A 52,419-nucleotide genomic window follows, 5' to 3' on the forward strand; every position below is an offset into this window, starting at 1 on the left:
TATTTTCGCGATATTCTTGGTTTAAGGCTTTCTCTAGGGTTATGGCACTTATAGGCGTTGTTTGGCTTTTGCTTTGAATAATTCCTTGATAAAACTCAGGATAAAAAGCAAAAGCAGGGTGCTCCTTTAACAATAAAAATGCCATTAACCCAACTAAATAGTCATCACCGGATGGTGTTAACCCGATACCTAAGCCAACAAATTGGCGAATGATATGGGGTAATTTTTGTTGGTCTTTATTAATCAATAAATCAATCAGTTTTAACCGTAACTGAGCCAGTTGTTTAGCTATTGATAGATAAAAGACGTTATCTCCCTGATAATTAAATAGGGAATCCACATTATGATTTAAAATTATGTCCAAACTTTTTATTTGGTTTGCTATATATAATAAATAATCTGGGTTAGTTAATTTTTTATAATCAAAAATAATAATGGGTAATTGCCATTTTTTACATAACGAAAATGAAATTAAATAATTTTCACCAATAACCATTTCATTATCTGAAAAATAAATTGGGTCTCCTACTTTTAAGGTTAAAAGAGAAAAGTCTTTATTTATTAATCGGCAACTATTTGGTGCATTGTCTAACTGAGAGCTTAATAAAGTATAAAGAATATTGCCTATTGAGATATTTATCGCTTTATTGAAAACCTGCTCTACTTTTCCTGTAAGCTGCGGCTGATGTAAAACCTGAAGAAAATGTGTATCAGCCGTAAGCCCGTATAACCTTTGCCGATGAGATATGGATGCGTTCACATGCCTCCTGATCGGGACGGTTCGATTATGCCCCCGCGGCAATCAATAATTCAGCTATTTCGTTATAGCCTTTTTCACGAGCCAACTCTAACGGCTTTTTACCATATTTATCGGTCATATGCGGGTTTGCGCCGTGGTCTAATAGTAATTTGACAATTTGTTGTTGCTTTTCGCCACCATCATTTAAAACGATTGCTTCAAGTAATGGTGTCCAACCGACGAAGTTGGTATGGTTTACATTGATATCAGTTTTTTCGAGTAACTCACGAACAATATCTACATGCCCTTTTTCGCTTGCTGGGGTAATTCCAACGCCACCAAAGCGGGTCAATAAATCTAAATTTGGTTTTGCAGGTAATACAAGGCGCAATAATGTTAAATCATCATTTAAACAGCTTAATAAAAAAGGGTTAAAACAAGTTTGGTCCTGTTTATTAATGTCAGCACCTGCACTAATCAGAAAAGAAACACATTCATAATGTTTATTCAGGCTAGCATTGACGATAGCAGTGCGGCCTTGACGGTTGGTGGTGTTAATATCCACACCTTTTTCAAGGCAATTTTTTAATAATTCTAATTGTCCTTGTTCAGCTGCAGTTAAAAATTCGTGAGCGAGAGTATTGGAGGTCATCATTTTCCCCTTAGGTTGGTTTATTGTTATCACCAACATAGATAAAGACAATTTAAAGATTATTTATGATGTCCAAAGCATAGCAATTGTCATTAATAAAAAGAATCCGTTTAAATTTAATTCATCAATTAAGCACTCGATTATTGAATTCAATTCAACAATAAGCCTTTTTTGTGCGTGTAAGCATTATTTTTCATCGTTTTTTGATGTGTTTTGGGTGTTTTATAGCCAAAATAGTGTGATTTTTTTTGTTAATTAAACAGGCTAATAATGATTTGATCAGTTCTGTGATGGACATCAACTTGAAAGTATTAAATTTGTTAAGATTGTGAATTGTTTGATCATTTTAACATTGAATGTTAATACTTGGTTTGAGTATTTAATTCAATAATATTAAGTATTTTGAATATTAATAGCCACATTTAAAAATGTGTTTTTGTATTTAAAAAAGCTAAATAGAATTAAACCTCTTCTCGTTATGAATAATTCTGTTAAGCTATAAATATATGGTCGAAAAATAGTCTATTATTCAGCCTGTTGAATTTTATTCACAGATAGTCGTCATATTTTGAGTGCTAAGAGTTAAAAAAAAACAGTTTGGTTTATTTTTGTTCAATTTGGGAATACAACGATGAACTCAATTTTCACTGAAGAAAATTTACTGACTTACACGACAGCAGCAAAATTTGCCAGTTTTAGTAAGGCGGCAGAGGAGTTAGGGGTGACAACCTCTGCGGTGAGTTACACGATTAAACGTATTGAAACCTATTTGGATGTCGCGTTATTTATTCGTAATACGCGGAATATTGAACTGACAGAAGCTGGCTATTACTTTTATCGTAAAGCAACTGACCTACTGAATAACTTTCATTTAATTCAAAAAAGTATTTATTCCATTGAGCAGGGGATTGAAGCGCGAGTTCGTATTTGTATTAACCAGTTATTATATACGCCTTACCATACCGCTAAGTTACTGCAAATATTAAAAAAACAGTTTGCTACTTGCCATATTACGGTGACAACCGAAGTGTATAATGGTGTGTGGGATGCGATTATTAATAACCATGCCGATATTGCGATTGGGGCTCCGGGAACACTGATGGATGGCGGGGGGATTGATTACACTGAAATTGGCGCCATCCATTGGCAATTCGCTATCGCTGCCACGCACCCTTTGGCATTAATGCCTGAACCGATTGCTGAAAGCCAGTTGCGTTTGTATCCCAATATTATGGTCGAAGACACCGCGCATACCATTAATAAACGTGTAGGGTGGCTGCTTCATGGGCAAGAAGCCATACAAGTTCCTGATTTCAATACTAAATGCCAATGTCAGATATTAGGGGAAGGGATTGGCTTTTTGCCTGATTATATGGTGAAAGAACATGTAAAGACTGGCCGGTTAGTCACTAAAAACATACAAAACCCGCGGCAGGATTCACATATGTTATTAGCGACACAGCACTCAGCGACTGGGCTTGTGACTCAATGGATCCGTAAGGAATTCGCAGAAAAAGGGGTTTTAACAGAATTATACAGTGACTTACTAAAACCCATTAATTAACGGCTATTGGCTAGCAACTTCGAGTGCTTTATCAATAGCATCGGGGATCACCGAACCGTGGGTTTTTCCATCAAATAAGGTAAATTCACAGGTTCTTTGCTGGTTTTGTATTTCCTCACACACTTGGCGAGCGTTGATCCAGCTTTTACGTTCTTGATAATTCTGTATTTGCTCTTGACTGAGCTTAGATAAATCAGGGTTTTCTTCCAATCCTCCTAATGTGACGAAAAGCGGCGCAGCGGCTTGTGGGTGCGTCAGTTTTGCTAAATCGACCATTTCCCCTTTGCCCCACCAAAGAGACGGGCTAGCCGTGATGTAGAATTGAAAATCATTGGGCTGCTGCTGATAAGCCATTAAGGTAAATAACCCACCAAATGAATGGCCAAATAGGGTTTGCTTGTTTTTATCAATAGGAAACTGTTGCTCAACCCATGGACGGATTGTGTGAGTTAAAAATTGGTATAGCACAGGGGAACCGCCACCTTGTTTAAAATCGTCACCTGAAACGGGTGGGGTGTAGTCGAGAGTTCGCCACGCTTTGGGAAATGCTTCGTCGACAGGGTAGCCAAGGCCTATAATAATCGGTAGTTTATCCGCTGGCAGCTTTTCAACTGCGCGATTAACCGCTTTGGGGTATAGGCCATTGCCATCAAGCATGTACAGTACAGGGCGCTTGACCGTGGAGTGATAAGGTACAGCGCTATAGATACGTAATGCGCGGTCACCATATGCCATATCCGTTTGTTGAATATCGTAAAACTGGCTGACTCGCTCATCCATACTAGGGATAGTTTGGCTAGGGCGTGCTAATGCGGAACTTGTCATACACAGTAGTAAGCTGGAAATTAACAGTTTATTCATGGTTTTTTAAGCTAAAGAGGCTACCTCAATTAAGGTAGCCGTCAAAAATTAACAAGATAAGCGCTTAGAAACTGACGTTGACGTTTGCCCAATAACGGCGTCCGTCTTCGACGTCCCAGTTGCCATAATTTTTATCAATCGCAGGGCCTTTTTCATTACCAATATTTAACACAGCAAAATTAAGCTTAGTATTTTTAAACAATTGGTAAGTTGCACCGACATCCATAGTGGTGTAACCGCTACGATAACGCGGGTACTTAGAACCATTACGTTGTGCTGCCCATATTTGTTTGCCTTCATAGCGTGCACGGGTATATAGGCTTAAATCTTCGCTGTACTGCCAGTCCAATTTTGCGTTAGCCATATGTTTTGGCGTTTTATCCAATGCATAGCCCTTGAGTGAAATACCGTTACCTAATTTTTCATCATCACTTTTACGTTCTGAATCCGTATAGGTGTAGTTTAAGCTCAATTTCCAATCTTGGGCAATTGGAATACCTGTTGCAACTTCAACCCCTTTGGTATTGGCTTTACCGACGTTATCGTAAGTGTATAACGTAAGTTTAGGGTGTGCAGGATCAGGTTTGTTCAATGAATAGCTAGTGAGTTTATTTTTAAAATCAGTATTAAACAGCGTTAAGCTGGCATTAAAACCAGATTCATGATCATAAGCAATACTGATTTCTTCGCTGATACTTTTTTCAGGCTTTAGGTCTGGGTTACCGTAGATAATGCCGTTACCACCTTGGGTTGAGGTACCATAGCCTTTGCTGATTTCACGTAACGTTGGGGCGCGAAATGCAGATGAAACACCACCTTTGATGGTAATTTCATCCGTTAAATAGTAAACGGCATAACCCCGAGGGTTCCAGTGGTTACCATAAGTTTCATGGTGATCCAAACGCAGCCCTCCGGTGAGGATCAGATCGTCAGTTGCGGTGAATTCATTTTCAACAAACAGAGCCGACTGATCGACCGACATACTGGTTTTTTCCATAATGCCTTTTCCGACTAAAGAACTGTCCTTTAGCTTGGAATATTGATACTGTCCACCGACAGTAAGAATGTTATCTGGCAAGAAAGCGACCACTTTTCCATCAACGACCGTATTAGTAATTTCAGGCACACGAGCTTCATAGCCACCTTCCCAGTAGCCTGTTGTTTTATTGCGATCTTGAGACTTGATTTTACGTTTGGTTTGTTCTTGGTAAACACTCAATTCGGTATGGAAAGTATCCCATTCGCCTTTATAAGTAAGGGCGGCATGGTTGCGATCATTATGCCATTCGTCTTTTGAGTTATATTGTTTATCACCACCACGAATTTCATACTCACCAACTGATTTACCTGGTGTAGAGGTTTTTTCTTGGGTGCTGCGACCTGCTTCAAGTAAGAAGGTTTGGTTTTCTTGTGGAGTGAAGGTTAATTTTGCGGTTAAGCTACGGTTATCGCGCTGATGATGGCCTTCTAAAATTTTATCTTCTTGGCGATAATTACCACCACCATATAACTGCAAGCCTAATTTATCTTGAATTAATGGCCCCGATAGGTAGAAGTTACCGTCAGTCGAATTACCACTATCACTATTTTCTTGGATAATGGTACCTGCGGTGACGCTACCGCGCCACTCATTGGTCACTTTTTTGGTGATGATATTAATCACACCACCCATTGCATCGGAGCCATACAGAGAGGACATTGGTCCGCGGATGACTTCGATACGCTCAATCGCTTCCACTGGTGGCATAAAGCCAGCTTCAAAACCACCGCTACCATTTGGACGCGATTCACGGCTATTTTGGCGACGACCATCCACAAGGATCAACGTATACTCGCCGGGTAAGCCTCGAATATTAATATCTTGTTTATTAGCGGCACCAACTACACTGACACCTTCAACATCTTTTACGGCGTCAGCTAAATCACGTACCGGTTTATTTTGCAATTGTTTTGCGCTGATTACGGTCACACTGGCAGGGGCATCACGTAATTGTTGTGAGTAGCCTGAAGCACTGACGACCATGGTATCTGAATTGTTATCTGCTGCTGTAGCATTAAACGTGGCTAATGCCGCACAAACCCCTGCGGCAATAAAAGAGTAGTGATAGTTCGAAGTCATGATTATCCCTGTAAATATAAATGAGAATGATAATTATATTGTTTGCGAATACTATCACTAAAACATATCAAAAATAAATAATTGCCTAGCTAATTTATAGTCAATATTTGATCTCGAATAAGGTTTTTTACTTACTCTTAACTTGTACAGCTCATTGATGTTTCAGTCTTAACATAAAATTAATATTTAACATTGGGTTAGGAAAATTTGTGATAAGTAAATGTACAGTAGACGGAGTGTTTGTGACGAAAAAAGAGAACAATGATTTCACGAGTACCGCAGCAAAGGGTGAGCGCTTTATGGTTCTTGACGGAAGGGAAAAACAGAATATACGAATCTGTAAGGGCAAGAGGATATTACAGAGGCTAAGTCGTGATTAAACGATTATTATTCAATGTAACCACAATATATTTTTACTATTGAGTATTTATCTAATCTAAAAAAGAAGATTAATTATAGGTTAAGTTATTTTATTTGTCGGTGTAATTAACTTTATTTTTATATAAAATAGTTAGTGCAGGTATGTTTATAAAATTAATCAATCTAATTAAGATTAGTTTAATTAGATTGATTTATAGTTTTTAATTAATCTCATATACTATGGGGTTGTGTTTTTTATGTTTAAATATCATTATGTTAACTTTTATTTTGGAATGGTTTTAATTTTAATGCACGTGTTGTCTATTGCTTTATTATATATACTCCGTAAATATAGAGTAAAACATAATATTGAATTTGGAATTTGAGACTTATTATGAGCCAATCGCCACAGACAGAAATAAATAATCAAAAAACGACAAATGAAAAGCGCAGAAAAATATGGATGGTTATTGCTACAATTATTATCATTCTATTATTTGTTGCTTATGGTATTTATTGGTTTCTCATTTTACGTTTTCAAGAATATACCGATGATGCTTATGTTTCAGGCCTACAAATCCCCATTGTTGCGCAAACAACAGGGAATGTTACCCAAGTTAATTTCGAAAATACCGACTTAGTTAAAGCTGGGGATGTATTGGTGGTGTTAGACAAAACCAATGCACAACTATCCTACGAACAAGCGAAACATGACCTTGCCACTACTGTGCGCAAAACCAAAGAGTTATATATCAATGGCGATGAATATCAGGCACAAATCCAAAAAAATCGGGTGACACTTGCGCAAGCCCAACAAGACTATCAGCGCAGAGCAGCGTTAGGGCGTAGTGGGACGATCTCAAAAGAAGATTTACAACACTCCCAAGAAGCCGTACAGCTTGCGCAAGCCGCGCTCGATATTTCCATTCAACAATATAATGCAAATCGCGCTTTGTTACGCAACACCGAGTTGAAAAAGCAACCTGCAATTTTACAAGCGGCTGATAGCGTGCGCAGTGCATGGATTAATTTGCAGCGGACAGAAATTAAAAGCCCAATGACAGGGTACGTTTCGCGGCGTAATGTCCAAGTGGGTTCCCAAGTTAGCCCACAAAGCTCATTAATGGCAATTGTCCCTGTTCAGCCAGTGTGGGTAGATGCCAACTTTAAAGAAACCCAGTTAGAGAAAGTGCGTATTGGTCAATCTGCGACTATTAATAGTGACTTTTATGGCGAAGATATTGTGTACAGTGGCACCGTTGTGGGGCTAGACATGGGGACAGGGAGTGCATTTTCTTTATTACCTGCACAAAATGCGACGGGTAACTGGATCAAAGTTGTTCAACGTTTGCCCGTACGTATCGAATTAGACCCTGAACAAGTAGCAAAATACCCACTTCGTATTGGCTTATCAATGAATGTAACTATTGATATTAAAGACCAAAGTGGCCCAGTTTTAGCGGAAGTTCAGCGCACAACACCTGCATTTGAAAGTGATGCGCTGGTCTTAAAACTTAATGATGTTGACCAGATAATCGACACCATTATTACGAATAACGCAGATTAGCCTGAAAGGAGCTATTGTGGCAGATATTCAACCGCTGAAGGGGGCGAAGCTGGTATGGGCAACCATTGCGTTATCCCTTGCGACTTTTATGCAGGTTCTCGACTCAACAATTGCTAACGTCGCTATCCCAACGATTGCCGGTAATCTTGGTGTTTCCGTGTCTCAAGGGACATGGGTCATCACTTCTTTTGGGGTATCGAATGCAATCTCTATCGCTATTTCCGGTTACCTTGCCAAGCGTTTTGGAGAAATACGGGTTTTCTTATGGGCAACCGCACTTTTTACTTTATTTTCATTGCTTTGTGGTTTCTCTGATAGTTTAGGAATGCTGATTCTGTATCGTGTTTTACAAGGTGCGGTTGCTGGGCCGGTTATCCCACTGTCACAAAGCCTGATCATGCGTTGTTATCCACCTAAAATGCAAAATATGGCATTGGCATTTTGGTCAATGACGATTATTTTAGCGCCGGTATTCGGCCCTATTTTTGGTGGCTATATCAGTGATAATTTCCACTGGAGTTGGATCTTTTTCATGAATATACCACTCGGTATTTTTGTGATTATTGTCGGTTCTATCATCTTAAGAGGAATGGAATCAACCATAGTGAAAGTGCCGTTTAATGTGATTGGCTTAGCATTGTTATCGGTAGGTGTAGGCTGTTTACAGGTGTTGTTAGATAAAGGCAAGGAGCTAGGTTGGTTAGCTTCAAATGAAATTGTCATATTAGGCGTGATTTCAGCCATTGCACTGGTGTTCTTAGTGATTTGGGAGCTAACAGATAAAAACCCAATTGTTGAACTATCTCTCTTTAAGTCGCGTAATTTTACGATAGGGACGGTGTCAGTTAGCTTAGCCTATATGGCATATTTTGGGGCGATTGTATTGTTGCCGCAACTTTTACAGGAAGTTTATGGTTATACCGCCACATGGGCTGGGCTTGCTTTAGCACCGATAGGCTTGCTTCCTGTACTTTTTTCGGCACCAGTCGCAAAACTCTCCGATTTCCTCGATATTCGCTGGATAGTCACCTTTAGTTTTGTGTTTTATGCGATTTGCTTTTTTTGGCGGGCGTATACTTTTGAACCGAGCATGGGGTTTTCTGCGGTAGTATGGCCGCAGTTAGTGCAAGGCATGGCCGTAGCTTGTTTCTTTATGCCGTTGACGACATTGACGTTATCAGGGTTACCTCCGGAAAAACTTGCCTCTGCCTCTAGTTTAGCCAACTTTTTCCGTACCTTAGCAGGGTCGATTGGGACTTCAATTACTACGACTATGTGGAGCGATAGAGAAGCCCTTCATCATAGTCAACTGACAGAGCATATTACGGATTACAACCCTGAATCTTTAGATATGTACCAAGGTATGGCCGCTCATGGGCTCAGTACAGAACAAACATCTGGTTTTATTGCGAAGGAAATTACCAACCAAGGGCTGATTATCGCGGCTAATGAAATTTTCTGGTTATGTGGCTGGGTATTTATCGCATTGATTATTACAGTGTGGTTCGCTAAACCCCCATTTGGTAATAAAGCGAAGTGATGTTATCTGGTTTTGGCCCAAAAGAGGGAGCAAATAGGTTTGCTCCTTTTTCATTCTATAGCTGAGATTTGGGAATGATGTTCTCAAAGCTAAGTTTAGGACGGTTGGTTTCAACTTCCTGTAAAGGGGCAACTTCTTTAAAGGTACTTAGGCAGCGGATCACTAAATTTTGGTAATCTTTTGTCCCACTGCTTTTCCAAGCAATTTCTTTGTCTGATAACGCACGTAACACTTTGGCAGGCGTTCCAACAATCAAGCTATTTTCTGGAAATATGGCCTCAGCTTTTACAAAGGCACAGGCGCCCACAATTGAGTTTTCACCAATTACTGCTCCATCCATAATCACGCTATTCATACCGATTAAAGCGTTACGTTTGATATGGCAACCATGCAAAACCGCACCATGACCGATGTGCCCTTCTTCTTCGACGATGGTTTCGTACTGTGGAAACCCATGCATGATGCAATTATCTTGAATATTGGCACCATCTTTAATGATCAAGCGGCCAAAATCACCTCGTAAGCTGGCATTGGGGCCGATATAGACATTTTTGCCAATGATTACGTCACCAATGACAACCGCGGTAGGGTGAACAAAGCTTTCAGTGCTGACGACAGGTGTAATACCATCAATTTGATAAAAAGGCATATAGGCTCCTTTAATGTAAGTTTAGGCGGCGATATCTCTTAAAACTCCGCCAAAACGCCGATAGTAGGCGCTCGAAGGTTGAGGAAGTTCCCCTACCGTGGTTTCACATCGTTCTGAAACATATTGTGTTGCGGCTTGGTCAATTCGTTGGTAAATATTGGTACAAAGGTGGCGAGCAATATGGCCCTCCCATTGTGCTGGAAGCAGTTCATCAGGCAACAAAGGGTCTTTTAGTGTGACTCGGCGATAGAAGTGAATTAACAACAAACGTAATTGGAAGCAATGTTCTGGGGATATTTGTGGCTCAGTATTCTCTTTAAGGAGTAGTGCCAAGGGCCTAAATAATGAAATAAATTGGTGGTAATGCTCTGATATTTCTTGCAAAGACCAAGCTTGTGATACTAACTCTTTCAAGTTTTTTTCTGAACGGCTATAAGGGTAATCTGCATGAAAATAGATGGCGTGCTCAGTGGCATTGAGCTCATTTAATAGAGAAGGAACATCAGCTTGTGCGCAGCTCGGTGCTGCCATGAGAGAGGTATTAAATTGGCCAAACCCTAGCCAGCTAAGTTCTTTTTTTAGCCTGGTTTTTTCATCTTTATCAGCCGCTTCCAATAATAGTAGTTCCCATTTCCCATCCCAATCAGGCTGTTCAGCAAGGTAGATTTTACTTTCTGCTCGGCGGAATCGGCTTTGCCCGCGTTCAGAAATGCGGTAGTAGCTACGGCGACCAATTTTCTCAACATCTAGCCAGCCTTCTTTTTGTAAACGAAACACAGAAGTGCGAACAAAGCGATCGCTAAACCCCATCGGCTCTAATAGTTTGGTTAAACTGCCTAACCACACCTCGCCTCCGCGGTGATGTAAAGCATCACCGTAGAGTGAGCTAATCAGAGAGGTCCCGCTAATGGGCTGGCTTTCTATGGCATGTTGTATAAATTGGCTGAGTTTATTATCCATTTATATTTCATCTATAAAATTTATGTATCAGAAGGCTTACTGAATAGTAGACATAAATTTAAAAGTTGTCTTCCATTACCTTTAATTAGTGCTATTTTTTGGCATTAAGGCATACCAAATAAGCTAACTTCAATATGCCTTAATGAGTTGAATTAAATCGCAATTCGAGTATCAATAACACGCTCCGCTTTACCTTGGGAGCGGGGGATATCACCGCAATTGACAATACTGATCCGGGTGCTAATCCCTACCATCGATTTGATACGATGTTTTAAATGATGGCAAATATTGCAGCGCTCATCATAGGTAAGTTGCTCAGGGTGCTTAAGCTCCACGCGGACTGACAAATTATCCATATTACCTTGGCGACCAATTTCTAATTGGTAATGTGGAGATAGCTCTTTGAATTGCATAATTTGTTCTTCAATTTGGGAGGGGAAGACATTTACGCCACGTATAATCATCATATCGTCAGAGCGACCAGTGATTTTACCAATACGGCGCATATTACGATTTACCCCGCTCATTAAGTGAGTCAGGTCACGAGTCCTATAGCGAATAACAGGCATAGCCTCTTTTGTCAGGGTAGTAAACACTAACTCACCATGTTCACCATCCCCCAGTGTTTTAAGTGTATCAGGGGAAATGATTTCTGGGTAAAAATGGTCTTCCCAGATGGTTGGGCCGCTAGCGCCTGCGTCAGCACACTCCATAGCTACGCCTGGCCCCATGACCTCTGATAAACCATAAATATCTAATGCTTTGATCCCAAGGCGAGTTTCAATTTCTGAGCGTAGTGATTCAGTCCAAGGTTCCGCACCAAATACACCTAATCTAAGTGAGCACTTACTAGCATCTCCACCCATGATTTTTTCAAGCTCATCGATGATACTTAAGCAATACGATGGGGTTACCATAATGACATCAGGCTTAAAATCGGCGATTAGTTGCGCTTGCTTTTCTGTTTGGCCACCAGACATTGGGATCACCGCAGCACCAAGGCGCTCTGCACCATAGTGAGCACCTAGACCACCGGTAAATAAACCATAACCATAGGCGACATGAACTTTATCACCGCGAACAGTCCCCGCTGAGCGTAGGCTACGGGCAATTAAATCAGCCCAATTATCGATATCCCGTTGGGTATAGCCAACAACTGTCGGGCGGCCTGTCGTGCCAGAGGATGCATGAATACGAATAATTTGGTCCATTGGCACTGCGAAAGTACTAAATGGGTAGTTTTCACGTAAATCTTGCTTTGTTGTATAAGGGAATTTTTCGATATCACTAAGTTGTTTAAAGTCGTCAGGATGTACCCCTGCATCGTCGAATTTCTTACGGTACATAGGCACATTTTCATATGCGTGAGTGAGTGTCCACTTCATCCGAGAATACTGTAATGACTCGATTTCATCGCGTGAGGCAAATTCGATTGGGTCGATGTTGTCTTGTATCATGCTCATAATTGCCAGTCCTCATAATTATTATATTTACCAGTTCACATTGATGTTGTTTCTGGTTTTAGCCTGAGCAGGTGTAGGGTTCAGGCTGTTTTTATTGGTATTAAGACGTTGTTTAGACTCGTTCAATAACCATAGCTATCCCTTGACCAACACCAATGCACATGGTGCACAACCCGTAGCGACCTTGTTTGCGATGGAGTTCGTTGACAGCGGCAATGGCCAGCCTTGCACCACTCATACCTAATGGGTGACCCAAGGATATTGCCCCACCGTTGGGGTTAACATGTGGGGCATCGTCAGGTAAACCTAACCCCCTTAAGACAGCCAGTGCTTGTGCTGCAAAGGCTTCGTTTAATTCAATAACATCCATTTGCTCTATACTTAGACCGGCAACCTCTAGGGCTTTTAATGCAGCAGGAAGTGGGCCAATTCCCATCAACCTTGGTTCAACACCACAAGTCGCTGTCGCGATAACGCGTGCTCGTGGGGTAAGCCCTTGCTGCTTAGCAATGCTTTCGGATGCAATGATTAATGCAGCAGCACCATCATTGACCCCTGAAGCATTACCCGCGGTGACCGTTCCGTTTTCACGAAAAGGGGTTTTTAGTTTTTGTAATTGTTCAAAGGTTGTTTCCGCACGAGGGTGCTCGTCTTCAGTGACAAGTAACTCATTTTTGCGTTGTTTAACGGTGACAGGGGTTATTTCTTGCGCAAAAAACCCTTTGATTCTTGCGGCTTCAGTACGTTGTTGGCTGCGCAGGGCGAAAGCATCTTGGTCCTCACGGCTGATCTGATATGTTTCAGCAACGTTTTCAGCTGTTTCTGGCATAGAGTCAGTTGAAAACTGTTGTTCCATTAACGGGTTAATAAACCGCCAGCCAATTGTCGTATCAAAGACTTGAGCTTGTCGTGAGAAAGCCGATTCGTGTTTTCCCATTACGAAAGGGGCGCGGCTCATTGACTCTACGCCACCTGCAATCATCAAACCAGACTCTCCCGCTTTGATACTTCTTGCCGCAAACGCAATAGCATCAAGGCCTGAACCACATAATCGGTTAATGGTGGTACCGGAAACAGAAACTGGTAAGCCCGACAGTAAACTGGCCATACGCGCGACATTGCGGTTATCTTCCCCTGCTTGGTTTGCGCAACCTAAAATAATGTCATCGACTAGTGACCAATCTAGCTGTGGGTGCCGCGCCATTAATGCTTTGAGAGGCACAGTGGCGAGGTCATCGGGGCGTAATGATGCAAGCGCACCACCATAGCGGCCAATAGGTGTGCGAACACCGTCGCAAATATAGGCGTCAATCATGATGGTTCTCCTACTAGACGGTGCCCCAGCCGATGTGAACGACCATGAAATAAGGCTAATGTTTTGCCGTCTTGGTTGACTATTTCAACTTCATATAGGCCATTTTGTTTACCTTGATGTTTCATTTGCGCTATTGCAGTGAGTAAATCACCTTCAAAACCGGGGCGAATGAAATCGATAGAGCACATAGAGGCAACAGCAGCGTGCCCTTGGCTGTTGCAGGCATAGGCGAAGGCGGTATCTGCAAGGCTAAAGAGTTGCCCCCCGTGACAGGTTTTATGGCCATTTAGCATTTGTGCTGTAATCGGCATTTTTAGTTGCGCAAAACCTTCCTCTACTTTTTCAATAGACATGCCCATAGCTTTTGCGCATGCGTCATCTTTGTACATCATGTGGGCTGATTGTTGAGCAAGGGTAACATTTGGTACGGAAATCATAGCAACTCCTTGAAAGATAAAGATTGATGGCCTACAGCTAACTGCCTTAATAATGGGTTGGGCCGATAGCGGCTATCCCCATAAAACTGTGTTAAGTGCTCAAGTACTGTTAATACTCGTTGCCAGCCAAGTTGCGCTCCCCAAGCTAAAGGGCCTTTGGGGTAATTCACACCAAAACGCATGGCGTTATCCGTATCCAGTGTGGTTGCTATCCCTTTATTGACGACATCCAGCGCTTCATTACATAACATCGCAACAGTTCTCATTGCTAAGAGTGCAGGGTAGTCAGGTAGTACAATCACGTTTTTCCCAAGCGATTGAAAAAATGCAATTGCTTGCTGGTTTTGTTGCACGTTATTTTGTGCAGCACAGCTGAGAGTGACTGCCGTTGCGGCAAGGTAATTAGCAGATAAATCAAATTGCACGACAGCTTGCCCCAACTTTTGCGCATGAGATGATGTTGATTCACCATTTGTTAACATAATAATAACGTCATTAACAATGAGTGTTGGGGATTGTTCTTGCTGTTGTGTTGATCCTTCGAGTGAGATCCCACTTTCAGATAAAAGCTGCACAAATTCAGGAAATATTTGCCAATTCCCACATACTTTGACCTGTTGTGGTTGGTCAAGAAGGGCTTTTGCTGCAAATAATGGCTTAGGTTGCGGTTTGTTATCATCGTAATGATAGAAACCTTGTTTTGATTTACGACCGAAATGCCCTGCCTGAACTAATTCTAACTGCATTAATGAGGTTTGAAATCGTGGGTCATAGCCGAAGGCTTTAAACACCGATTCAGTCACCGCATAGTTGATGTCATGGCCAATTAAGTCAGTAAGTTGTAATGGCCCCATGGCAAATCCACCTGCATCGCGTATTGCGCAATCTAACGTTGCGGGGCTGCCAATTTGCTCTTCAAGGGCTCGTAATGTTTCTGCGTAAAATGGTCTTGCCACTCGGTTAACAATAAAACCAGGGGTAGAACGGCAAATAACAGGGACTTTACCGAATGACTGGGTCAATATTTTTAATTGTGAAATAACGTGGTCTGATGTTTCTAACCCACGAACTACTTCGACTAACTTCATCACGGGGGCGGGGTTAAAAAAATGCAGCCCAGCAAGGCGTTCAGGGTGTTTTAATTGACTGGCAATGGCAGTAATTGAGAGCGATGAGGTATTGCTTGCAAATATAGTTTTTTCGCTACAAATAGCTTCTAAATCGTTAAAAATAGCTTGTTTTATCTCTAATTTTTCTGCGATAGCTTCAATGACCAGTTGCGCATTCGCTAATTGAGATAAATTTTGCACCACAGTAATGTTTTCGATGATGCTTTCTGTCGCTTTGGCTTCAGCTTTCCCTTGGGTAACCCGTTTGCGTAAACATTGGGTCATTGCTGATACTGATTGGGTTAATACCTGTTGATTAACATCAAACAGTAAAACAGTTAAGCCTGCTGTAGCTGCCACTTGCGCAATACCAATGCCCATGGTGCCTGCGCCAATTACGGCTACAGTCTGGATGCGAGTATTCAAAGGTAAAGTCATGGTTATCTCCCTTTGAATTGCGGTTCGCGTTTATTTAAAAAGGCACTGACCCCTTCGCGGTAGTCTTCACTACGCCCCCCTAAGCGTTGTAAATCACGCTCAAGGTCAAGTTGTTCATCAAGGGTATTGGTTGCCGCGGCGTAAATCGCTTTTTTGATTAACCCTAAACCGTAAGTCGGTTGAGTAGCTAAATGCATAGCCAACTGGTTTACGGTATCGGATAGCTCTTCGTTTTCCGTGACTTGCCAAATCATTCCCCACTGCAAGGCTTGCTCTGCACTAATTTTATCGCCTAATAATGCCATTCCCATGGCTCTTGCATGGCCTGCAAGTTGGGGCAAAAACCAGCTTCCACCAGAATCGGGAACTAGCCCCAAGCGACAGAATGATTGAATAAAACTCGCACTTTTTGCTGCAATTACGATATCCCCTGCAAGGGCAATGGCAGCGCCTGCGCCCGCAGCAACACCGTTAACGGCGCAGATGATTGGTTTTGGCAAAGAGGTTAAACGGCGGATTAACGGGTTATAGTAGGTTTCAACGGAGAAACCAAGGTCAGGCGTTTCGTTACCTACGCTGACGTTCCGGTCGTTAAGGTCTTGACCAGCACAAAACCCTCTACCAGCTCCGGTGATCACTAAACAGCGTATCGTTTCATCTCGTTCCGCAAGCTTGATAGCATCACTAAGCTGACGATGCATTTCATCGTTAAAGCTATTAAGTCGATCGGGGCGGTTTAATGTAATAGTGAGGACCCCATTCTCTTGCGTTGCGAGGATCATCGCTTGGTTTGTCATAATTATTTCCCTGTAAACTGAGGTTTTCGTTTTTCAAAGAATGCATCGATCCCTTCGCGTCGATCTTCGGTGCCGGCTAAGGCGACAAAGTACTGACGCTCAAGTTGTAAACCTTCAGCCAAATGATTTTCTTGGGAATGAATTAGCGAAGCTTTTGCCGCCCGAACCGCTAAAGGTGCATGTATTGCAATGCGTTGCGCAATTTTCTGAGCTCGTTCAACAACTAATTCATCCACACAAATTTCGCTAATTAGCCCTGCCTGAAGAGCGTGTTTTGCATTGATAGGCTCCCCTGTGAGTACCATTTGCATGGCAAGAGACTTACCAACGGAGCGGATCAGCCGTTGTGTCCCCCCCGCACCGGGTATTAGACCGAGTGTTATTTCAGGCAAGCCGAAACGTGCGGACTCCCCCGCAATGATGATGTCGCTAGCAAGCAGTAGTTCAAACCCAGCGCCTAAGGCGTAACCATTAGCAGCGGTAATGATAGGTTTTGATATCATTGAGAGCCGCTGCCATACTTGGGGTCGTCTATCAGTGATAGCGTTAGCAACGGTTTGTTGCTGTAATTCTTTAAGATCAGCGCCAGCAGCAAAAAAACGTGAATTCCCAGTGATAACGATCGCGCCAATCTCATCATTGGCAGCTGCTTGCTCTAAGTTTTGCACTAAGAGTTCTAAACAATCGGTACTTAATGCATTGCGTACTTCTGGCCGATTGAGTGTCAGTGTCAGTACCCGGTTGTTTTGGTGAGATAAAATCCAAGGGTTTTCCATTGTGGCTCCTACACATCAAAATCCAGAACGACGCCATCTCCTTTAGGCCAAGACTGGCAGCTAAGAATATAACCATCAGAAATTTGGTCGGGCTCTAAGCTATAATTGACGCCCATTTCGACTTCTCCTGCACGCAATTTACATTTACAAGTTGCGCAAACCCCACCTTTACAGGCATAGGGCAAGTCGGCTCCTTGGCGTAAAGCGGCATCAAGAATGCTGTCATCTTGGCTATCCATACTGATGTTCATTGTGCGACCATCAAGGTGGATACTGACTTGACGAGTTTCGGTGGCGAGGGCGGAGGTCGGCTTGAATTTGATACCGGATGTATTAAAGCGCTCGGTATGAACAAACTCTTTTGGCATACCATAATTGATTAATGTGTCGTGTACTTCATCCATCATACTTTCTGGACCACAAATAAAAGCGCGGTCAAATTGTTGAAAATTCAATAACGTTTTACCTAATGCATTGAGCTGCTGTTGGCTGATGCGTCCACTTAATAACTCGCTATCTTGTTGCTCTTGGCTAAATAGGTAAAGTACTTGAAAACGCTGTGCAAACCGGTTTTTGAGGTCTGCAATGCTTTCTTTAAACATCACCGAACGGCTATTGCGGTTACCATAAATCAACACAAAGTGACTTTTGGTTTCCGTCTGTAATGTGGCTTTAATAATCGAAAGTAGGGGGGTGATCCCTGAACCGGCAGCGATAGCAAGATAGTGCGCCTGAGTATTCGGCTCAGGTTGATAGCCAAATTGCCCTTGAGGGATCATCACCTCAAGGCTATCACCGACAGTTAGATGTTGGTTGATAAAATTGGAAAACCGACCTTCGTAGATCGCTTTAACGCCAATTTTCAGTGTGTTTTCATCGGGTGAGCTACAAATAGAATAACAACGGCGTAAATTTTCCCCCTGAATGGAGGCTTTTAAAGTCAGGTGTTGCCCTGGTCGATAATGATATTGCTCGCGTAACGCATCAGGAACACTGAATGTCACTGCGACAGCATCAGGGGTGTCACGTTCAATAGCGGCAATATTTAAACGATGGAATACAGTCATGAGGGTGCCCCTAAATACATTTAAAGTAATCAAACGGTTCTAAACATTCAGTGCAGCGATACAATGCTTTGCAGGCTGTTGAACCAAACTCACTAATTTTTTCTGTTTGTTGGCTATCACAGCGTGGACAACAGACAGCACCTTTGTGTTCAGGGTGTTCACAGGATGTTCCTTGCGGGGGTGCGATACCGAATTCCCGTAAGCGCCTTTTGGCGTCTTGGTTCATCCAGTCAGTTGTCCAAGCTGGGGTCAGCATCACTTCAATATCGATATTTTGGAACCCTGCTTTACCAAGAACCGTTTTGATTTCATTGATTAAAAATTCAGTTGCTGGGCAACCAGAATAGGTAGGTGTAAAAATAACTTTCCACCCTTGTTTGTTAGGTACCACATTGCGGATCATGCCAAGATCAGTAATAGAGAGTGCTGGCAGCTCAGGATCAGGAATTTGCTGAAGCTGTTGCCAGATCACATGAACTTGGGGGGATTGAAGCTGGTTAGGTTGCAGTCTCTGTTCCATCACGTCACCACTGGCTATTTGGGTAAGCACGTTGCATAAATTGCAGCTGTGTTAATAACAGGCCTAAGTGTTCAGTGTGGCTACCTTGCTTACCACCGATGCGATAGGCCTCTTTTTCAGGTATATTGAGTGTCGCCTCGGCAAATGTTTCATTGACCGTATTTAGCCAAGTTTCTTTTAGGCTGCGTGGGTCAACGGCTATGCCCACCTCGCTGAGTGCAACTTCAATAGCGTCTGCATGGAAGAGTTCACCGGTAAAGCGCCATAATTCATCAACGGAGCGCTGAATTCTCCTGTGACTCTCTTCGCTACCATCCCCTAAGCGGATCATCCAATTACGGCTAAAACGTAAATGATAAAGGGCTTCTTTTAAGGATTTTTCAGCTATCGCTGAGAGTTGTTTATCGTGGCTATGAATCAGTGATTCATATAATGGAACGTGATAAGCATCTATAAAGAATTGGCGCACTAGGGTATCGGCAAAGTCATTATTCGGTTGTTCGACGAGTAATAGGTTGCTAAATTCCCTTTCATCACGCAAAAAAGCGAGGGTGTCCTCATCATATCCGGCCCCTTTTAATTGCGCTGCATAACTTAAAAAATGACGAGCTTGCCCCAATAAGTCTAAGCCGATATTAGACAGTGCAAGGTCAATTTCAATTTCAGGGGCATGGCCACACCATTCGCATAGGCGCTGTGCAAGAATTAATGGGGTATCACCGAGCCTTAATGTGTAGTGGTGGAGCTGTTGTTGTTGATCCATCGTAAGCTCCTTACATGTTTTTGATACCATCAGGGATGGTATAGAAAGTTGGGTGGCGATAGACTTTGGTATCTGCAGGGTCAAAAAATGTGCTCTTGTCTTCGGGCTGTGAGGCGATTAAATGTGCAGCTTTTACCACCCAAATCGAACAGCCCTCGCTGCGCCTTGTGTAGACGTCGCGGGCATTTTCCAGCGCCATTTGGTCATCGGCCGCGTGTAAGCTACCAACGTGGCGATGAGCAAGCCCTTGTTTGCTACGGACAAAAACTTCATACAGTGGCCAATCTTGATTGCTCATGAGGTTTTCCTTTTCAGTCAGTGGTTAAATGAGTTAAGCGGCAGATTTAACGGCTTTTTGTTTGCGACTATGTGCCATTGCGCCTTCACGTACCCAAGCACCGTCTTCCCATCCTTTGCGTTTCGCACCAACACGTTCGTGATTACAAATGCCATTACCTTTAATGACTTGATAAAATTCTTCCCAGTCAATTTCGCCAAATCGGTAGTGACCAAGTTCTTCATCCCAAACCAAATCAGGGTCAGGAATAGTCATGCCGAGTGCTTCAACCTGCGGAACTGTGTTATCCACAAATTTTTGGCGTAATTCATCATTACTGAAGCGCTTGATTTTCCAAGCCATACTTTGTGCGCTATGCGGTGAGTCTGAATCATTTGGGCCAAACATGGTCAGTACAGGCCACCAAAAGCGGTTTATTGCATCTTGCAGCATTGCTTTTTGTTCTTCACTTCCTTGTGCAAGCGCCATAACTGCTTCATAACCTTGACGTTGATGGAAACTTTCTTCTTTACAGATTTTCACCATGGCGCGTGCATATGGCCCATATGATGCGCGGCACAGAGCCACTTGGTTCACAATGGCTGCCCCATCGACTAACCAACCAATTACACCAATGTCAGCCCAGCTTAATGTGGGGTAATTGAAAATGGAGGAATACTTCATTTTTTCATCAAGTAGTTTTTGGTAAATGTCTTGGCGAGAGCAACCGAGGGTTTCTGCTGCGCTATACAGATATAGACCATGCCCTGCTTCATCTTGAATTTTGGCCAGTAAGATAGCTTTGCGGCGCAGTGTTGGTGCGCGTGTTAACCAATTTGCTTCCGGTAACATGCCAATCACTTCCGAATGGGCATGTTGGCCTATTTGGCGGATAAGGTTCTGCCGATAAGCATCGGGCATCCAGTCCTTGGGCTCGATGGAAATATCGGCTTCGATTTTGGCTTCGAAGTTAGCCTGATTTTGCTCGCTCATTGATTTTTCCATTAAGTGATTCGAAAATTAAATGTAATTTTTGAATGATGAATCATATTTATTTAACATTAATGCTAGGAATGGTTAACAAAAAGGTCAATGTTTATTAACCTGCTTTTGCGATGCGCCTCACAATTAATAATTATTAAATCAATATAAACAGTTGGTTATATTCGGTATGTTTTATGTGGTTTTAATATGAAAGATGGTTTTTATGCGGAAATGTTTTTAATTTGTTAAATTTAAATTGGCATCTATGCTTGTATTTATGATACATATTTACAATCAAATATTATTTAGTGTTTTTATTTCTGGAGAGGAATATGTCACATTTAACAAGTTATATTATGGGGAAGTGGGTACAAGGTGAGGGGGAAGGGCGGAAAATTTACCATGCTCTGACGAATGAAACCTTATATACGGTAACGACCGAGGGGCTGCCATTAGCGGATAGCTTAGAATATGGTCGAAAAGTGGGTGGTGAAACCTTGTCTGCACTCACATTTCAGCAACGTGGTCAAATGCTCAAATCATTGGCGAAGTACCTGCTAGAACATAAAGCACACCTCTATGCTATTTCAGCACAAACCGGGGCGACGAAAGCGGATAGTTGGGTTGATATTGAAGGGGGGATTGCCACTTTATTCTCCTATTCAGGTTTAGCAAACCGTGAATTACCAGATGATACTATTTGGCCAGAAGATGAAATGATCCCGCTATCGAAACAAGGGCAATTTATTGGTCGTCATATTTTGACATCTCGTCGTGGGGTTGCTTTGCATATCAATGCGTTTAATTTTCCTTGCTGGGGGATGCTGGAAAAGCTGGCTCCAACGTGGTTGGCTGGTATGTCTGCGATTATCAAGCCTGCAACAGCATCCGCGCAGGTGACTCAAGCGATGGTGAAGCTAATGGTTGAGAGTGGTCTGGTTCCCGAAGGGGCGATCCAGTTGGTTTGTGGTGGTGTGGGTAATATGTTTGACTACCTTGATTTTGAAGATGTCGTGACATTTACCGGTTCTGCGGCGACAGGGCAGAAGCTAAAATCACATCCCACAATTATTGCGAAATCGGTTCCATTCACCATGGAGGCAGACTCACTAAACTGCGCGGTATTAGGGAATGACGTACATCCGGAACAACCTGAATTTGCTTTATTTATTAAGGAAGTAGTTCGTGAAATGACGGCAAAAGCAGGGCAGAAATGCACCGCTATTCGTCGGGTTATTGTGCCCAAAAATCAGCTTGAAAATGTCAAGCAAGCGCTACTTAAGCGTTTATCGAGCACGACGATGGGTGACCCTGCGGTTGAAGGGGTTCGTATGGGGGCATTGATTAACTTAGAACAGCGCCAAGATGTGCAAGACAAAGTCGACTATTTGCGTCAAAACGGCTGTGAAGTCTTGTGTGGTGGGCAGTTTAATCAACTGGATATTGTGGGGGGAGACCCCAAGAATGGGGCATTTTATCCACCAACTTTACTCTATTGTGCGGAACCTTTTAAACACCATGCGGTACATGAAACCGAGGCTTTTGGGCCAGTCGCAACCTTAATGTGCTATGACAATGATGATATTCAGCAGGCTGTACAATTAGCCATTTTAGGGGGAGGAAGCTTAGCGGGGACATTAGTGACCGCAGACCCGCAAGTAGCTCAATCGGTAATCCGTATGAGCGCAAGGGCTCACGGCCGGATGCTGATTTTAAATGAAGCTTCAGCGTTGGAGTCAACAGGGCATGGTTCTCCACTCCCCTTATTGGTACATGGTGGGCCTGGGCGTGCGGGTGGTGGTGAGGAGCTTGGCGGGCTTCGGGCAGTGAAACACTATATGCAGCGTACAGCCATTCAGGGCAGCCCATCGATGTTAACTTCTATTACAAAACAATGGATTAGGGGCGCAGATACCGTTGCTGACGTAGTGCATCCATTCCGCAAATACTTTGAGGACCTCGTGATTGGCGATACGCTGCTAACAGCAAGACGCACAGTGACAGAAGCGGATATTACTCATTTTGCTTGCCTGAGTGGTGACCATTTCTATGTACACGTCGACAAAATTGGTGCGGCGCAATCCTTATTTGGTGAACGCATCGCTCATGGGTATTTTGTTGTTTCGGCTGCGGCAGGGTTATTTGTAGATGCGGGTGTTGGGCCTGTCATCGCTAATTATGGAATGGAAAACCTACGTTTTATTGAACCTGTTAAAATTGGTGATACGATCCAAGTTCGCCTAACATGCAAGAAAAAGATTAAAAAAGTGCAAAAACTTGCTGAAGATACACCAAATGGCGTGGTTGAATGGGATGTGCAAGTCTTTAATCAGGACAACACAGTGGTGGCGTTATACAGTATTTTAACCTTAGTGGAACGACGGGAAGGGGATTTTTAGTCATTACTTGTTGCCAAACTATTGGTTGAATAAATAGGTGCTTTTTCAATCATTTTCTGCTTTTATTGAGTTATTGTTAATTTGATCTAGGGAAAGTGAAATGAAAACGCACCACCAAGCGGTTTACCAACAATTTGACGAGCAGGCTAATTCGTATTTAACCAGCCAAGTTCATGCGCAGGGTGAAGACTTACAGATTTTACAGCAATTGCTGCAAGCGAGTCAGCAGGCACATGTGCTTGACCTAGGTTGTGGTGCGGGTCATGCCAGCTTTCATGCGGCTCAGTTAGTAAAGTCAGTGGTTGCCTATGACTTATCGGATTCGATGCTCAATGTGGTCGCTAAAAATGCACAGGAACGCGGGCTCAACAATATTACGACATGCAAAGGGACTGCGGAGTCATTACCATTTGAAGATAATTCGTTTGATATGGTGATTAGCCGTTATTCAGCGCACCATTGGCATGACGTAGAAAAAGCGCTGCGTGAGGTGCATCGTGTTTTACAGCCTGCAGGAAAAGGCATTTTTATTGATGTTGTTTCTCCGGGGCACCCGTTGTTAGACATTTATCTGCAAACGGTTGAAGTTCTCCGTGATACTTCACATATTCGAGATTATTCGGCGGGTGAATGGTCTGGTATGCTAAATAACGCAGGGTTGTTCGTCAGTGGGGTCAAAAGTTTTCGTTTGCCGCTGGAGTTTACCAGTTGGGTTGAGCGGATGCGAACTCCAGAGCTTTTGGTTAATGCGATCCGTCAATATCAAAAAACATTAAGTCATGAGGTAAAAAGCCATTTTGCGGTTCAGGAAGATGGCTCATTTACCTCAGATGTGATGCTATTCGAATTTCAGCGCCAGTAAATAATTACTCGCTTATAAACTGTGCTTGGTTCAATTGGCTAAGCGCAGTATTTACTGCAAAAATTTCACCACGAACTTCAGGAATACCAAATGATTTCAAGCGTGCGCTGTGTTTTTGTAGGTAAGCTTTGGCATCAGCCTCAGAAGTAAACAGATAAACCCCACCGGCTTGTTGGGTTTGCTGGTTTTCTGTCCAAATTTTCCATACAAAGCCAGGTTCTTGGTTAATCGAATTGGCTAATTCATCCATTGCTATGGTCATTTCTGCGCCCCAAGGCCCTTGGTAGGGGAAATCAACTTGTAAGATAACGTTCATATATACTCCTTATTGTTAGCGCCGTATGATATCCCCTAACGCAAATAATAACTTTGCGATTTATCGTATTTTAAACAGCCTACTGTTTTAGACTATTACGTTTCCCTGCTTCAAAAGCTTCTAAAGTGGCTAAACGGGCTTGCTTATGGTCAACAATCGGTTCTGGGTAATCGAGAGGTGTATTGTTGATTAGAGACCATTCATGGGGGGTATGAATATATTTATCGGGTACGTTATTTAGCTCTGGCAGCCAGCGGCGTATAAATTTCCCTTGGGCATCGAACTTTTTCCCTTGGGTTGTTGGGTTGAAAATACGAAACCACGGGCAAGCGTCGACCCCCGTTGATGCAGACCACTGCCAACCACCATTATTTGCGGCTAGGCTGCCATCAATCAGTTGGCTGATGAAATATTTTTCACCTTTGCGCCAGTCGATAAGCAAATCCTTTACTAAGAAGCTTGCGACAATCATACGCAAGCGATTATGCATCCAACCAGTTTCATTAAGTTGTCGCATGGCGGCGTCAATAATAGGATAACCTGTTTTTCCGGTTTTCCATGCGTCGAAATCAGTTGATGAATTATTCCAATGAATATGTTGAGTCCATTGAATAAATGGCTGATAGCGACAAAGACGTGGAAATGCGACGAGTAAATGGCTATAAAATTCACGCCAGATCAATTCATTTAACCAAGTGAATGCACCGCTATCAGGGTAATCTAAAACATCTGGGTTTTCTGCTTGTAACCGGTTAAAACACTGCCGAGGTGACAGTACACCAATGGCAAGATATGGCGATAATTGGCTGGTCCCGTGAATAGAGGGGATATCTCTATCTTGCTGGTAGCGTGTGACGTGTTGAGTACAGAACTGCCTTAGCTGTTTTAAGGCGGCTTGTTCACCAATAGGGAATTGCTGGGAAACCGCTATGTGCTCATGTGGGAATAAAGGGGCGGTTTCTTTGATATTTAAAGAGTCGGCTCTTTTGTTTGGTACACGCAATGAATGGCAGTCTGTGGCGGTTAATTGGGTGAGAAAGGCACGACGAAAAGGGGTATACACTTGGTACATTTCCCCCTTTTGGTTGGTCACAGAACCCGGCGGCAATAACAAAAAATCATCAAAAGCATGAATATGCACTCCATGAGCATTTTTTACCAGCCAGTCATCCCTTTGTTTTTCATTCCATTCATATTGGCGATTAAAGAACAAGGCATCAGCTTGCTGAGTTTTAGCATAGTTTAATACCCACTCGGCCGCATCCATAAAATTCGCCACCGTTTGGCAAACTAATGGGATACCTAATTTGGCAAGAGAACGTTGTAATTCAATGAGATGCTGGTGGATAAACGAAATTTGCCTTGGCGATACATCGTGTTGTTGCCATTGTTCCGGCGTGGCAGTGAAGAGGGCGATAACATTGGCTTGGGGGTCCGCACAAGCAGAGGATAGTGCTTTGTTATCAGTGACCCGTAAATCATTGCGGAACCAGATAAGATGACAAACTTGTTTGGCTGCCATCGCCTCCCTCCTTGGGATATTCAGTTTTATTCGTTGTGTTTAAAAAGCAGAAGGGCCATATTTCAGGCCCTACAGTGTTTAATCTAATTTAGGGTGCTGGTTGATTAAAGATTGGCGTTTTTTCTCAAGCTCAGCAATTTCTTGATCAATATCTTCAACTCTTTGCTCAATATTGTCAAAGTGCTCACTTAAAATTTCTTTTGCTTCTGCTTTATCTGATGCCGCAGGTGTTGCCCCTCGCAATGGTTTATTGGCTGTTTCTGGCATTCGAATACCGGTGTATAAGCCAATTAGTGCGATTACAATCAGGTAATAAGCAGGCATATACAAGTCGGTAGTTGATTCAACTAACCAAGCCGCAACAGTTGGAGTGGCACCCGCAATTAACACGGAAATATTAAATGCGATGGCAAGGGCACTGTAACGAATATGCGTTGGGAAAATCGCCGGTAAAATTGATGCCATAACCCCAGTAAAACAGTTCAGTAAAACAGCTAGAATTAATAAGCCAAGGAAAATTAAGCCAACTGAACCGCTATTTATTAACATAAACGCTGGATAGGCTAAAAGAATTAACCCTACGCTACCAGTGATAACAAATGGGCGGCGGCCAATTTTATCACTGGTTAAACCGATAATCGGTTGAACAAATAGCATACCAATCATAATTGCAATGATGATGAGTACACCATGGTCAGTCGAGTAATTTAAGTTATGTGATAAATAACTTGGCATGTAGGTAAGCAACATATAATAAGTTACATTAGTTGCTATCACTAATCCAACACAAATAAGTAAGCTTTTCCAGTACTTAGATGCAACTTCACGCACGGAGACTTTTGGTGGATCTTGAATATTAGCTTTATCTTGTTGCTCTAATGATTCGATATGTTGTTGGAATGCAGGCGTTTCCTCAAGGGAATGGCGCAGATAAAGGCCGATGATCCCTAATGGTAATGCTAAGAAGAATGGAATTCTCCACCCCCAATCATGGAAGTTAGCCTCACCAACGATACTGGAAATAAGCACCACAACACCGGCACCCAATACGAAGCCAGCAATAGAACCGAAATCTAACCAGCTTCCCATAAACCCACGTTTACGGTCGGGTGAGTATTCAGCAACAAATATAGCGGCCCCGGAGTATTCGCCACCCACAGAGAAACCTTGAGCTAATTTAGCAATTAATAGCAGTATGGGTGCCCAGATACCAATCGTTTCATAAGCGGGAATTAAACCAATACAGAAGGTACTTACAGCCATAATAATAATGGTCATTGAAAGCACTTTCTGACGACCGTATTTGTCGCCAAGTATCCCGAATACGACCCCACCTAAAGGCCTAACTAAGAAAGGTACTGAGAAAGTCGCTAATGCTGCAATCATCTGAACGCTCGGTGATGCGTCCGGAAAGAAAACCTGACCTAAGACATAGGCTAAGAAGCCGTAAACACCAAAGTCAAACCATTCCATCGCATTACCCAGCGAAGCGGCGGTAATTGCTTTTTTAAGTTTCCCGTCATCAATTATTGTAATATCACTAATATTTAACGGTTTTTCTTTTTTCTTCTTGAATTTCATGAAACCATCCTCTTATTTGAATGTGAACAACCAAAACAACTGCATTTAAGATGTGGGTTTTCATATCTGAATAAAATGCAAAACCTTATTATTTAGAATAGTCGTTGTTTAAGTAATAGATAAGTTTTTAATATTTTAATGTAGCGCTGAATAACAGGCCTAAAGCAGGGAATTTGTGGGTAGAGTAATGAGAGAGTTTGTCCTGTAAATACAGCAAGAAGATCACCTTAAGTTATAAAATCCGAGGGTAATATTACATTAATATCGCTTAAATGTAAAATATAGGTATTTTATGCTAGTTATTAAGGGGAAGCTAAGCGCTAATTTCATAAAGTGTATTTTATGACTGTTACTGTTGTATTGTCATAGTTTACTGGCTAAATAGCCTCTTGGTGATACTATTAAAACCATATTAATCAATGTGTTGTATTTTAAAATAAGAAAAGCCGTCTATGATAAATATTAGTGCATCATAGGAGGGTATCATGAATTGTACAATAAGAATTTCAGCAATTAACATCTATCGACCATTCTTGATAAGTAAAAATAATTGCATTGTAGAGGAATGCCTGAGTGCAAGAAGAGACAATCAGAGACGGATAAATCTTCATTCAAAGAAATCTCACATTATGTTTTCATCAAATAAAAACGCGTTAACGATGTTAATTAATGCGGCAAAACCAATTATCAAGGATGATGATATTGATGTTCTTATCCTTGCCTCTACAATGATTAAGTCTTTTTCATCGACTCAAGCAACTGTCATTCATAATAAATTGAATATTAAAAATAATTGTTTATGTATTGATGTGAATGCATATTGCTTAGAAATACAAGGAGTTATTGAGCAAGCGATAATGCTACTTAAGTCAAAATCCGCTTATCGTAAAGCGCTTGTTGTTTTTTCTGACCACCTTTCATCACCTGTAAACTCCAATAAATTATTAGGTTCAAAATTATTCAGAAATACAGCTATAGCTACAGCTATTATTTTAGAAAAAATAGAGGGTCGTTTAAGCGTAAGCCTAGCGGATAAATGGCACTATTTTGATCAGAATCATTATTTTCACGGGTAAGTTTCGGTGGCTAATATTAAATAATTGAATCATTATTTTATTGTTGATAGTCATATATAGATGGGTAGCAAAAAAGCAAATAATACTCTCTAAGAATTATTTATTTGAAAGTGTATTGTAACCCTTCGCTAATTAATTTGTGCTGTCAGTGCCTTCTTCTTTTGATAATAACGGTGGATTATGTTGTTCTTTTTTATAATCAGCTAGACAAGTAGGAATGCCGAATTGACTTAGTTACAATCAATTAAATAGTCAGTCATTTGTATGCTTAGTTATAAACGAGAGTGGCAGAATATAAAGAAGGACTTTGTTGCTTACCTCAATAATATGCAGTTTATTTTAGGAAAAAATATGCTGTGTATAACATGCGATTTAAAAGAGTGCCAATATGAAAAAACAGAGTGTTGCATCCTATATTGCAAAAGTACTTGATAATGCAGGTGTTAAACGTATTTGGGGCGTTACTGGAGACTCATTGAATGGCTTAACCGATAGCTTACGCCGTCAAGGTGCTATCGAATGGTTAGGAACCCGCCATGAAGAGGTTGCTGCTTTTGCCGCTGGGGCAGAGGCCCAGTTGACAGGAAACTTGGCAGTGTGTGCAGGTTCCTGTGGACCAGGTAACATGCACCTTATCAATGGGTTGTATGACTGTCATCGTAATCGAGTGCCAGTATTGGCGATTGCAGCGCATATTCCATCAAGTGAAATCGGCAGTAATTATTTCCAAGAAACGCATCCTACAGAACTGTTCCGCGAATGTAGCCACTACTGTGAAATGGTGTCTAATCCAGAACAAATTCCACAGGTTTTAGGGATTGCCCTGCGTAAAGCGATTTTGAATAAAGGGGTGTCTGTTGTTGTGATACCCGGTGATGTAGCATTAAAAGATGCACCTGAAACCGCAAAAGAAACATGGTATCAGCCTCAAGCTCCGTTAATCATGCCTCAGCGTAGTGAAATTGAAAAATTAGCTCAGGTACTTAATCAATCTAAGAATGTGACCCTGTTTTGTGGGAATGGTTGCGCGGGTGCTCATGATGAAGTGGTTAAGTTAGCTGAAACACTGAAAGCTCCTGTTGTACATGCTTTACGAGGTAAAGAACATATTGAATGGAATAACCCGTATAGCGTTGGTATGACTGGGTTAATTGGCTTTTCATCAGGTTACCACGCCATGATGAATGCGGATACTGTTGTATTATTAGGAACTCAATTCCCTTACCGTCCTTTCTACCCCAATGAAGCAAAAATCATTCAAATTGATATTAATGCAGGTAGCTTAGGGTCACACTGCCATATTGATATGGGGTTAATTGGTGATATTAAAGCGACACTTGATGCGTTACAGCCTCATTTACAGACCAAGCAGGAAACAAAACACCTCGACGGTGCTTTAAAACATTATGCAGAGGCACGTAAAGGGTTGGATGACCTTGCTAAACCGGGGCATGAGGGGTTGATCCACCCACAATATTTGGCAACAAAAATCAGTGAACTTGCTGCGGAAGATGCTATTTTCACTTGTGATGTTGGCACTCCAACCGTTTGGGCTGCGCGTTATTTGAAAATGAATGGCAAGCGTCGTCTTATCGGCTCATTTAACCATGGTTCAATGGCGAATGCGATGCCACAGGCTATTGGTGCACAGGCGGTTGATAAGAAACGCCAAGTCGTTGCGATGTGTGGCGATGGTGGTTTTAGTATGTTAATGGGGGACTTTATTTCCCTTTCACAAATGCAACTGCCAGTGAAGATTATTATCCATAATAATGGGGTGCTTGGGTTTGTCGCGATGGAGATGAAGGTTGCAGGTTTCTTAACCGCAGGGACTGATCTACATAACCCTAATTTTGCCGCTATTGCCAATGCTGCTGGTATCAAAGGGATCCGTGTTGAAAAAAGCGAAGACCTAGAGGGAGCCTTGAAAGACGCATTTGCTCATGATGGTCCGGTGGTAGTTGATGTACTGACTGCTAAGCAGGAACTGTCAATGCCGCCAGAAATTGAAGCTCAAGAAGCAAAAGGTTTTAGTTTGTATATGTTAAAAGCGATTATGACTGGTCGTGGTGACGAAGTTGTACAATTAGTGAAAACTAACTGGTTACGCTAAAACGTTATTGTTAGTCATCAGAAGCCCAATTCGCCTGAGTTGGGCTTCTGTGTTTGTGGCACCGTGACTGTTTACGAGTCAGTCAGAGTAACGTGGCTTTAGGATTAAATTACCCCTTCAGATATCGACTTTATGGCTTAGCAAATCTGTTGTTTCTGGTACTGCGTTATAAATCAGAATCTAAACCAGCAGGAATGATAGGGCTGTTAACTAATGGGTTATGGGATGCATACAGTTCCCTTAGGGTAGGGGGTAGATAGGGAAGCTGAGTAAACTGGTTATGAGAAATATCTAAGGTTATTAGCGGTGTTTGGCTTGTTTGTAGGTAAGTCAGCTGATTATTCGATACGTTTAAATCAGATAAAGCGTATGGCAGCATTGGCATGTTGGTTAATTGATTATTATTGGCCTGTAAGCTAACCATATAAAGTGGAAGTCTTGGTAAGTTGGTTAACTGGTTATTAGCGATATTTAATCGTTCTAAATCTTCAGGAAGACTCGACAAACTCGTTAGCTGGTTATGAGAAAGATTTAATGTTATTAGTGAGTCTGAAAATATGGGCAGGGAGGTTAACTGATTATTAGCCACATTAAGCGAACGCAAATTAGGTGGTAGAAAAGTGGGTAAACTACTAATATTCTGGTTTGATAAATCAATATTATCGCTATTTTGCGCAAAACATCGTTGTATTATATCGGCAGCCTCATTTCGGTTCTCTCCTATCGGCGCGTTATTTACCCAGTTATTTAAAGCAAAATTAAGATGTTCAGCATGATAATCGCGTTCAATTAATGGTATATCCATGCACATGGAACCATTTTGACGAAAAGTATCTATGGTGCAGGTAACGGTATTTGTTCCTGAATAATAGCCAGTTCTAAAATTACTTTGGGTACTGGGTGAAGCTAATGATTGTAATGTCAAAAAAATTGCTAGTTGCTCATTCGGTTGTAACCTAGCATTCGAAAAAAGATTATTAAAGTGTTCATTTGCTCGTTCATGAGTTTCTGGTGGAAAACATTCTTCTATCGCTTGCCATAGAGTATTTAATTGGAATGTACCTATATGATTGTTAATACTATTAATTTGGTTGTTATTATGACCAATGCTAAAATTATTCAATGTTACCCCCTTATAAATACTGGTTATTTCTGGGCGATATAAATATAAAGTTATAAGAAATCAAATCAGGGGATGACCTTAAATTTAAAGCGGTATGGCCTTCCAAGAAAAATATTTAATAAGTGAAAAGGAATTACCTTCTTGCTGTAAAGTCTGCCAAGCTCCCCAAATATTCAGGTTCACTTAATGGTATGAGGACAGACTCAGCTAGACCATGAGTGGCGTTTATTATAGTGCACTCAGCGGCCTCCATTCCCCTTACATATTCTGTCGTAAAATTGTTTTGATGCCCTTGTGAAGCTAATGATTTTAATGTCAAAAAGCTTTCAAGTTGCTCAGGCGGTGTGACTAATAGATCACCATGATAAAAATCATTAAGGCATTCATATGCAAGGGGTTCTAATTTGGGAGAGAACCATTCTCTTATATGGCCCCATATTTCGTCGGCTTCGTTAGGTAGTTCATCGTCAAAAAGCCTGTCACCTTGAACATGATGTAAATGGTTTGCACCCACATTGAAATTATCCATAATTATTACCTGATAAAATTTAAGCGATTCAGATAATAAAACATAAGGCCAAAATGAATTAAATCAGGTCATTACCTTAACTTTTAGCTGAGGGTTAATAACCCGCAGCAGATTGACTACGCCACAAATGGGCGGCAACAAGGGCTCGCCAAGGAGAAAACTGTGTTAGCCATTTTTCTGTTTCCTTAGCCGTTGGTGGCTCTTGCGTAGTCAACAACGTTTGCAAATTACGCCTGACCGCAACATCGCCATGTAAAGAGCCATTTAAGTAATTAAATCCACGAAGGAGTGCATAGCTAACCGTCCAAGGACCAATACCTTTAATTTGTAATAGTTGTTCAGTGATGAAATTTACGTTCTCATGGTTTATTTGCTGTGATAAGTCAATTTGTTGGTTCTCTATTGCGTCACAAAGCGCTCTCAGAGCAACGACTTTACCAATTGAAAACCCTGCTTGGCGAAGGGTATCGTCACTAACTCGAGAAACTTGCAGTACATCCGGAAAACACCAAATTCCTGAGGTATGTTGAAGCCCAACTGCTTGGATAAATCTTCGGCGAATTGCAATTGCGGCATGAACACTGATTTGTTGACCAATAATAGCCCAAACTAAGGCTTCAAAGGCATTAGCTGATTGATAAATTCTTAATCCCTGTTGTTTTTTAATCAGTTTCCCAATTATTGGGTCTGTCATGTATTGCGCTTCAAACTGTTCAACTGGTTGGTTTAATCCTAATAAATGTTTTGCGAGAGAATGAAGCTCAGACTCTTGAGGTATAACGGTTGGCGAGTCAATTTCCAGTGATAGCGTTGCTTGCTGATTTTTAATCATTAAATTTAATTTTGCAGCTTGTTGTTGCCAGATTAATCCTTTGTGCAAGGTATTTCCTTCAACAATTTCTGCGACATTTTGTTGGTCTCTAAGATGAAAGGCGAAGAAATCACTAGAAAGATAATGTGAGGGTAGGGGGAGTTTAACTAAAAATGTTTTCATTATTAAGACCTTATAGGATTTTTCTTTATTCACTATATATTGTGATTAAGCGCATTTAGTTACTCATTTTTTATTAATTAAATATGCTATCTTACTTAAGTCTATTATTTTTGTAATGACATGATGGTTATCTCTAATAAGGACGTGTAGATGAAAATTGAAAATGGGAGTTTACCAGATAGTACTTCGACACCACCGCCAAAACCTACCCCTGAACTAAAAGGGATTGGTGGGTGGCTAATTTTGCCTATGTTAGGGATCGTGCTGTCTCTTATTGTGCTCCCTTTTGTAATTTATAGCCAAAATGCCCAAGTGATCGAATATTGGCATGAACTAACTAACCCACAATCCGATTCATTTATTCCGTTATTTAAAGAGCTGATTTACTTCGAAGTGCTAGGTAACGTTATTTTATATGCTGTCTTACTTTTTCTTTGCTACGTCTTTTTTACTAAGAAAATGTTGACGATTAAAGTGTATATTTTTTTCCAGCTTTTTTCCTTAGCTTTGACCATCACGGATATTCTATTAGCGAGTAGTTTGTTAGGTATAGCGGTGGATGCCTCAGATATTAAGGATATATTCAGAGGTTTAATTGGTTGCGCTATTTGGATACCCTATTTCTTAGTATCAAGACGCGTTAAAAATACGTTTGTGAACTAGTTTGTGTTGTTTCAACGATAATTTATGAAGCAGGAGGCATGATGATTAAGTGTAAAAGAGTCTATGACCCTGTTGCAGATGACGATGGTTACCGGGTACTCGTTGACCGGCTATGGCCAAGGGGGATCAAAAAAACCGACTTACAGCATGATGAATGGAATAAAGATGTCGCACCAACAAATGAATTGCGAAAATGGTTTCATCAACACACTGATCAATTTGTACAATTTACCGAGCACTACCTGCAAGAATTAAACCATACAACGGCATGGCAGCCGTTAGTTTCACAAGCAAAGCAGGGGAGTTTAACGTTATTATACAGTGCAAAAGACACGCAACATAATCAGGCTATTATACTCAAAGCATTTATTGAACAAAAAATGCAAAACTCATAAAGGTTATCGGAATGGATACGCACCAATCAACCACTCAAATAGGGCAGCCAATAGTACAAGGTGTTTCTCAGACGGTTGCGAAAAAACCACTACAAGGGGTCAGTGGATGGTTGATTTTACCCGTTATAGGGTTATTTTACATGTTATACAAAACGGTCATGATGTTATTGCTAGATATTGCACAAGTAAAAACCGTTTGGCCATTAGCGACACAAGCTGATTCTGACTTTTATGTTGCTGGTTTTTCGACAGGGTTTTACCTGTTACAAACAGGCTATGGGGTTTTGATAGCCTTGTTTCTGTGGACATTTATTGCTGCAGCAAAATGGAAAAAAAGCGCGAAATGGTTATTTATCATTACCATGTTACTGTATACCGTGATGATTATTGTGGCTCGCTTTGTTTTCCCCTATACATTCGGTATTGAAGTTAATTATTCGAATGTGATTACAGCGATTAATGGGAGTTTCTACTGCGCCTTATGGGTCCCCTATTTTTTGGTGTCTAGCCGAGTAAAAAACACCTTTATTCGTTAAAAATTGGCCACCGTGGGTTATGGTGGCCAATAGTGTTAATCATCAGAGAGAGTTAACGTGTTGGTGATATTGCACCGTTCAATGAATGCTTCATCATGAGAAACCAGTAATAAACTACCTTGATAATCGTTGAGTAAGTCCTCAAGTAACTGTTTTGAGTCCAAGTCCAGATGGTTATCGGGTTCATCAAGTAACAAAATAGCCGGCGGGTTAGGGCTATGAGTGAGCGCTAACAAGGTGGCTTTCAATTGTTCACCGCCACTAAGTTGTGTTAGTGGCTGTAATGATTTCTCCCCTCGAATGCGTAGCATACCAAGCTGTGTGCGCCATTGTTCAACGGAGAATAATGGTTGGTATTGATGAAGTGCTTCCCCAACCGGCAAGGATTTATCCAGTAAACTCAAATGCTGATCTAAATAACACACTGTGCCACTTAAACGATATTCTCCTGAGACCGCCGGAAGATACCCCATTAATACTTTGAGTAACGTGGATTTCCCGCAACCATTTTTGCCCTGAATATGCCAGTGTTCTCCACTGTATATAGTGAATGAAAGTGGTGATGAATGGCCATAAGGTAACATTAATTCAGAAGCGAAAACGGTTACTTTTCTTCCCTCACTTTGGTAGTTAATCGCCATTTTTTGCGGTTTGATATGGCGAATTTTTTCATGGTTTTCTTGTTGCTGATTTTGTAAGTTATCCATGACGCGCTGATGGCGGTCGGCAACTTTTGACTGTCTTTTTTCAGCACGATTTTTCTGCATATCAAGTAGTAACAAGGATTGAGAACCACCATAACGAATCTTCTCTCCTTGTTTTTTACGTTGAGCCGCTTTTTTCAATGTGATCTGTTGTTGTTTTTTCTCTTGATTAATTTGTTTTTCTAAACGTTCGGCTTGTGCATCAATTGCCGCTATTTCGAAGTTTTTCTGAGTGTCGTATAAGTCATAATTCCCTCCATATTCATACAACCCTTTAGCGGTTAGCTCAAAGGTGGCGTCCATCTCCCCGAGCAATGCCCGATTATGCGATATAACTAAGCACCCAGCGGTATGTTCAGATAACTTTTCACTTAGCCATTGTCGACTCTGCGCATCTAAGTGATTATCGGGTTCATCAAGTAATAGAAAACTATTTTTCTGCAAAAAAGCACGGCAAAGGGCGAGACGTGTGCGTTCGCCACCACTTAAAGATGCAATAGGGGTTTCCATGGAAACGGGTAGTCTGGCTGAGTCCAATAGATTTTCCCATTGAGATGGCAAATGCCATTTATCTTCAACCTGTTCGAAATCATCAAAGGTGCCATTTCCTGATTCAATGCGGGCAAATGCATAATAAATCTCAGAGATGCCTAAAGCATCAACCAATGTATCACCCGCTAATCGAGTTAACTGATCGACGTGGAGAAAGGGAATATTCCAGTGCACGTTACCTTGTGTTGGGGGAAGAGTTTGTGCAAGAAGTCGCATTAAAACCGACTTACCAGTGCCATTATTCCCGATTAAGGCGTTTTTTTGGCAAGATAAAGTCCCGCTCAGTGGGGGAAATAGGGCGGTTTGGTTAAATTCAATATTAAGTTGTGAAAAGTGACAAGCAACAGTCATATGCACCTCCAAAATTGCGAGGACAGACAACGTTGTTGACTTATCAATAAGCGTCGATGAAAGTGGTTGCCTGCCAGGAACAGAAAAATGAATACCAAATTGGTATTGGAAAATATTTTCTGGCAGTGCTTAATTCATCGTGGGGCGTACCTACTAAGTTGAGTAATTTGGTAAGGTGAATGGATATTATAAGCTGTTTAGCGATAAAGTGTCCAATTTTGTTGGCGACTTTAGGCGCGTTGATTTCTCACCACTCCCTCTTTCTAGGGGTTAAGATAGAGCCGCAGCGCCTTTACAGAAACCTCATACTACGACCAGTCATTTGAATGCTCTTTTGATAAATGAGGTAAGAGTGATAAGAAAACCTCTATTTTTCTTTCGTTGGTCATATCGACAAAATCATCCATCGCAATTTCCACACTATTGATAACATTATTACGGATGGCAAACTTATACATCAAATGCCCAGTCCAGCTTCGATGAACATAAACATAACCCTCTTCATTATAAGAGAGCCATTTATCTTCCATACATAAGGGTAGCCAACCATTCAGTATGTTCTTCACCTCGGTTTCTGTCAGTGTGTAGTTTAAATGATGAACTAGTGGTTCGTTTTCAAAGAACTTTAGGTTTTTAAACTTATTTATCATTATATTTAACTATCAATAGATATTTATAAGCACAGATTATCAGATATGGGGTTGAGGTCAAAGTGAACTCACGGTTGCTTACGCATTAAACTAACAGCATGCGTGCGCGTCCCGTAAGATGACGTTAGGCCCAGATGTGACGAGTAAAATTTAAGGGGTATTTTGATTCAATAGGGATATGTACTTTATTAGGATTAGGTTTCAAAAAGCGGATGACATGGCATAAATGAGAGGGAACTAAGGTAGTAAGGTATCATCAAAGTTACCTTATCAGTGATATAGCGCCAAATTAAAAGGCCTGACCCCTGTTGAACAGTAAAATCAGGCCTTACAAGTCACTTAACTAAAAGCCCCTAATCTAGGGAAACATTGTTTAGCGAGTCATGATATTTTGCCGTTATACAGAAGCACGCTCAGATAGCGAATGCTCTGATAACCACTGTGCAATACGTTGTTTTTCTTCATCATTTAGCCACATACCGAGCTTAGTACGGCGCCAGATAGCATCATCTAATTCAGTTACCCATTCATGTTTAACTAAATAACGTAATTCAGCCTCGTAAACATTGGCACCAAAGGCTTCACCGAGATCACTGAGTGAATTCGCACCTTCAAGGATTAATTTACTGTTGCTACCGTAAGTTCTGGCAAAACGCAGGGCTAAGCCTTCAGGTAGCCATTGATAATGTTGGCGCAGTACACGTGCATAGCCGTCACGGTCGCAACCTTCAATATCCCCGCCAGGTAATTGACCATTTTTAGTCCAAGGGCTACCTGCATTCGGGTAGTAGGTGGCGAGCTTATTGACAGCGGCTTCGGCTAATTTTCGATAAGTCGTTAATTTACCACCAAATACAGACAGTAATGGGGCTTTACCTTGTTCATCGTGAATATCTAATGTGTAGTCACGAGTGATGGCTTGTGGTGAATCAGATTCGTCATCACATAGTGGACGAACACCTGAGTAATCCCAAACGATATCGCTAACCGTTAGCTGTTTTTTGAAGTGGTCATTATATACTTTCAGTAAATAGTTAACTTCGTTTTCATCGATTTTGACATCTTTCGGATCACCTTTGTATTCCACATCAGTGGTACCAATGATTGAGAATTCATCCATCCAAGGGATCACAAATACAATACGGTTATCTTCGTTTTGTAAAATATATGCCTGTGGTTCGTCGTGTGCACGAGGAACCACAATGTGGCTACCCTTGATTAAACGAATACCGTAGGGTGATTTCAGTTTCAAGCCATCATCGAAGAACTCTTTTACCCAAGGTCCTGTCGCGTTTACTAACCCTTTAGCTTTCCATGTGTGGGTCTCACCAGTACGTAAGTCTTGAGCTTCAACCACCCATAGGCCATTTTCGCGATAAGCACGAGTTACTTTTGTGCGAGTACGAACTTCACCATTCTTACGTACTACTTCTTGAGCGTTTAACACAACTAAACGCGCATCATCAACCCAACAGTCCGAATATTCAAAACCTTTGGTTAATTCAGATTTTAATACGGAGTTTTGGTTAAATTTTAAACTTTTACTGCTTGGTAAACTGACGCGTTTTCCCAAATGGTCATATAGAAATAAACCAATACGGATCATCCAAGCTGGGCGTAAATGGGGTTGGTGAGGTAAACGGAAACGCATTGGAAAAGCAATATGCGGAGCCAAGCGTAGCAGCACTTCACGCTCTGCTAATGCTTCACTTACCAACCTAAATTCGTAATGTTCAAGGTAGCGTAAGCCACCGTGGATCAGTTTTGAACTCGCAGATGAAGTTGCACTCGCTAAGTCTTGAGCTTCGAGCAGTAATACCGATAATCCACGACCCGCAGCGTCTGCTGCAATACCAGCGCCGTTGATCCCGCCGCCGATGACAATCAAGTCTTTAGTTTCCATGCATCCCCCTGAGATGTTCGAAACACTTTCAATAATGTTCGTTTTCGCTCATTTGATTGTAATCAAATTCCATTAGTATGCCAACTAATAATGAAGAAAAAATAACAAGTGCGTGATATTGGTAACAAACTTTTTTCAATACCCACATTTAAAATAATGTTATTTACAAAGGGAAATTTGAGTTTCGAGCGAAAAAGAACAAGGAACGGAGGATATAAAAAATTAAAGCGAGGGGCAGATATTCAGAAGCATGATGGCAGGCTGGTGCGCTGCCATCATGAACATAATGATTTGATTAGCAAAGTTCGAGCTGGACGTTATGTTGTTCAATCACTTTGAGAATGCTATCAGGTGGTTGTTTGTCGGTGAATAGGTAATCGATTAAGTTCATGTTACCGAGATTAACCATCGCATTACGGCCAAACTTAGAGTGGTCGGTGACTAACATGACACAGCGTGAATTCTCAATAATTGCGCGTTTGGTACGAACTTCGTGGTAGTCAAACTCAAGCAAGGAGCCGTCCATATCAATACCACTAATACCAAGAATGCCATAATCCAACCTAAATTGAGAGATAAAATCCAACGTGGCTTCACCAACAATTCCGCCATCACGGGAACGGACTTCACCTCCCGCTAAAATTAAGCGAAAGTCTTCTTTTGGCATCAATAGAGTAGCAACGTTCAAGTTATTGGTTACTACTCGCAAATTTTTATGATTCACTAACGCATGGGCGACCGCTTCAGGCGTCGTACCAATATCAATAAATAATGTGGCGCCATCAGGGATTTGACTAGCGACATGTTGTGCAATACGCGCTTTTTCATCTGACCACATAATTTTACGGTCGTTATAAGCGGCATTTACGGAACTTGAAGGTAGTGCCGCGCCGCCATGGTGCCGCTGAATTTTATTTTGTTCAGCGAGGTCATTGAGGTCTCGTCGGATGGTTTGAGGGCTAACCTCAAAATGTTCGACAAGTTCTTCAGTACTGACATATCCCTGAAGACGCACAAGTTCAACGATTGCATCATGTCTCTGGGTTTGTTTCACAGCGTTGGCCTCTAATTATTAAAATGTTTTATCTGGAGCTCTGGTGTTTGAAACTTTGCCTATTATCCCATACTCCCATCAATAAGCCGATAATTAACCCTGAAGTATGTGCGGCATTGGCAATATGCATCCCTAAAATATCGAAGTAACCGAAAAAGAGCCAGATAATTGAAAATATCATTAGCCCCCGTGGGATGCTGATACCACTTTCTGGCCGGCGTTCGCCGGTTAACCAAACGTAGCTAACCAAGGCATATACCACACCAGATAAGCCGCCAAAATTATTTTCACTAAATAGTGATTGACCCCAATTACTGAATAAGGCTGAGACCAATAGAATGGTGAAGAGTTTCCCTGTTCCCAGTTTTCGTTCAACTTGCCCAGCAAGGAACCACCATAATGCAAGGTTGAAGCCAATGTGCGATAACGAAAAATGCACCAATGCAGGGCTAAACCAGCGCCAAAGTTCAGATTGTTGGTCGCCAATTGGCCAAGCTAGGTAACGTAAAACTTCACGCGCATCTGTTATTTCTACCCAAAGATATACAATAATCGACAACACAATAACAGCGATAGTTAAAGGGCCTGATTGCTCTTTTAGGTAATTCCATGTGAGGTAATTTCGGTACTGAAATTGGGTATCTGCACTACCGGTATGCCAACTAGCTTCTAGATAGCGGGGGTGGTTAGGGTCTTGTAAAAAGATATCGAGTTCTTTGCGTACTTGAGAAAGATGTTGGTCATCTTCTAACCAAAGTTCAAATAGCGGTTGCTCCTGCGATGGCTGCATTTTTAAATGAATATTTTGGCTTGCCATGTAATCAACAAATGCTTGCGCCATTCTCGGGTTAGCAAAAGAAGTGATGTGGATCATGAATACGTTTTCTCATCTAGAGCGCCGTGACGGCTTGTGGATATTCCCTTAACCAAGCTTCAAACCCGCCATTAATGCTGTAAACAGATTCATAGCCGATGTTGATCAGATATTGTGCAGCACCTTGACTGCTATGCCCGTGGTAACACATGACCATGACGGGTTGTTCATAATCCGTTTGTTCCAAAAACTGACTGAGTGACTCGTTGGTAAGGTGATAAGCCCCACTTGCATGGCCTGCACGGAAGCTTTGTGGATCACGTACATCAACAAGTATAGCAGTGCCTTCTAACCAATGTTGATAGGCTTGCTCGGGTGTTAGTGTCTCGAAATGGTCCATAAAATACCGAATATAGTGGGGAAACCCCCATAAAAGATAAAATTAGGCACCTGTAAGCAGAAAAACAGGTGCCAGACATCAATGGCAATTAGTAGAAAGAGTGCTCGCCACGTTGGTGCTCAGTTAGGTCTTTAACGCCTTTTAACTCACCATCAAACATTTTCAGTAATTCTTTTTCGATACCCTCTTTGAGGGTGACATCGACCATAGAACAACCATTACAACCACCACCAAATTGTAGGATAGCAAAACCATCATCGGTGATTTCCATCAGAGAAACACGGCCGCCATGGCTGGCTAATTGAGGGTTTATTTGTGATTGTAAAACATACTCAACACGCTCAATTAATGGCGCATCATCAGAGACTTTACGCATTTTTGCGTTTGGTGCTTTTAACGTTAGTTGTGAACCCAGTTGGTCAGTGACGAAATCAATTTCAGCATCGTCCAAGAATGGGGCACTAATTTCATCAACATAAGCAGATAACTTTTCGAACTTCAGTTCTTTATCTGTTGCTTCAACGGCACCCGGTGGGCAGTAAGACACACCGCATTCTGCTGTTGGTGTACCTGGGTTGATGACAAATACACGGATTTGGGTTCCTGGCTCTTGATTTTCCAACAACTTGGCAAAATGAGCCTGTGCTGCTTCAGTAATATTAATCATAATCATTTGCTCAATAATAGTTGACTGCTTTAGTTGGTTATAATACGCCCATTTACCCCTTTCCTACAAGGTGCGACAGAGTGACCACGCATCAACAGTATGCGCACCCGCACAAATCAACAATTTTGCTGCGGAGTTCATTGTAGAACCTGTGGTAATAACATCATCAATAATAGCGACATGTAGGCCTGAAACTGACGTTTCTAAGGTAAATGCACCTTTAAGGTTAGCTCGGCGATGCTCTCTTTTTAGTGTAATCTGTGCCAGTGTATCATGACTGCGTAATAATGAATTTTGTGAATAGGGAATATTTAACCATCTGGACAATATTTCACCAATTAAGGCCATGTGATCAAAGCCGCGAAACCATAACCGACGGCGATGTAAGGGAATAGTCATGATTAAATCGGGTTTTTGCCATTGATGATGGCGGTAACCAGTGAGCCAAAATAAAACAAAAATTCGGGCTAAGGAAAAGGCAAGTTGTGGCTGTTTATTAAATTTAAAACAATGAATGAGTTTACGTAATGGGGCTTGATACGGTGTTACAGTGATCAACTGGTGCCAAGCTGGGGGGCTCTTTAGGCAACGACCGCATTCATTAATAGGCAGCTCACAGGGCAAAGCACAACGAGAGCAACTCACCGGCATTTTCGGTAACCCTTTGAGGCAAAATGAACAAATGCCCTGATGACTTAATTTTAGTGATTGGTGGCATAGCCAACAGACCCCTTCCATTGTTAGCATGGTAATGTCCTGTTAAAAATATTCGACTAAGAAATGAACGAAGAGAGTGTAACCATGACAAAGTTATATTGGCAGACCGTTGGCGATGGAAAGCAAGATATTGTGTTACTACACGGATGGGGGCTGAATGCGCAAGTTTGGCAAACCATTATTCCGCGGGTCGCTTCGCATTTTCGTATTCACTTGGTTGATTTACCTGGTTACGGTCGTAGCCAAGGCTTTCCGCCAATGAGTATTCAATCTATGGCGGATATTTTATGGGCACAGGCTCCGAAAAATGCCATTTGGTTAGGGTGGTCATTGGGGGGGCTGGTGGCAAGTCGTATCGCTCTTGACCATCCCTATGAAGTGACAGGGCTAATAACAGTAGCATCATCCCCTTGTTTTAAAGCCGATGGTAGTGACTGGGCGGGGATCAGACCTGAGGTTTTATTAGGTTTTGAGCATCAGCTCGCCGCTGATTTCCACCGCACCGTTGAACGTTTTCTAGCACTGCAAACGCTTGGGACAGAAAGCGCAAGAAATGATGCAAAGTTGCTAAAATCAGTTGTTCTCGAGCAGCCTATTCCGACGGTAGAAACGCTAAATGCGGGGCTTGAGTCATTACGTACCGAAGATTTGCGTGAGGAATTGAAAAAACTGCCAGTGCCATTCTTACGCATTTATGGTTATCTTGACGGGCTTGTCCCACGTAAAGTGGTGCCCGTATTGGACGAGCTTTATCCACACTCTCCGTCTGTGATTATGCGCAATAGCGCTCATGCCCCGTTTATTTCACATCCTGATGAGTTTTGTGAGTATTTATGTGACTTTCAAAGCCGATTGGAAGAGTAAATAGAACCATCAGTCATTAAGGGGGTTTTTAAAGCGTATATTCTGCTAACTATAGTTCCATAGCAGGCTTTTTATTACAGCACTTTATGCTATCCCCTTACTTCAAAAGGAATCGATGATGGTTAATGATTTATTGACACAAACTAAACCCCAATATTCCGGCAGAGGTCTGGTTTTTTAAGAATTCAACTATGCGATAAAAAGAATTGCAGGTTTATGACATTCCTTCAAGGTGCCTCACTTTATCTTATACACAAAGTGCGCACAGTCGGTGCTTTCGGGGCAACCCTTGCAACTGCTACCTGTCAAACAAGCACTCACATCGACTTTTTCAATTTTGCCTAGACTCACTAGCTTTTCAGCCATGGCTTGAACCAACGGAATTGGGGTATTGAGGCGTTCACTCAGTAAAGTGATGTCAGCTTGCCCATATAAGGCGATTAAATCTCGAACTTGTAACAAGCTGACCATCACGTTATTCCTTAGTGGCAGGCATTGCCTGAACATCCAGAGCATTGCGCCGCAGTTTTACTTTTTATATTCAATGTGACCCGACTACGGACACGGCGTAAGAACATAAATAAAACAAGATTGAAAGCAACTACCGCAATGATAGTTATTAAGCTACTTTGTGGGTGCTCACTGAATGTCGCTATTTGGTAAAACAGTGCAGAAAGGCTATAGGCCACATTGAGCCCCCAAAGAATGGAAAAACTCATCCAGCTTTTATTGGTTTCGCGAGCGATAGCCCCCATCACAGATACGCAAGGCACATATAGCAAGACAAAAATTAGATAACTATAAGCCGCGATGCCAGAACCAAATTTCGCCGCCATGGTACCCATAGAGCCTGACTCCATCTCACCGTCCCCTTTACTGGCTTCGATAGGGTTCGATAGCGCACTTAATGTAAAGGTTTCTTTTAAGCTATCCCAAGTATCGGATACCGCATCCTCTAACTCTTCCCACAAATTGAAAGATTCAGCATCAAATGGTTCGGCGGTGATCGCTTCGGCGGTATACAGGGTATTTAATGTACCCACGACCACTTCTTTGGCCATTGCTCCCGTGATTAATCCGACGGTGGCTTGCCAGTTGTCCGCGTGAACGCCGATTGGCTGTAATGCAGGCGTGATAACTTTACTGACCGAAGCCAGTGCCGAATCATTAATATTATCAACGGGTTTACCTGAGAAGGAGAAGCTGTTTAATGCACCGATAAAGATACTGGCAACGACGATAACCTTACCAGCACGTACCACAAAGCCTTTCAAGCGTTGCCAAGTTTGGATCAGTAACGTTTTGACGTGAGGAACGTGGTAAACCGGTAATTCCATAACGAAAGGGGAGGCTTCACCGCGCATTAAAGTGTGTTTGAGTAGCAATCCTGTCAGGATAGCGACCACAATCCCTAAAATATACAGGGAAAAGACAACACTAGCGCCGTTTTTACCGAAAAAGGCCGCGGCAAATACTGCAAAAATTGCCAGCCTTGCGCCGCAAGACATAAATGGTGCCATTAGAACAGTAATCAGCCTTTCACGCGGTGCATCAAGAGTACGTGCGCCCATAATGGAAGGAACGTTACAGCCAAAGCCAACAATTAAGGGCACAAATGATTTGCCGGGTAAGCCCAGTGCTTGCATGAGCCTGTCCATTACAAATGCCGCACGAGCCATATAGCCGGAGTCTTCGAGTATTGAAAGAAATAGGTACATCATCCCGATTTGTGGTACGAGTGGTAAAACGGTATTAATACCACCACCAACACCTTGGGCAAGGAAGATGGTTAGCCAATCAGGGAAACTCAAATAATCTCCCAGCCACTGGAGACCATGAATAAATATGGCTTCTGATGCCCCCTCGAAGAAAGGTTGTAGTGCTCCTCCGATATTAATTGCTAATACAAACATCAGGTACATGACAAACAAGAAAATCGGGACACCAAGCCAGCGACTGAGAATAAATCTATCCAGTGATTGCGTTAATTTGTTGGGTTCAGCAGCACTATTATTAATAGCGGCATGGCAAATAGTCGCAATAGACTGATAGCGAGAGTCTGCAATGAGTAACTCGGGTTCTTCATTCAAACTCTCTTTAAGTTGTTGGCGTGTCGAAAGTAATTGCTCTTCTGTTATTTCTGCACGTTGGCGGCTGTAAATATCCCCTTCGAGGATTTGTAATGCTAACCAGCGGCGTTGTTGGTGGCTAAATTGCTGTGATGATATTTGATCTGACAGTGAGTCTACCGCTTGTAATAATTGAGGTGGATATTCGACAAGGGCTTTTTGGCTATTTTGTGGATGAGTATCAATGGTTTTCTTTAATTCATTAATACCAGTCGCACGTGTTGAAACCATTGGAATGACAGGGCAACCCAGTTGTTTCTCCAATTGAGCAATATCAATATCAATATGTTGGCTTTGTGCGATATCCAACATATTAAGAGCAACAATACAAGGAACACCGAGTTCAACTAACTGTAATGTAAGATAAAGGTTGCGCTCTAGGTTTGATGCATCCACCACATTGATTAGCATGTCAGCTTCGCCACTTAGGATAAAGTAACAGGCAATTTGTTCATCTAGTGAGGTTTGCTCGGAAATTGTGGTGAGGGAATAAGTCCCTGGAAGGTCAACAAGCTCAATCTTATGGTCGTCTGTGTGGAAGCGGCCAACTTTGCGTTCAACCGTGACACCTGCCCAGTTACCGACGCGTTGTCTCGAGCCCGTTAGCTGGTTAAATAGGGTCGTTTTGCCTGCATTGGGGTTGCCAATTAAGCCGATAGTCAATCGTTTCATAGTGTTTGCCAATAATATAAAAAGAATACTTAAGCGGTAGGCGCTTCATCAAGGTTAAGCAGGGCGAGATCCTTTTTACGTAATACTAAGCTCACGCGATGCGTTTCTATCTGCACAGGGTCACCAAATGGCGCTAAGCGCACGACTTTAAATACAGAACCCGGTAGCAAACCAAGGGAAAGAAGTTTTTGTCGGTAAGCGGGGCTTATCTCTGGTGAAAAACCAATTATTTTATAGCTGCATTGAGGAAGTAGAGCCATAGTGTCTTCCTATTAATTCAATTTATAATGATATCAATACTTATTGCTAGAAATATGGGTATCAATAACTTGATAGCGTAACCCAACAAAAATTAATCTAATTAACAATGAGAATTATAATCATCTACTTTTGTTCTATTTAGCCTCTTTTTTCGTCAATTTGACTTGATGTGGATCAACGAAGCATTGAGTTAGCCCTGTTTTCTTAATCGGTGGGGCTGTTGAAACGCTGGGGTATAAGAGTATTTTGAAGTGTATTAACGAGTGTGAAGTGAATTAATTAAAAATAATAGGCATCGCAATTATTTTATAGCGATGCCTATTTAACGTAATTAACGTTTTTTGCCAAATGCGGCAGCCAGTGCATCGCTCATCGCACTGTTACCAGAAGATGATGAGTTTTGGCGTGCATTACCCCTTGGTTGTGCTGCTTTGCGTGGGTTTTTGTCTTGCGTTGGAGCTGCTCGACGAGGTGCGCTATTCGTATCACCAGCTTGCTCATCCAGACGCATCGTTAGCGCAATACGTTTACGCGCGATATCGACATCTAGCACTTTGACTTTTACGATATCACCCGCTTTTACCACTTTGTGAGGGTCTTCAACGTAACTATTTGATAGAGAAGAAATATGAACGAGCCCATCTTGGTGAACACCAATATCTACAAACGCGCCAAAGTTGGTTACATTGGTAACTGCGCCCTCTAAGACCATCCCAGAGACAAGGTCATTCATGGTCTCAACCCCTTCGGCAAAGGTGGCCGTTTTAAACTCAGGGCGAGGGTCACGACCCGGTTTTTCTAATTCTTTAATGATATCCGTGACGGTTGGGACACCAAATTGTTCTGTGGTGAAATCACGTGGGCTTAAGGCATTAAGCACTTGTGAGTTACCCATAATTTCTTTTAGTGGTTGACGGACAGACTCAAGGATTTTTTCAACAATTGGGTAAGACTCAGGGTGAACGGTCGAAGCATCCAATGGGTTCTTACCATTAGTGATACGTAGGAAACCTGCACATTGTTCAAATGCTTTTGGCCCAAGGCGCGTGACTTTCAGTAACTGCTTTCTATCATTAAATTGGCCATTTTCATCACGCCAATCCACCACATTTTGGGCGATCATCTTGCTTAAACCGGCAACGCGAGTCAGTAAGGCAACTGAAGCTGTGTTTAGGTCGACACCAACGGAGTTTACGCAATCTTCAACCACAGCATCGAGTTTACGTGCCAACTGAGTTTGGCTAACATCGTGTTGATATTGACCAACTCCGATAGATTTAGGGTCAATTTTTACCAGTTCAGCGAGAGGATCTTGTAGACGGCGTGCAATAGATACGGCACCACGCAAAGATACATCCAATGTTGGGAATTCAAGCGCAGCAAGCTCAGAGGCGGAATAGACCGAAGCCCCCGCTTCACTGACGATGACTTTTTGGGCTGTTACTTCAGGGTATTGTTTTTGGACTTCTGCAAAGAAGCGTTCAGTTTCTCGCGATGCAGTCCCATTACCGATTGCCACGAGTTCCACATGATGTTTTTGACACAGCGCGGCAACAATCGTTGCTGCTTTAGCCGCTTGGCCAGTGTGTGGATAAATAGTATCGGTTGCAATCAGTTTACCTGTTGCATCAACTACTGCGACTTTTACCCCTGTACGCAGGCCAGGATCGAGCCCCATAGTTGCACGCATGCCTGCGGGGGCGGCCATCAGCAAATCACTGAGATTACGGGCGAAAACGTTAATAGCCTCTTCTTCTGCTTTTTCGCGCAGAGAACTCATTACTTCCGTTTCCAAGTGCAGAAGCACTTTGACTCGCCATGTCCAGCTGATCACCGCTTTACGCCATTGGTCAGCTGGGGCGTTATTCAAATGTACATCTAAGTGGCGAGTGATGATCTCTTCACAGTAACTTTCTTTTGGTGGCTCATCAAATTGTGGGTCACAATTTAATGACAGCTGTAAAATACCTTCATTACGACCACGGAACATAGCAAGTGCACGGTGCGAGGGGACTTGAGCTACAGGCTCTTGGTGCTCAAAGTAGTCACTAAATTTAACGCCTTCTTCTTGCTTACCTTCTGCAACAACAGAAACAAGGTGGGCATTCTTCCAAATATAGTCACGAACTTTGGCCAATAAGGCGGCATCTTCGGCAAAACGCTCCATAAGAATATAACGTGCGCCATCTAAGGCTGCTTTTATATCCGCTACGCCTTTATCTGCATCGATGTAAGCTTGGGCTAGTTCTTCAGGGGACTGGCTTGGGTCTGTCCACAAGGTATCCGCTAATGGCTCAAGCCCTGCCTCAATGGCGATTTGCCCACGGGTACGACGTTTCGGTTTATACGGTAAATACAGGTCTTCAAGTTCAGTTTTATTGAGGGTAGTATCAATCGCAGAGGCAAGCTCTGGGGTTAATTTCCCTTGCTCTTCAATCGATTTCAGGATGGTTTGCTTACGGTCATTCAGTTCGCGTAAGTACCCTAAGCGGCTTTCTAGCTGGCGAAGCTGAGTATCGTCCAACCCTCCGGTAACCTCTTTACGGTAACGAGCGATAAACGGGACAGTATTACCTTCATCTAATAAGGTGATGGCAGAAAAAACCTGTTTCGGTTGGGCATGCAGTTCTGCTGCGATGATTTGGCTTAGAGTTTCATTCATGTCGTGTTTAAATACCTACTGAAAGAACAATTAAAAAAATTTACTGCACTGTTATACTTGGTGATAGCCATAATTTCCAGACTGAATTTAAGCCTATTGGTAGGAAAGTCTCAGATTATGTTCTATAAATTATTATAATCACTGTCTCTATTGACGAATATTTTAAGGTTATGACAAAAAGTCTTTTAATTACGCGCGAAGGTTGGGATGCGTTAGACAAAGAGCTAAAGTATCTGTGGAAAGAAGAACGGCCTAGAGTAACCCAATCTGTTTCTGAAGCAGCAGCCCAAGGGGATCGTTCAGAAAACGCAGAGTACATATACGGTAAAAAAAGGTTACGTGAAATTGATCGGCGTATCCGGTTTTTATCTAAAAGATTGGATCAACTAAGGATAATCGAACCTGACCCTCGGCAAGAAGGCCGTGTCTTTTTTGGTGCTTGGGTTAAACTTGAAGATGAAAATGAAAATATCAGAATATTCCGGATAGTCGGGGCTGATGAGTTTAACCCTACAAAACAATGGATTTCAATCGACTCTCCCGTGGCGCGAGCCCTGATTGGTAAACGAGTCGATGATGAGATAATAGTAAATACGCCAGGAGGGCAAGTAACCTATTTCATATTGGAAATAAGTTATCGTCCACTAAGCATCTGAAGTGTAAAATGATTCATTAAATCCTATGTTAGTGGTAAATTAGTAGGCATTAATATTTTTTTGCTTACTTTGATTAAAAAAATAATTTGAAAGATGCACATCTTGAGGGCTACAAAATGCAGGAAAGTTATAAGGTTCTTGTCGTCGATGATGATATGCGTTTACGTGCACTGCTAGAGCGTTACCTCACAGAGCAAGGCTTTCAGGTAAGAAGTGCCGCAAACGCTGAACAAATGGACAGAATCCTGACGAGGGAATCAATTCATCTGATAGTATTAGATTTAATGCTACCGGGTGAAGATGGGTTATCAATTTGTCGTCGTTTACGCAGTCAAAATAACCCAATCCCTATTATTATGGTTACCGCGAAAGGTGAAGAGGTTGACCGCATTGTTGGTTTAGAAATTGGTGCTGATGACTATATTCCAAAACCTTTCAATCCACGCGAATTACTGGCTCGTATCCGTGCGGTACTTCGTCGCCAAGCAAATGAACTACCGGGAGCGCCATCTCAAGATGATGCTGTCATTACATTTGGTAAATTTAAGTTAAATCTTGGAACTCGTGAAATGTTCCAAGGTGATGAAAATATGCCATTAACTAGCGGTGAATTTGCGGTATTAAAAGTGTTGGTTTCTTATCCAAGGGAACCATTATCTCGTGACAAGTTAATGAGCTTAGCGCGAGGCCGTGAATACAGTGCGATGGAACGTTCTATCGATGTTCAAATTTCACGTTTACGCCGTATGGTTGAAGAAGACCCTGCCCATCCACGCTATATTCAAACAGTTTGGGGCTTGGGTTATGTGTTTGTTCCAGATGGAAGTAAAGCATGAAGCGACTGAGGTTCTCACGACGTAGTACATTTTCTCGCTCGTTATTTTTGTTCGTTGCGTTGTTATTCGCAAGCCTAGTGACCAGCTATATGGTCGTGTTGAATTTTGTTGTGATGCCTAGCTTACAACAGTTTAACAAAGTACTGGCTTATGAAGTTAGGACGTTGATGACAGAGAAAATGGTTCTACAGGATGGGACCTCGGTGCGGGTATCCCCCGCGTTACGTAAAAAAATCTATAATGAATTAGGTATTACCTTTTACGCTCATTCAGCTGCAATGGAAGAAGGGTTGAATTGGGCGAAAGAGTATGATTTTTTAAGCGAACACATGTCGGATTATTTAGGCGGTAAGGCAAATGTTCACCTCGAATTAGGCCGTGAATATCCGATTTTGTGGCTGACATCTTACCTCGCGCCTGATATCTGGGTGCGAGTCCCCTTGACTGAGATAGGTCAAAATCAATTTTCCCTCGTTTTCCGTTATACACTGACTATTTTCCTTACAATTTTTGCCGGAGTGTGGCTGTATATTCGTTATCAGAACAAGCCGTTGCTTGAGTTGGAATACCATGCTGGTGAGGTTGGAAAAGGGGTTATTTTACCGCCCATCCAAGAAAAAGGCGCGACTGAGGTAAGGGCGGCAATTCGTTCCTTTAACCATATGGCCGCTGGAATCAAAACGCTAGAAAACGACCGAACTGTTTTAATGGCAGGGGTTAGCCACGATTTAAGAACGCCATTAACTCGTATTCGTTTAGCAACAGAAATGATGAGCCCAGAAGATAGCTACCTTGCGGAGTCTATCAATAAAGATATTGAAGAGTGTGATGCGATCATCGGTCAATTTATGTCCTACCTGAAAACAGGGCAAGAAATGGATATGGAATTCTGCGACCTTAATTCAATCCTTATGGAAGCGGTCAATTCAGAAAGCAATGTGATCGGTGAAATCGAAACAGCGCTGGAGCCGGGCTCAATGATAGTAAATGGTAACCCGTTAGCTATCAAACGCGCTATCACGAATATGATTGTCAACGCATATCGTTATGGTAATGGCTGGATTAAAGTAAGTAGTGGTAAAACGGAAGATTCTGTTTGGTTCCAAGTGGAAGATGATGGTGTAGGTATCAAAGAAGAAGATATTCACCGGTTATTCCAACCCTTTGTACAAGGCGAAAAAGCACGTAGTAATAAAGGGACTGGTTTAGGCTTGGCGATTATTCGCCGGATTGTCGATGCCCATGAAGGGAGCATTGAAATCCATAAGAGTGAGCGCGGTGGGTTTGCGATTAGGGCTTTGCTTCCCCTTAAAGAGAAAGAAGACTAAATACTCTTCACACTTTGCGCCGCAGCGTTGTTGGCTGCGTTCGGCTACTCGGGTCACATACTTATGTATGCTCCCCGAGATATCCTCTCTGGCCGCCTAGCTGCAACACAAATTGTTTTGAGTATTATTTGTA

Annotated in this window: 49 protein-coding genes (1 of these 49 cut by a window edge); 14 read left to right on the forward strand and 35 right to left on the reverse strand. The window is 42.0% G+C overall.

What is annotated here, in order from left to right; translation table 11 throughout:
* Together ACHB7C_RS17390 and ACHB7C_RS17395 are read right to left on the reverse strand one after the other, a co-directional pair.
* On the reverse strand, nt 1-760 hold the 5' portion of the coding sequence (locus ACHB7C_RS17390; protein ID WP_187550791.1) for a DUF2877 domain-containing protein. The gene continues 164 nt to the left of window position 1, outside the view; only the first 760 of its 924 coding nucleotides appear in the window; it begins with the start codon at nt 758-760; its stop codon lies off the left edge, out of view.
* A 25-nt stretch (nt 761-785) separates the two neighbouring features.
* Nucleotides 786-1,391 carry an ankyrin repeat domain-containing protein gene (locus ACHB7C_RS17395; RefSeq protein ID WP_048605491.1) on the reverse strand — a complete coding sequence of 202 codons (606 nt, stop codon included), beginning with the start codon at nt 1,389-1,391 and terminating at the stop codon, nt 786-788.
* A 631-nt stretch (nt 1,392-2,022) separates the two neighbouring features.
* On the opposite strand from ACHB7C_RS17395, the gene ACHB7C_RS17400 reads away from it, so the two are divergent.
* On the forward strand, nt 2,023-2,955 hold the full coding sequence (locus tag ACHB7C_RS17400; RefSeq protein ID WP_042843373.1) for a LysR substrate-binding domain-containing protein: 933 nt from the start codon (nt 2,023-2,025) through the stop codon (nt 2,953-2,955).
* A gap of 3 nt (nt 2,956-2,958) precedes the next feature.
* On the opposite strand, the gene ACHB7C_RS17405 is transcribed toward ACHB7C_RS17400, so the two are convergent.
* Nucleotides 2,959-3,816, reverse strand: a complete 858-nt coding sequence (locus tag ACHB7C_RS17405; RefSeq protein WP_395348047.1) for an alpha/beta hydrolase — start codon at nt 3,814-3,816, stop codon at nt 2,959-2,961.
* Nucleotides 3,817-3,880: 64 nt separating this feature from the next.
* On the reverse strand, nt 3,881-5,935 hold the full coding sequence (locus ACHB7C_RS17410; protein WP_210831977.1) for a TonB-dependent receptor domain-containing protein: 2,055 nt from the start codon (nt 5,933-5,935) through the stop codon (nt 3,881-3,883).
* A gap of 754 nt (nt 5,936-6,689) precedes the next feature.
* Here ACHB7C_RS17410 and emrA point away from each other — a divergent pair.
* Both emrA and ACHB7C_RS17420 read left to right on the forward strand, forming a co-directional pair.
* Nucleotides 6,690-7,862 carry a multidrug efflux MFS transporter periplasmic adaptor subunit EmrA gene (emrA, locus tag ACHB7C_RS17415; protein ID WP_042843376.1) on the forward strand — a complete coding sequence of 391 codons (1,173 nt, stop codon included), beginning with the start codon at nt 6,690-6,692 and terminating at the stop codon, nt 7,860-7,862.
* Between the two features lie 16 nt (nt 7,863-7,878).
* Nucleotides 7,879-9,402 carry a DHA2 family efflux MFS transporter permease subunit gene (locus tag ACHB7C_RS17420; protein ID WP_129466924.1) on the forward strand — a complete coding sequence of 508 codons (1,524 nt, stop codon included), beginning with the start codon at nt 7,879-7,881 and terminating at the stop codon, nt 9,400-9,402.
* 55 nt (nt 9,403-9,457) lie between these two features.
* On the opposite strand, the gene paaY is transcribed toward ACHB7C_RS17420, so the two are convergent.
* From paaY to paaA, 13 genes are all read right to left on the reverse strand, one after another.
* On the reverse strand, nt 9,458-10,051 hold the full coding sequence (gene paaY, locus ACHB7C_RS17425) for a phenylacetic acid degradation protein PaaY (protein WP_042843378.1): 594 nt from the start codon (nt 10,049-10,051) through the stop codon (nt 9,458-9,460).
* A 21-nt stretch (nt 10,052-10,072) separates the two neighbouring features.
* Entirely contained in the window at nt 10,073-11,011 is a 939-nt protein-coding gene (gene paaX / locus ACHB7C_RS17430) for a phenylacetic acid degradation operon negative regulatory protein PaaX (RefSeq protein WP_042843379.1), read from the reverse strand.
* A 152-nt stretch (nt 11,012-11,163) separates the two neighbouring features.
* Nucleotides 11,164-12,474, reverse strand: a complete 1,311-nt coding sequence (paaK, locus tag ACHB7C_RS17435; protein ID WP_042843380.1) for a phenylacetate--CoA ligase PaaK — start codon at nt 12,472-12,474, stop codon at nt 11,164-11,166.
* Between the two features lie 112 nt (nt 12,475-12,586).
* A complete protein-coding gene (pcaF, locus tag ACHB7C_RS17440) occupies nt 12,587-13,789 on the reverse strand; it encodes a 3-oxoadipyl-CoA thiolase (protein ID WP_042843382.1) in 1,203 nt (400 codons plus the stop codon).
* Nucleotides 13,786-14,226 carry a hydroxyphenylacetyl-CoA thioesterase PaaI gene (paaI, locus tag ACHB7C_RS17445; protein ID WP_042843383.1) on the reverse strand — a complete coding sequence of 147 codons (441 nt, stop codon included), beginning with the start codon at nt 14,224-14,226 and terminating at the stop codon, nt 13,786-13,788. Before paaI ends, pcaF begins: the two co-directional genes overlap by 4 nt.
* Nucleotides 14,223-15,773: a 3-hydroxyacyl-CoA dehydrogenase gene (locus ACHB7C_RS17450; protein ID WP_349483857.1), complete on the reverse strand. Its 1,551-nt coding sequence runs from the start codon at nt 15,771-15,773 to the stop codon at nt 14,223-14,225. Before ACHB7C_RS17450 ends, paaI begins: the two co-directional genes overlap by 4 nt.
* Before the next feature lie 2 nt (nt 15,774-15,775).
* Nucleotides 15,776-16,570 carry a 2-(1,2-epoxy-1,2-dihydrophenyl)acetyl-CoA isomerase PaaG gene (paaG, locus tag ACHB7C_RS17455; protein ID WP_042843386.1) on the reverse strand — a complete coding sequence of 265 codons (795 nt, stop codon included), beginning with the start codon at nt 16,568-16,570 and terminating at the stop codon, nt 15,776-15,778.
* Between the two features lie 2 nt (nt 16,571-16,572).
* Nucleotides 16,573-17,346 carry a 2,3-dehydroadipyl-CoA hydratase PaaF gene (gene paaF / locus ACHB7C_RS17460; RefSeq protein WP_048605483.1) on the reverse strand — a complete coding sequence of 258 codons (774 nt, stop codon included), beginning with the start codon at nt 17,344-17,346 and terminating at the stop codon, nt 16,573-16,575.
* Nucleotides 17,347-17,354: 8 nt separating this feature from the next.
* Nucleotides 17,355-18,413, reverse strand: coding sequence for a 1,2-phenylacetyl-CoA epoxidase subunit PaaE (gene paaE / locus ACHB7C_RS17465; protein WP_042843388.1), 1,059 nt, complete (start codon nt 18,411-18,413; stop codon nt 17,355-17,357).
* A gap of 10 nt (nt 18,414-18,423) precedes the next feature.
* Nucleotides 18,424-18,933, reverse strand: coding sequence for a 1,2-phenylacetyl-CoA epoxidase subunit PaaD (gene paaD / locus ACHB7C_RS17470; RefSeq protein WP_042843389.1), 510 nt, complete (start codon nt 18,931-18,933; stop codon nt 18,424-18,426).
* A 4-nt stretch (nt 18,934-18,937) separates the two neighbouring features.
* Nucleotides 18,938-19,696, reverse strand: a complete 759-nt coding sequence (gene paaC / locus ACHB7C_RS17475) for a 1,2-phenylacetyl-CoA epoxidase subunit PaaC (RefSeq protein WP_071547599.1) — start codon at nt 19,694-19,696, stop codon at nt 18,938-18,940.
* A gap of 10 nt (nt 19,697-19,706) precedes the next feature.
* On the reverse strand, nt 19,707-19,994 hold the full coding sequence (gene paaB, locus ACHB7C_RS17480) for a 1,2-phenylacetyl-CoA epoxidase subunit PaaB (protein WP_349483858.1): 288 nt from the start codon (nt 19,992-19,994) through the stop codon (nt 19,707-19,709).
* 33 nt (nt 19,995-20,027) lie between these two features.
* Nucleotides 20,028-20,966: a 1,2-phenylacetyl-CoA epoxidase subunit PaaA gene (gene paaA, locus ACHB7C_RS17485; RefSeq protein ID WP_042843391.1), complete on the reverse strand. Its 939-nt coding sequence runs from the start codon at nt 20,964-20,966 to the stop codon at nt 20,028-20,030.
* 323 nt (nt 20,967-21,289) lie between these two features.
* Between paaA and paaZ the strand changes: the two genes are divergently transcribed.
* Together paaZ and ACHB7C_RS17495 are read left to right on the forward strand one after the other, a co-directional pair.
* Entirely contained in the window at nt 21,290-23,356 is a 2,067-nt protein-coding gene (paaZ, locus tag ACHB7C_RS17490; protein ID WP_349483859.1) for a phenylacetic acid degradation bifunctional protein PaaZ, read from the forward strand.
* Between the two features lie 100 nt (nt 23,357-23,456).
* Nucleotides 23,457-24,218: a class I SAM-dependent methyltransferase gene (locus ACHB7C_RS17495; RefSeq protein WP_048605480.1), complete on the forward strand. Its 762-nt coding sequence runs from the start codon at nt 23,457-23,459 to the stop codon at nt 24,216-24,218.
* 4 nt (nt 24,219-24,222) lie between these two features.
* Here ACHB7C_RS17495 and ACHB7C_RS17500 read toward each other — a convergent pair whose 3' ends face one another.
* The 3 genes from ACHB7C_RS17500 to proP form a co-directional block, all read right to left on the reverse strand.
* Nucleotides 24,223-24,534 (reverse strand): monooxygenase, encoded by a 312-nt coding sequence (locus ACHB7C_RS17500; protein WP_042847792.1) that lies wholly within the window; start codon nt 24,532-24,534, stop codon nt 24,223-24,225.
* 79 nt (nt 24,535-24,613) lie between these two features.
* Nucleotides 24,614-26,056 (reverse strand): deoxyribodipyrimidine photo-lyase, encoded by a 1,443-nt coding sequence (phrB, locus tag ACHB7C_RS17505; protein WP_395348053.1) that lies wholly within the window; start codon nt 26,054-26,056, stop codon nt 24,614-24,616.
* A gap of 78 nt (nt 26,057-26,134) precedes the next feature.
* Complete coding sequence (proP, locus tag ACHB7C_RS17510) at nt 26,135-27,637, reverse strand: glycine betaine/L-proline transporter ProP (RefSeq protein WP_129466929.1); 1,503 nt, start codon at nt 27,635-27,637, stop codon at nt 26,135-26,137.
* 485 nt (nt 27,638-28,122) lie between these two features.
* Here proP and ACHB7C_RS17515 point away from each other — a divergent pair, with 485 nt between their 5' ends.
* Nucleotides 28,123-28,713 carry a hypothetical protein gene (locus ACHB7C_RS17515; RefSeq protein ID WP_129466930.1) on the forward strand — a complete coding sequence of 197 codons (591 nt, stop codon included), beginning with the start codon at nt 28,123-28,125 and terminating at the stop codon, nt 28,711-28,713.
* Nucleotides 28,714-29,101: 388 nt separating this feature from the next.
* On the forward strand, nt 29,102-30,826 hold the full coding sequence (poxB, locus tag ACHB7C_RS17520) for a ubiquinone-dependent pyruvate dehydrogenase (RefSeq protein ID WP_042847788.1): 1,725 nt from the start codon (nt 29,102-29,104) through the stop codon (nt 30,824-30,826).
* A gap of 166 nt (nt 30,827-30,992) precedes the next feature.
* On the opposite strand, the gene ACHB7C_RS17525 is transcribed toward poxB, so the two are convergent.
* The 3 genes from ACHB7C_RS17525 to ACHB7C_RS17535 form a co-directional block, all read right to left on the reverse strand.
* Complete coding sequence (locus ACHB7C_RS17525; protein WP_048605478.1) at nt 30,993-31,949, reverse strand: leucine-rich repeat domain-containing protein; 957 nt, start codon at nt 31,947-31,949, stop codon at nt 30,993-30,995.
* Between the two features lie 133 nt (nt 31,950-32,082).
* Complete coding sequence (locus tag ACHB7C_RS17530; RefSeq protein WP_042847787.1) at nt 32,083-32,478, reverse strand: hypothetical protein; 396 nt, start codon at nt 32,476-32,478, stop codon at nt 32,083-32,085.
* A 94-nt stretch (nt 32,479-32,572) separates the two neighbouring features.
* Nucleotides 32,573-33,472 (reverse strand): DNA-3-methyladenine glycosylase, encoded by a 900-nt coding sequence (locus tag ACHB7C_RS17535; protein WP_129466932.1) that lies wholly within the window; start codon nt 33,470-33,472, stop codon nt 32,573-32,575.
* A gap of 150 nt (nt 33,473-33,622) precedes the next feature.
* Here ACHB7C_RS17535 and ACHB7C_RS17540 point away from each other — a divergent pair, with 150 nt between their 5' ends.
* From ACHB7C_RS17540 to ACHB7C_RS17550, 3 genes are read left to right on the forward strand one after another with little or no spacing between them, the layout of a single operon-like run.
* Nucleotides 33,623-34,135 carry a DUF2569 domain-containing protein gene (locus tag ACHB7C_RS17540; protein ID WP_048605477.1) on the forward strand — a complete coding sequence of 171 codons (513 nt, stop codon included), beginning with the start codon at nt 33,623-33,625 and terminating at the stop codon, nt 34,133-34,135.
* Nucleotides 34,136-34,176: 41 nt separating this feature from the next.
* Nucleotides 34,177-34,530: a DUF488 domain-containing protein gene (locus tag ACHB7C_RS17545; RefSeq protein WP_042847782.1), complete on the forward strand. Its 354-nt coding sequence runs from the start codon at nt 34,177-34,179 to the stop codon at nt 34,528-34,530.
* Nucleotides 34,531-34,541: 11 nt separating this feature from the next.
* On the forward strand, nt 34,542-35,066 hold the full coding sequence (locus ACHB7C_RS17550) for a DUF2569 family protein (protein WP_080750921.1): 525 nt from the start codon (nt 34,542-34,544) through the stop codon (nt 35,064-35,066).
* Nucleotides 35,067-35,101: 35 nt separating this feature from the next.
* Here ACHB7C_RS17550 and ACHB7C_RS17555 read toward each other — a convergent pair whose 3' ends face one another.
* The 8 genes from ACHB7C_RS17555 to ACHB7C_RS17590 form a co-directional block, all read right to left on the reverse strand.
* A complete protein-coding gene (locus tag ACHB7C_RS17555; RefSeq protein ID WP_210855413.1) occupies nt 35,102-36,673 on the reverse strand; it encodes an ATP-binding cassette domain-containing protein in 1,572 nt (523 codons plus the stop codon).
* A gap of 308 nt (nt 36,674-36,981) precedes the next feature.
* Nucleotides 36,982-37,239: a hypothetical protein gene (locus ACHB7C_RS17560; protein WP_348772192.1), complete on the reverse strand. Its 258-nt coding sequence runs from the start codon at nt 37,237-37,239 to the stop codon at nt 36,982-36,984.
* Between the two features lie 481 nt (nt 37,240-37,720).
* A complete protein-coding gene (glpD, locus tag ACHB7C_RS17565; RefSeq protein WP_131680895.1) occupies nt 37,721-39,226 on the reverse strand; it encodes a glycerol-3-phosphate dehydrogenase in 1,506 nt (501 codons plus the stop codon).
* Nucleotides 39,227-39,521: 295 nt separating this feature from the next.
* Nucleotides 39,522-40,280, reverse strand: coding sequence for a DeoR/GlpR family transcriptional regulator (locus ACHB7C_RS17570; RefSeq protein WP_004262881.1), 759 nt, complete (start codon nt 40,278-40,280; stop codon nt 39,522-39,524).
* A gap of 28 nt (nt 40,281-40,308) precedes the next feature.
* Nucleotides 40,309-41,154, reverse strand: a complete 846-nt coding sequence (glpG, locus tag ACHB7C_RS17575) for a rhomboid family intramembrane serine protease GlpG (protein ID WP_042847773.1) — start codon at nt 41,152-41,154, stop codon at nt 40,309-40,311.
* A 16-nt stretch (nt 41,155-41,170) separates the two neighbouring features.
* Nucleotides 41,171-41,494: a thiosulfate sulfurtransferase GlpE gene (gene glpE / locus ACHB7C_RS17580; protein ID WP_042847772.1), complete on the reverse strand. Its 324-nt coding sequence runs from the start codon at nt 41,492-41,494 to the stop codon at nt 41,171-41,173.
* 88 nt (nt 41,495-41,582) lie between these two features.
* Nucleotides 41,583-42,161: a Fe-S biogenesis protein NfuA gene (gene nfuA, locus ACHB7C_RS17585; RefSeq protein WP_042847770.1), complete on the reverse strand. Its 579-nt coding sequence runs from the start codon at nt 42,159-42,161 to the stop codon at nt 41,583-41,585.
* 63 nt (nt 42,162-42,224) lie between these two features.
* Nucleotides 42,225-42,908 (reverse strand): phosphoribosyltransferase family protein, encoded by a 684-nt coding sequence (locus tag ACHB7C_RS17590; protein WP_042847768.1) that lies wholly within the window; start codon nt 42,906-42,908, stop codon nt 42,225-42,227.
* Between the two features lie 54 nt (nt 42,909-42,962).
* Here ACHB7C_RS17590 and bioH point away from each other — a divergent pair, with 54 nt between their 5' ends.
* On the forward strand, nt 42,963-43,742 hold the full coding sequence (gene bioH, locus ACHB7C_RS17595; RefSeq protein WP_042847766.1) for a pimeloyl-ACP methyl ester esterase BioH: 780 nt from the start codon (nt 42,963-42,965) through the stop codon (nt 43,740-43,742).
* 237 nt (nt 43,743-43,979) lie between these two features.
* Here the strand turns inward: bioH and ACHB7C_RS17600 are convergent, their stop codons facing one another.
* The 4 genes from ACHB7C_RS17600 to ACHB7C_RS17615 form a co-directional block, all read right to left on the reverse strand.
* Nucleotides 43,980-44,213, reverse strand: a complete 234-nt coding sequence (locus ACHB7C_RS17600; protein WP_042847763.1) for a FeoC-like transcriptional regulator — start codon at nt 44,211-44,213, stop codon at nt 43,980-43,982.
* A gap of 11 nt (nt 44,214-44,224) precedes the next feature.
* Nucleotides 44,225-46,543 carry a Fe(2+) transporter permease subunit FeoB gene (feoB, locus tag ACHB7C_RS17605; protein ID WP_129466936.1) on the reverse strand — a complete coding sequence of 773 codons (2,319 nt, stop codon included), beginning with the start codon at nt 46,541-46,543 and terminating at the stop codon, nt 44,225-44,227.
* Nucleotides 46,544-46,572: 29 nt separating this feature from the next.
* Nucleotides 46,573-46,803 (reverse strand): ferrous iron transporter A, encoded by a 231-nt coding sequence (gene feoA / locus ACHB7C_RS17610; protein WP_042847759.1) that lies wholly within the window; start codon nt 46,801-46,803, stop codon nt 46,573-46,575.
* 332 nt (nt 46,804-47,135) lie between these two features.
* A complete protein-coding gene (locus ACHB7C_RS17615; RefSeq protein ID WP_042847756.1) occupies nt 47,136-49,466 on the reverse strand; it encodes a Tex family protein in 2,331 nt (776 codons plus the stop codon).
* A gap of 170 nt (nt 49,467-49,636) precedes the next feature.
* On the opposite strand from ACHB7C_RS17615, the gene greB reads away from it, so the two are divergent.
* From greB to envZ, 3 genes are all read left to right on the forward strand, one after another.
* On the forward strand, nt 49,637-50,122 hold the full coding sequence (gene greB, locus ACHB7C_RS17620; RefSeq protein ID WP_042847754.1) for a transcription elongation factor GreB: 486 nt from the start codon (nt 49,637-49,639) through the stop codon (nt 50,120-50,122).
* 116 nt (nt 50,123-50,238) lie between these two features.
* Nucleotides 50,239-50,958 carry a two-component system response regulator OmpR gene (ompR, locus tag ACHB7C_RS17625; protein WP_042847751.1) on the forward strand — a complete coding sequence of 240 codons (720 nt, stop codon included), beginning with the start codon at nt 50,239-50,241 and terminating at the stop codon, nt 50,956-50,958.
* The gene (gene envZ / locus ACHB7C_RS17630) at nt 50,955-52,286 is read left to right on the forward strand and encodes a two-component system sensor histidine kinase EnvZ (protein WP_395348062.1); all 1,332 of its coding nucleotides are present in this window, start codon (nt 50,955-50,957) and stop codon (nt 52,284-52,286) included. The genes ompR and envZ overlap by 4 nt, the downstream gene beginning before the upstream one ends.
* Nucleotides 52,287-52,419: the final 133 nt, after the last annotated feature.

The sequence above is a fragment of the Providencia sp. 2024EL-00732 genome (assembly GCF_044006275.1).
In the GTDB taxonomy this organism is placed as follows: Bacteria; Pseudomonadota; Gammaproteobacteria; order Enterobacterales; family Enterobacteriaceae; genus Providencia; species Providencia huashanensis.

Coding starts and splice junctions, on each gene's coding strand:
- ACHB7C_RS17500 (WP_042847792.1), bottom strand. CDS start 24,534: ATGAACGTTATCTTACAAGTTGATTTCCCCTACCAAGGGCCTTGGGGC.
- paaA (WP_042843391.1), bottom strand. CDS start 20,966: ATGAGCGAGCAAAATCAGGCTAACTTCGAAGCCAAAATCGAAGCCGAT.
- ACHB7C_RS17615 (WP_042847756.1), bottom strand. CDS start 49,466: ATGAATGAAACTCTAAGCCAAATCATCGCAGCAGAACTGCATGCCCAA.
- emrA (WP_042843376.1), top strand. CDS start 6,690: ATGAGCCAATCGCCACAGACAGAAATAAATAATCAAAAAACGACAAAT.
- paaD (WP_042843389.1), bottom strand. CDS start 18,933: ATGGAACAGAGACTGCAACCTAACCAGCTTCAATCCCCCCAAGTTCAT.
- feoA (WP_042847759.1), bottom strand. CDS start 46,803: ATGGCTCTACTTCCTCAATGCAGCTATAAAATAATTGGTTTTTCACCA.
- ACHB7C_RS17545 (WP_042847782.1), top strand. CDS start 34,177: ATGATTAAGTGTAAAAGAGTCTATGACCCTGTTGCAGATGACGATGGT.
- paaB (WP_349483858.1), bottom strand. CDS start 19,994: ATGAGCAATCAAGATTGGCCACTGTATGAAGTTTTTGTCCGTAGCAAA.
- glpD (WP_131680895.1), bottom strand. CDS start 39,226: ATGGAAACTAAAGACTTGATTGTCATCGGCGGCGGGATCAACGGCGCT.
- ACHB7C_RS17395 (WP_048605491.1), bottom strand. CDS start 1,391: ATGACCTCCAATACTCTCGCTCACGAATTTTTAACTGCAGCTGAACAA.
- ACHB7C_RS17400 (WP_042843373.1), top strand. CDS start 2,023: ATGAACTCAATTTTCACTGAAGAAAATTTACTGACTTACACGACAGCA.
- ACHB7C_RS17410 (WP_210831977.1), bottom strand. CDS start 5,935: ATGACTTCGAACTATCACTACTCTTTTATTGCCGCAGGGGTTTGTGCG.
- paaZ (WP_349483859.1), top strand. CDS start 21,290: ATGTCACATTTAACAAGTTATATTATGGGGAAGTGGGTACAAGGTGAG.
- proP (WP_129466929.1), bottom strand. CDS start 27,637: ATGAAATTCAAGAAGAAAAAAGAAAAACCGTTAAATATTAGTGATATT.
- glpG (WP_042847773.1), bottom strand. CDS start 41,154: ATGATCCACATCACTTCTTTTGCTAACCCGAGAATGGCGCAAGCATTT.
- paaY (WP_042843378.1), bottom strand. CDS start 10,051: ATGCCTTTTTATCAAATTGATGGTATTACACCTGTCGTCAGCACTGAA.
- ompR (WP_042847751.1), top strand. CDS start 50,239: ATGCAGGAAAGTTATAAGGTTCTTGTCGTCGATGATGATATGCGTTTA.
- nfuA (WP_042847770.1), bottom strand. CDS start 42,161: ATGATTAATATTACTGAAGCAGCACAGGCTCATTTTGCCAAGTTGTTG.
- ACHB7C_RS17405 (WP_395348047.1), bottom strand. CDS start 3,816: ATGAATAAACTGTTAATTTCCAGCTTACTACTGTGTATGACAAGTTCC.
- envZ (WP_395348062.1), top strand. CDS start 50,955: ATGAAGCGACTGAGGTTCTCACGACGTAGTACATTTTCTCGCTCGTTA.
- paaI (WP_042843383.1), bottom strand. CDS start 14,226: ATGATTTCCGTACCAAATGTTACCCTTGCTCAACAATCAGCCCACATG.
- pcaF (WP_042843382.1), bottom strand. CDS start 13,789: ATGATTGACGCCTATATTTGCGACGGTGTTCGCACACCTATTGGCCGC.
- feoB (WP_129466936.1), bottom strand. CDS start 46,543: ATGAAACGATTGACTATCGGCTTAATTGGCAACCCCAATGCAGGCAAA.
- paaG (WP_042843386.1), bottom strand. CDS start 16,570: ATGACAAACCAAGCGATGATCCTCGCAACGCAAGAGAATGGGGTCCTC.
- greB (WP_042847754.1), top strand. CDS start 49,637: ATGACAAAAAGTCTTTTAATTACGCGCGAAGGTTGGGATGCGTTAGAC.
- ACHB7C_RS17540 (WP_048605477.1), top strand. CDS start 33,623: ATGAAAATTGAAAATGGGAGTTTACCAGATAGTACTTCGACACCACCG.
- ACHB7C_RS17550 (WP_080750921.1), top strand. CDS start 34,542: ATGGATACGCACCAATCAACCACTCAAATAGGGCAGCCAATAGTACAA.
- ACHB7C_RS17555 (WP_210855413.1), bottom strand. CDS start 36,673: ATGACTGTTGCTTGTCACTTTTCACAACTTAATATTGAATTTAACCAA.
- phrB (WP_395348053.1), bottom strand. CDS start 26,056: ATGGCAGCCAAACAAGTTTGTCATCTTATCTGGTTCCGCAATGATTTA.
- ACHB7C_RS17600 (WP_042847763.1), bottom strand. CDS start 44,213: ATGGTCAGCTTGTTACAAGTTCGAGATTTAATCGCCTTATATGGGCAA.
- ACHB7C_RS17530 (WP_042847787.1), bottom strand. CDS start 32,478: ATGGATAATTTCAATGTGGGTGCAAACCATTTACATCATGTTCAAGGT.
- paaF (WP_048605483.1), bottom strand. CDS start 17,346: ATGGAAAACCCTTGGATTTTATCTCACCAAAACAACCGGGTACTGACA.
- paaE (WP_042843388.1), bottom strand. CDS start 18,413: ATGACTGTATTCCATCGTTTAAATATTGCCGCTATTGAACGTGACACC.
- paaC (WP_071547599.1), bottom strand. CDS start 19,696: ATGGATCAACAACAACAGCTCCACCACTACACATTAAGGCTCGGTGAT.
- ACHB7C_RS17495 (WP_048605480.1), top strand. CDS start 23,457: ATGAAAACGCACCACCAAGCGGTTTACCAACAATTTGACGAGCAGGCT.
- ACHB7C_RS17590 (WP_042847768.1), bottom strand. CDS start 42,908: ATGCTAACAATGGAAGGGGTCTGTTGGCTATGCCACCAATCACTAAAA.
- glpE (WP_042847772.1), bottom strand. CDS start 41,494: ATGGACCATTTCGAGACACTAACACCCGAGCAAGCCTATCAACATTGG.
- paaK (WP_042843380.1), bottom strand. CDS start 12,474: ATGAGCATGATACAAGACAACATCGACCCAATCGAATTTGCCTCACGC.
- bioH (WP_042847766.1), top strand. CDS start 42,963: ATGACAAAGTTATATTGGCAGACCGTTGGCGATGGAAAGCAAGATATT.
- ACHB7C_RS17450 (WP_349483857.1), bottom strand. CDS start 15,773: ATGACTTTACCTTTGAATACTCGCATCCAGACTGTAGCCGTAATTGGC.
- ACHB7C_RS17515 (WP_129466930.1), top strand. CDS start 28,123: ATGAATTGTACAATAAGAATTTCAGCAATTAACATCTATCGACCATTC.
- ACHB7C_RS17535 (WP_129466932.1), bottom strand. CDS start 33,472: ATGAAAACATTTTTAGTTAAACTCCCCCTACCCTCACATTATCTTTCT.
- poxB (WP_042847788.1), top strand. CDS start 29,102: ATGAAAAAACAGAGTGTTGCATCCTATATTGCAAAAGTACTTGATAAT.
- paaX (WP_042843379.1), bottom strand. CDS start 11,011: ATGGATAATAAACTCAGCCAATTTATACAACATGCCATAGAAAGCCAG.